We start from the raw sequence: 57,671 nt of genomic DNA on the forward strand, positions 1-57,671 counted from the left end.
TGGCAAGTGGCACAACACCCCCGCCGCCGAGATCGGCCCCGCCGGCCCGTTCGATCGCTGGCCCACCGGCCTTGGATTTCAGCATTTCTACGGCTTCATGCAGGGGCAGGACAGCCAATGGGAACCACTGCTCTACCGCGATACGACCCCTGTCGATCCCCCCGCACCGGCCAACCAGCCCTATCATTTCAGCGAGGATATTGCCGACCAGGCGATCCGCTGGCTGAAGACGCGCGAAGCGGTTGATCCGGGCAGGCCCTATTTCCTCTATTTCGCACCCGGCGGCGCGCACGCCCCGCATCATGTGGCACCCGAATGGAGCGACAAATATCGCGGGCGGTTCGATCAGGGATGGGATCGCCTGCGCGAGGAGGTTTTCACGCGCCAGAAGAAGATGGGCATCATCCCCGCCGATGCGGAACTGACGCCCCGGCCAGACGAATTGCCGGCATGGGACAGCCTCTCCCCCGACCAGAAACGCCTTTACGCCCGGCAGATGGAAATCTTTGCCGGTTTTCTCGAGCATACCGATCACGAGGTCGGCCGTATGCTCGACGCCGTGCGCGCCGCGCCGGGTGGCGAAAACACGATGGTTCTCTATGTCGTCGGCGACAATGGCGGCAGTGGCGAGGGGGCGCCCGATGGCTCGGACATTGGTCTCGCCAACATCATCTACCGGCTCCCCTCCACCGTCGACGAGCAGTTGTCGCATCTCGATCGACTGGGCACGCGCGACTATGATAACCATTTCAGCGCGGCCTGGGCTTGGGCAACCACCACGCCCTTCCATTGGATGAAGCGCGTCGCCTCATCCTTTGGCGGCACGCGCAATCCGCTCATCGTTTCCTGGCCAGCGCGTATCGGCGCGCGCGGAGAGGTGCGCAGCCAGTTCACCGCCGCGAACGACCTGGTTCCGACCATCTATGAAGCGGTGGGCATCACGCCTCCCCGCATGGTCAACGGCGTCGAGCAGACCGGGTTTGACGGTGTCAGCTTCGCCTACAGCTTCAACGCGCCGGCCGCGCCGTCGCGTCACCGCATCCAATATTTCGAGGAAACCGGCAATCGCGCAATCTACCAGGATGGCTGGATGGCTGCCGCGCGGCGGTCGCTGCCCTGGACGCTCAGTTGCAACCCCGATTTCGCCGGGGATCGCTGGGCGCTCTACAATGTCGACAAGGATTTCAGCCAAGCGCGCGATCTATCTGCGGAATACCCTGAAAAGCTGAAGACACTGCAGGCGTTGTTCGAACGCGAGGCCAAGGCGAACCACGTCTATCCGATGCAGGATGGCTGCATCATCAAGACCGCGGGCAGTCAGACGATCACCGGCGGCAAGGCAGCGGAGGGAGCGCCGTCTGAGCCTCGGAAGATCGTTTATCCAGCGGGCATGGATCGCCTGCCCGTCGCCAAGGCCCCGGACTTTTCGGGCTCGCACGAAATCAGCGTGCCCGTGGACTTGAACGACGGTCGCGCCGAAGGCGTCATCCTCACCAACGGCAGCCGCTATGGCGGCTTTACGCTCTATGTCCGGAGCGGAAAGCTCGTCTACGAGGCCAATTTCTTCGGCAAGGAACGGATATCGCTCAAAGCTCCTCTGCCGTCAGCGGCCACGACGATCGGCTATCGCTTCACCCGCGAACAGCCCGGCCGGTTTGGCGGTGGAACCGGGCAATTGCTTGTCAATGGCAAGGTGGTCGCCACCCGCCGGTTCGAACATATTGGTCCCCCGGCGCAGTTCGGCAGCTTCGGCGTCGGCCGCTCGCACGGCGGCGCGGTCAGCAACGCCTATGACGGCGCCTATGCCTTCACCGGCATGTTGGGGCCAGTGACAATCACCTTGCGTTGAAGCAGGAGGGGGCGGATCGCCGCCCCCTCCTGAACCCAGGACCGCAGCAACCACCCAACTGTTACTTACGCGTTTGGATCACAAACTCGCTTGGGCTTCCGACGAAGAGCAGAAGGGCTGCCTGGTCGGAGACATTGCGCGCGCAGTGGGGTAGCCGTGAATCGAAATGCATGCTGTCACCAGGCTTGAGGACAGCCTTGGTCTGCCCAACCGTAACGTGAAGCTCGCCTTCCAGCAGGTAATAGACAGCCTCACCATTACGTCGCCCCACAGGGAAGACATGGCCAGGCGGGATACGGATGTGCATCACATCCAGCCGGCGATTTTCAAGCTGTGAGGAAAGATCATGGTAGACCACAGGGGAATCAACCGCGATCACCTTTGGGTTGGCAGCGCGATGCACAATCTGCGTGTCTTCGGGAATGGTCATGAAGTAGCTCAGGTCGACATCGAGCGCTTTGGCGAGCGCGAGAAGCGAAATGAGCGAGGGCGTTGTGAGATCGCGCTCGGCCTGGGAGATGAACGGCGCGGATAACCCCGACGTCTCGGAAAGTTCGCGTAGCGTGAGGCCGAGTTCCTTGCGGCGCGCCCTGATGCGTTCCCCCAACGGCAATTGCGGTCGCTTTTCGGACTTGGTTCCCAGCAATTGACTATGGCTCCACGACGTTATGCTGCCCGATGAGCAGAAGCGATACGCACTGCCTCATTGATCAGCAAGCCTTACGCTCGCATAGACATATTCGAGAGCCATCCGCCGAGCGGTTTCGGCGAGATTGGACGCTGCGCTATGTCCACCATCGATGTTCTCGTAGTAAAAATAAGGTTGCCCCAACGCTGCGAGCCTGGCTGCGGCCTTGCGGGCATGCGCTGGATGGACCCGGTCATCCTTGGTTGAACTCAGGATCAGCGGCGACGGATAACGCTTGTCGGCAACGAGGTTGTGATAGGGGGAATAAGCCTCCAGCCACTTGCGCTGTGTGGGGTTTTCAGGGTCACCATATTCTCCGACATAGGATGCCCCTGCCCCAAGCTTCGTGAAACGAAGCATATCGAACAATGGAACCTGCACGATTGCAGCATTGAACAAATCCGGGCGCTGCGTCATGGCGGCGCCGACCAACAATCCCCCCTGACTTCCGCCGACGACCCCAAGGTGGCTGGGGGACGACATTTTTCGATCGATCAGGTCCTGTGCGACAGCGATAAAGTCATCCCATGTCCGTTGCTTGTTCGCGCCCTGGCCCGCTTCATGCCAGCTCGGCCCGAATTCACCTCCACCGCGCAGATTAGCGACAACATAGGCATTGCCCTGTTCGAGCCACAGCCGCCCCATCGCACCTGCATAGGCGGGCAATTGCGAAATCTGGAATCCGCCATAACCATATAGAAGCGTGGGCGTTGAGCCGTCCATTCTGGCGTTTTTCGGTCGGACAAGAAAATATGGGATGCGAACGCCATCGCGCGAGACGGCGAAAAACTGTTCGACGACATGCTGTGATGCGTCAAAACGCTCCGGCGAACTCTTGAGAACCTCAATTTTTCCGTTGGCGGCGTCGTAATACCAAAGCGAGGTGGGTGTGAGGTAGTTCGTGACAGTGAACATGACCTCGTCGCTGTCGCTTGAGGCAGAAGCGAAACCGATAGCCGCATTTGCCGGCAGCTCGATCGGCGTCGAATGCCATGCCTTCCCGTCATGGTGATAGGACAATGCCTTCCCCTGAACATTGTCGAGTATCGTTAGAAACAGCCGGTTCTTCGTTATGCGATAGCTGTTGATCGCCTGACGGGAGCTCGGTTCGAACACCAGCGATGGCTGAGCGCCAAGGGGATCACGCTTCCACTCTTCGAGGTCGTAGGACAGGAGGGAACCGGACTTGAAGTGCGCCCCACTCGCGGCGGTCCAATCTTCGCCCAACGAGAGAAGCAGGCGACCACTCACAATCCCGCCAAGGGCGGCCTTTTTGGGCAAAGGCAGTTGCACGGGCCCCTTTGGCCCGAACAACACATATTCATACTCGAAATAGCTGAGGCCCCGGGCCACCCCAACGGCGTGGACCCTGCCTGCCGCATCGCGGAGAACCATGGGGGAGACGCCGACATCGTCCACCGTGCCACGATACACTTCACGCGCGCTGGAAAGCGGTTGCCCGCGCTTCAATTCCTTGACGACAAACGGATAACCGGCCTTGGTTACACTTGCGTCATCCCATGGGCGCGCGACAAGCAGCGTGTCCGCATCAACCCAGACAATATTCTGCTTGCCTTCCGGCAGATCAAATCCGCCCTCAACGAAGGCTTTGTCTTTGACATCGAATTCGCGGAGCGCGGTTGCATCCTTGCCGCCGTCTGACAGGCTTAGCAGGCAGAGGCGCTCATCCGGCGGAAGGCAGTCCCCACCGGCATATACCCAGTTCCGCTTCTCCGCTGCGGCAAGCGCATCGAAATCAAGGATCGTCTCCCAAGCGGGCGTCGCAGTGCGGTAACTTGCAAGGGTCGTGCTGCGCCAGATCCCGCGGACATGCGTCTCATCCTGCCAGAAATTGTCGAGGCCATTGGCAGTGAAGTTCACATAAGGGATACGATCCTGCGCCTGGAGGATCGCCAAGGCCTGATCCCGAAATTGATTATAGCGAGGATCCGATTGCAGCACGCGAAGGGTTTTCTCGTTTTCTGCGCGCACCCATGCCAGGGCGCGCGTGCCTTCGATGTCTTCAAGCCAAAGATAGGGGTCATCGGAACCGGTGGCGGACGGCGCTGGATCCTGCGCGACCGCTGGGGCGACGAGCAATGCCATCGGAAGAAGTGCGGCGAGAAATTGTTTTTTCATCCGGCATACCCTGGGGCCTCCTCCAACTCGCCAAGTGCAGCCAAGCACCTTGTCCAAGGGAGTTTGTGAGGTGAGTTGAACGCGATAGTTAGTTTGGCGGCAGGCAAGGAGCGGCGCTTACGCCGCCCCTTGGTCCTTTTCAGCGGCGCAGCCTTACGCCGACATAAACAGTCCGGCCAATCACATCGTAAAGACCGGAAGTCGCACCATATTCGAAATTGGCGCCCCCCGATTCAGCGCCGGGGAGACGCGGCGGTGCGCGATCAAAGGCATTGTTTACGCCCGCGAACAGCGTGAACTTCTGGTTCACGTCGACCGACCCGTAAAAGTCATGATAGAAAACGTCTCCGGTGTGCACCACGTCATAAAGGTCTGACGTGATGGATTCGCTGGGACGCATCGACGACAGGTATCGCATATTCCAGTTCAGCGTGAACGGGCCGTTGGCATAATTCGTGCGCACAACCCCCTTCCATTTGGGTGCCCCGAATACACCTGCTGTTTCATTGATGGTGTTGGCGTCGGTCGGATCATAGGTGAACTTGCGGGAAATCAGGCGGGTGAAGGCGGCATTAAACGAAAGCCGTCCGGCGTTGCGCCCAAGATCAAACCAGATATCTGCTTCGATATCGACACCCTTGGTTCGATATTCTGAAAGATTCAGCTGCTTCGTTACCACGGACACAAGGTCGTTGTTTGCATCACGCGTCACGAAATCACAGAAGATGTTATCCAGCGTGGGTGCATCCACACACTTGTTCAGGATCTGCTGAGCACCAAAGGAATCGATTGCACCACGAAGCTTAATGTCAAAATAATCAACGCTCACCGTCAGATTGGGCAAGAAGCGCGGCTTTACAACCGCCCCTGCGGTTAGGGTCTTGGCCGTCTCTACGCCAAGATCCGTATTGCCAGTGGAGATCACGTCACGAAACTGCCAATAGGTATTGACGTTTTGCGGCGAAATAATTGCACAGTTTGCCGCTGTATATTGCGTACGGGTGGATCGGTTTACGACATCCCAATAGTTGCAGGGATCCGCCAACCATTCACCTCCGACGCGGGTCGATGTGAAGAGCTCACTGATATTCGGCGCACGCACGGCCTTGCCATAGGTCGTGCGAAAACGGATGTCTCTGACCGGAGCCCATTCGCCGGCAAGTTTGTACGCGGTCGTGCCGCCGGCCGTGCTGTAGTCGGAATAGCGGACAGCGCCTTCGATGGCGAGCGAGTGGAAGAAAGGCTTTTCCTTGAGCAGCGGAACACGAAGTTCGCCAAATATTTCCGTTACGTCATATTTGCCCACCAGCGCCGTTTCGGTGACACCGATGGTCGGATCGAACAGCGGGCTAGTCGGGTCGAATTCGGGCGTAGCCCCGATATTGTTGCTCTCGCTGCGATACTCGCCACCAAGCACGACCTGAACCTCGCCTGCGGGGAGCGCAAAGAGTGACCCCGTCAAATAACCCGACAGCACATGTTGCCGCAGCGTTTGCCGTGATGGGTTCGTATCATACTGAAGATAATCGATAACCTGCGGTGTCAGTTGCTGGAACGGGTTTAGAGGAACGCAGCCATTGGTCGGATCGGTGAGCGTGCTGCGACAGATCGCGTTGCCCATTCCATCGCTCGTCGTGTCGAGCGCGAGATAATAGCGATCCGTCGCCGTACCGTTTCGCGATTCAACCTCTTGGCGGGTCTGGCCGAAGGAATAGGACGCCGTCCATTTCCATTCATACCCGAAGAGGTTTGGGATAGTGCCTTCCAAGCCGGCGGTCGCCTGCACCGTGGAGCGGCGATACAGCGCCTCTCCCCTTCCGAGTTCCGAATAACGCCGAGTGAAGGGTATATCGTACAGAATTGGCCCGCCATTCGCGGCGATCATCTCGGATGTAATAAAGGGGCTGTCGGCGGGTACATAGTCGTAGCCATAAGCGGCATGTGCCTGGTATCCGGCGCGCGAATGGGTCCGCGAATATCCGGCATCGGCGAAGAAGCTGATGCGGTCGCTGAATTCATAATTGAACGTCCCGAAGGTCGACCAGCGCTCAGACGGCACCTGCAACAGCCAGTCGTCGTAGCGCCCCAGAAACTCGCCGCCATCAGTCAGATAGCTGCTCAGGTCTGAAATCGTTCCAGGGCTGTTCAGATTGAGGATACCACCCGGGCCCAATTGCGGACGCCGAAGGGCGCCTTGCGGCGTGAACGTGTAAAGATTGCCGCGTCCGCCAAGCTCCACGATCGCTTCAGCATGATCGTAGATCGAGCGATTGCCGTCCGTGAGTTTGAATGTGCCGTCGGCCTGACGGGCATAAAGCGGCGTACCATTCGCCGTCCACGGACGATCCTGCCCCCGAACCTGATCCGGGCTGTTGCTATACGCCCCGAACAGCGTGAAATTGCCGCGCCCGCCCGCAAAATTTTGCCCGTAAATCAGATCGAGATCATAGCTACCAAGGTCGCCGCGGGTCGATACGCCATAACGGGCATTGGCCTCGAGACCTTCAAAATCCTTCTTGAGGATGAAGTTGGCGACGCCGGCGACCGCATCCGCACCATAAAGTGCAGATGCACCACCGGTAATGACGTCAACGCGTTCGACGAGGTTGGTCGGAAGCGTGCTGATGTCGACAGCCGATGATCCAGGCATCGAGGCGACACGGCGACGCCCATTGACCAGAACCAGCGTCCGCTCGGTGCCGAGACCGCGCAGGTCGAGCGCGTTCACGCCGGCATTGCCTGATTGGTTTGAAGTCTGGTTCGTCTGTGTGACAAAGAGGCTGGGCAGCTGATTGACCAGATCGGCAATCTCGGTCACCCCCGATTGCCGAATAGTCTCCGCGTTGAGCACCGTAGTGGGTGTGGGGTTATCCGCCCCGGTTCGAATGATGCGACTGCCGGTGACGACGATATCCTCGCTGCTCCCCCCGTGCGTCGCGTCTTCGCCCTGTGACGTTTGTGCAATCGCGTGCGGCATCGTCGCCGCCATGGTCGCGCCCACAATCGCAGTCCCCGCCAACAGCCTTTTCAAAATGTCCACGTCCGGTCCCCTCGAGTCAAAAGTCACCTTCGTTGGTGTCGGATCGGAATTATCTCGGCAACGATTTTTTATGTGTATCAAATTTTTTGATAAGCATGTGTCGTTATTGCAACGATCGACATGTCTGCGTAATTTTGATGCCCAAAGGGGGCTACAATGCTCCATTGGTTACGATAGCGGGGGTGGGGCACGCGATAAGCGCGCGCAGATCTGATGCGCCGCTCTCTACGCGGCAACCGTACAATCCGGGCTCTTCACGCAGCGCGTTTCGGTGGCCTCGCGTATAAATTCGGCGATTTCGCTTGGCCGATGGCGCGTTGCCGCACGCGGCGTAACCTTCCAAAGTACGATTCATCAAATTTTTTGATGAATATGATATTCCATTGATGCATGATTTCGGCATTGATCATGATCGGCCTCAGCGCTGTTGTGCACTTTCTGCTCCATCGCAGAGCACTGAGGCCAATGCCTGGTCGGAGCAGACGCTCCTCGCCGGGTACTATTTTCGACCTTCACGGATGGCTTCCCCGCCATCGGCTTTTATTTCCGGAGTGCTATTCGCGTGGATTTCAGCCTCATCGCCCTCCCTTTCATCGCCATCGCAACGCTCGGAGGCGTGCCGACAGCACAGGCTGCGGCCAGCGAGAAAATGCCAGCCGCATCGATAGCATCGACAGCGAACCAGCAACTCAAGGCTTTATATGAGGCCGACTGGGCCTGGCGCATGGCCGAGACTGGGATGATCGAAGGGGAAGAGGGAGAACTTTTGCCCGGAAATCGGCTCCCACGCGTCGATGTCGCGTCCCAACTCCGGCGGCTGGACCATGACCGCAAAACATTGATCGCCCTCGATGCCATCCCCGCAGCGCAGTTGTCGGATGAAGAACGGATCAATGCAGAGGTGCTGCGAACCAACCTGCAGACGGCCATTGACGACGGCGCGTTTCGCGAATGGGAAATGCCATTTAACAGCGACAGTTCGTTCTGGACCTATCTCGATTCCCCCAGGGGTTTTCGCACCGCGGATGATTATCGGCGCTACATTGCACGGATGCGCGACGTACCGCGCTTCTTTGCCGAAAATATCGTCAATATGCGCGCCGGCCTCGCCCGTGGGTTCAGCGTGCCGCAGGCGACGCTGGTCGGCCGTGAAAAGTCCTTGCTGCCCTTCACCAGTCAGGATCTTGCGGCAAATCCTTTCTACATCGCCTTTGGCGACATGCCCGCGACCATCCCTGCCGCCGAACAGCAGGCGCTGCGCAACGAAGGGGAAAAGGCAATCCGCGAGGCGGTCGCCCCGGCCTACGCCGAACTTCTGATCTTCCTGCGCGATGAATATCTGCCGCGGGCACGCAAAACTCTTGCCGCCACGGCAATGCCCAATGGCAAGGCGTATTATGCGGCGCAGATCCGTGAATATGCCACGCTCGATCTCACGCCCGAGCAGATCCACGAAAAGGGGCTGGCCGAAGTTGCCCGCATCGAAGCCGAAATGCGCAAGACAATGGTTGATAGCGGCTTCAAGGGGGATTTCGCAGCCTATCTGCATTTCCTGCGTACCGATCCGCAATTCTATGCCAAGACTCCGGAAGAATTGCTGATGACATCGGCCTGGGTCGCCAAGCGGGTTGACGCGAAGATCGGCCAGGTCATTGGTTTTCTGCCGCGCCGCCGCTTCACCATTCTACCGGTGCCTGACGCGATCGCGCCCTTCTACACCGCAGGTCGCGGCGGGCTCGAAAGCTGCCTGATGAACACCTATGATCTGCCGAGCCGACCGCTCTACAATATCCCCGCGCTCACGCTGCATGAATGCTCGCCGGGGCACAGCCTGCAGGCAGCTCTTGCCGAAGAGCAGAAGGAAAAGGCCGCGTTCCGGCGCAATACCTATTTTTCGGGCTATGGCGAAGGCTGGGGCCTCTACACCGAGTGGCTGGGCGAAGGCATGGGTATCTACCGCACGCCCTATGAACGTTTCGGTCGGTTGAGCTATGAGATGTGGCGCGCGGCGCGGCTGGTAATCGATACCGGTATTCATCGCTATGGCTGGTCGCGCGACAAGGCGATCGCGTATCTGGCCAATCACACCGCGCTCTCGGAACACGAAGTCGCTACCGAGGTCGATCGCTATATCAGCTGGCCGGGCCAGGCTGTTGCCTACAAGCTGGGCGAAATGACGATCAGGCGCTTGCGCGGTGAAGCCGAGGCCGCGCTTGGTCGCGATTTCGACCAGCGCCGCTTCCACGACACAATCCTTGCACTCGGCTCAGTGCCACTCTCTACGCTCGAGCGTCGGTTGAACGAGTTCGTCGACGAAGAAAAGCATCGTCTCACCAAATGACGTTTGACGGCATTGGTGCTCGATCCGGCGACAGTTCACCCATTATCCGACAGCGGTCGGGTTTGCGGTAAATATGAGCCTGATCCGCGAGCGCCATGCCCAGCGTGTTGGTGACGCCCTCGGCCCGCATCGTGCTGCACAGCCGCATCAAAAGAAAACGGGCCCCATTTCATGGGGCCCAAAAGTTTAGAGAGGCGATTAGGTTGTCGTTTTACGATTACGGCGTCGCGTCGATATCGAATTCGCCGGCATTCTGCGCGGTCAGGGTACCCGTGAACTTGCACGCGCCGACCGTCTGATTGACGAACTGCACCGCGTTCTTAGCCGGATCGTTGTGCTTGTACGCACCGCTGATCGAGCCCTGGCACTTGATCAGACCGCCAATCGCGGTTGCATCAATGTTCGAAATCGTAACGGTGGTGCCATCGGTTGAAATGGTCGGCGTGCCGTGAAGCGTTGCCATCCCGCAGGCCGCCGAACCGCTCATGGTGAAACCCGTCAGCGTGATCGAGTGACCATGCGAAGCATCGGTGGAAAGCGGATGCGCAAAGCTGGTGTGGCCATCGGGATTGGCTTCGGTAACGTCATAGGTTGCCGTCACGGTGCAAGGCGTCGTGATGGTCCCGATCGTCGTGTTCATCACGCCCGAAAGCACCATGCCAGTGCCGGCCTTGCGAATGGTGACGGCATTCGCCGCAGTACTCATCCCGGCCAGAACCATTGCAGCCGAACAAAGAATAGCCAATTTCTTCATATCCGTCTCCTTCATTGTTTTTGAACGAAGTTTACGCGAAATACTGGCACCGAGGGGGGAGCCCCCCCCCTCGATTCTTGTCAGAACTTCATGGTCACGTTGAAGCCGTAGATCCGGGGATCGAGATAGAATGTGTTGGCGGGCATGCCGATATCGTCCGCGCTCAGGAAAACGTCGGTGATCGGCTGATCGTTGAGCACATTCTTCACATAGAACTGGAAAGCCAGATCGGATTTCGGCCGCGCGAGCGTGACCGCAAGGTTGAGGTTGCCCCATGCCTTCAGCTTGTCAAACTCGGTATTGAACACGCGGGTATAGCTCTTCGACTGGCGATAATAGTCACCACGGAAGGTCAGTTCCCAGTCCTCATTGTCGAGGAAGAACTTATACTCTGCCCCTACGTTGAATGTGATCTTGGGCGCATTGGGAAGCTCATTACCTTTCAAATCCGCATCAAAGCCTCGCCCCCCATTCGGCGCATCAGTGAGCGGGTTATAGTTGATGCCGGTGTACGCCCAGAACGGTGTGGAAATGCCGGTCGGAATATCGGGGTTATACGTACCGACCATGGTCGATCCCGGGCAGAACGCCGCGAGCGACAAAAAGTCTGCAAAGCCGGAATTCAGCAATGTTTCCACATGCTTCTTGGGGGCAATACAGTTGGTCGGCACCTGCAACCAGGGACGCACCACCACCCAGTCTTCGTTGCCCTGGGTACGGTCCATCACGTCGATCGCGCGCGCACCCTTTTTCAGGCGCGTGTCGAGATAGCCGAGATTGGCGTTGAGGCGAAAATGGCGGCTTGGCTGCCACAGCCCTTCCAGTTCCAGCCCCCATGTCCGCGCGTCGAAATTCTCGGTATAGGTGATCCGGTCGGTCACCTGAGAAATCTGGTAATTCTCATAATCATAATAGAATGCCGTGGCGTTGAGGTTGACCTTGCCGTTCGCCAGAACATTTTTGGTGCCCACTTCAAACGCCGTCAGATATTCGGGCTTGTAGCGATCCGGAAGGGGCTGATACTGGACGATAAGCGGGTTGAAATCGACGCGCGGCGGATTGGCCCCACCGCCCTTGTAGCCCCGCGATATAGAGCCATAAACCAGCGTGTCATCGGTGAACGATGTCTGCGGTTTCCAGTCGACGACAGCGCGGCCCGAAAAGCGCCCCCAACTTTGATTGATATCCGGAAGCGCCGGATAGCCAGAATTCACAGTGCCGCCTGTGGCGATGTCACTGCTCAGCAGCAACTGGCTCGGAATCTGGGACTGATATTTTTTATCCTTGGTGTAGCGCGCGCCGAGCGTGACCTTCACGTCGTCGCTCGGATTCCAATATGCTTCCCCGAACAGGGCCCATGACTTGGTGCGCACATGGTTTCTGCTCAAGAAATAATTGTGCCCCTGATCATCGACCTGGTTGAGAGGATTTTTATCCTTGTACATCCTTATCTGGCAGTTGGGATCGGTCGAATTCAACGGGCAGTCCAGAAAGGCCAGTTCGGGCGGTGATCCGTAAATTTTGTCGGGATCCAGGAAGTACATATAGTCAGCAACAATGTTGAAAATGTTGCTGAACGCGTAATAATCATCCTGCGTCTTGAAATCGAGATAGTTCGCGCCGACGTTGAAATTGAATTTCCCGTCGAAGTCGGACTGGAGACGCAGCTCCTGAGACCATTGGCGGCTCTTCGTCTTGTTCAGATCGACGGTCATCAGCCTGTCTGACGGACCAAGCTGCGCATCGGTGTAAACGCCGCCCGGCGTTGGACCGTCATTGATGTAAGGTTCGAGCAGATAGCTGTACAGGCCACGGCTGTCACCGAACAGGGGATTGGAAACGAACCGATTGTAATCCTGCGAGGAATACCAACGATCTCGCCCATAGGCCGTTTGCGATATCAGTGACAAACCTTCGTTGATCTGGAAGTCCATGTTGAACTGGACCACATCATTCTTGGCCCGAAAGACCGGATCAATCGCGGTTGCGATTTTTCTGGGATCTCGCGACTGGACGATGCCGCCATAAGGATCGCCCGGGCGCACCAGACTGACCCCTTCAAAGGTGTTCGGATCAAGCCCCAAGAGCAGCGATTGCGCATGCGCTATGGCGGTCTGGCTCAGCGCGTTGGGCACCCCGAACGCAGCGTCATCATAAAGCGATCCCGGCAAACATCCCTGGCTGAGGCGTGGGCGCAGATGCTCGGGCACGACCGTCGACCCCACGGACGCCAGCCCCGGATCGGTCGTGCACAGCGCCTTGCCGGTGCGCGAGCGATCATCGTCTTCCTCGAAATGCTCCCAGATCACATTGGCCTTGAACCGGCTGCTGGGTTCCCACGCCGCCGAGAAGCGCGTCGACCACAGATCACGGCCGTTCACGCGCTTATTGGTGAACGTATTATAATCATAGCCGTCGCGCTTGGTGAGCGCACCCGCGCCGCGGATCGCCAACGTGTCGCCAAGCGGAATGTTGATCATCCCGGACAGGCGCCGCGAGCTGAAATTGCCGACCTCGCCGCGCAGCATCCCCTCGAAAGCTTCGCTATTGGCGATTTCCGGGATGATGTTGATCACACCGGCGGTGGAATTGCGCCCGTATAGCGTGCCCTGCGGGCCGCGCAGCACCTCGACCCGCGCGAGGTCGAAAAACTCCTGCTCGAACATCCGGTTACGGATCATCGGCGTGTTATTGAACGCGATCGCAACGCCCGGATCGCTCGAGGAATTGAGTGCCTTGGTGCCAATCCCACGGATCGACACGTTGTACATGCTCGAGAAGCTCTTCGAGAAGTTGAGGTTCGGCACCGAGCGCAACAGCTCCGAACCGCCCTCGATCTTCATGTCGTTCAGTTCCTGCGCGCTGAACGCCGAAATCGCGATCGGCACGTCCTGGATGCGTTCCTCGCGCTTTTGCGCGGTGACGATGATCTCGGATGTCGCCACGGCAGCCGCGCCGTCGCCATTTGCAACATTTTCGTCGACCTCCGCCATCGCGGACACTGGCAGCGCCAACCCAAGGACCGCGCTGGTGAACAGCGCCTTGCGCAAAGACTTGCAACGATCACGAAACATCTTAATCCCCTCCGCTCCTCTGCCAGTCGCCTCGGCGGACTGGCTATCGCCGCAATTTTTTGCGGTCTTACCTACAGGGACGCACCAGACCGAAAATCCCTCATATTTTTTTGGAAATTTTTTTCGAATCTATTTCGGTAACTGCCCCGATCAGCCTTTTCATATGATTATGGCTTTGTTCTAAATTGAAAAACTGGATTTGCTCCAATTTGGAAATAAGCGCCCCCTGCATGCATGTCAGTGAGGCGCCTGCCACCGGAGAACTGCGCAGCATCGAGCCGCTCTGACGTGGGGAAAGGACCGGAAAAACGACCAGAAAACGCTATCGCGCGGCGTTCAAATCAGGTGCCGTCGTCCAGCATGACATCCATCACATGATGGCCGGATCTTGAAGACACAGACAATCACGGCAAGGGCTGCGAGCTTGTTGGGCGCGGACGAAACAGCCGGCGCGGGCGCAACCAAATTTCACCACAAAACTCTGCGCCGCCATGGCATTGTTGCGTCAGAAAATTCTAAAATTTGAAATAGATCTAAAATCTTTTCTGAATACTGAAACGGATCAACCGACCTACAGGGTCTATTTCATCCCGGCCATATCCATATGGAACGCTTCCATCGTTCAATTGAACTCGACGAAATTCATTAAAAATATTCTGAACATCAAAGGATATTCTCAAATTTTTAAAGACTGAATCTTCATTTCCACTCCCAATCAACCTGTGCGGTTCAAAAAATGTTGAAAAATTGAACTTCAAAGAAGATTTGAAGTGAAACACCTCATCAGCACCGTCCAAGCGAGCGGGCCCAACCCAATTTCCGCTCAGCGTAGCACCCAATCCTTTTTTTCCAGCCGTCAGTTGCAACGAAGCATGGTGGCGGGGCTGCCCCGCACCGTTCAGTTGATCAAGCACGGCTATGCCATTTCGGATCAATAATTCATTCTTGAGTTGCCACACATGATTCAATGACATGTTCAATCGCAATGGATTTTGCGGCACCGCTGCCGCTGGCTGGCGCTCAGAAAGGAGGCGCACGACAAGGGATGTCGTCAACGCCTCCAAAGAATTCCGCGCGATATTGATGGGACGGGCGTCAACCATGATCAGGCGACCGGCATCGTCTCGTGTGAAGCGCTCTGGAAACACGGCCTCTACCGAGGGTGCCGATGTTGGCAGCGCCCCACTCCCTCGCCTTCCTATCACGCGCTGATATGAGACGTTGAGCGTGGGTCCCTCCTTGCTCAGCGGATAGAATGTACCATTCAGCGTAAAGGCGTGACGAGTTCCTCGGCGCAGCGCAGGATTGCCCCCGGTAATCCAAACCGGCTCAGCCACCTCCTGCCTGATGAAATCATATACCCGATTGATTGTTTCGACACGCGGCCCTTCCAACAGAACAACCGCCGGCACATCCTCGGTGTAAGATATTGAGCCGCGCAACTGCACAGACGGCCAAGGGGTCCAATTCACCCTGCCATCGAACGCCCTCTGCACCTCCCTCTCACCCCCAATGTCCAAGCTGCCTAGAACATCAATCGAGAGATCTCCCAACACTGCCCTCTCATCGGCGATTCTACTGGAAATAGGGATAGTGAAAGATTGCTGAACCTTGAATCGCATATTGCGCGCATGGCTATTTTCAAATGAACTATGATTACTTTTAATTAATTTATTTGATGAGAAATTTCTATTTGCGGAAGCCGTAAAATTAGAAAAAACAGATCCACTTTTCATTTCAAAAATTGAATTAGATACATTAATCTGAGCATCCCAATTTTCGTATATAGAATAAATTTCATCAGTAAGGAATATTTCCGTTGGAAGACGGCCATAAGGATTTTTCAGAACATCCCCGGATGCAACGATCTTCTGAAATTCCGTAATATCGATTCCACGATCCAGCGAGGAACGAGACGATCCACGCATGTAATTTGCGAGAAGGTTCAATTGCCAGGAACCGATCGCTCCACTTAAGGAAGTCGAAACACCCCAGGATCTGGACTGAAGACGGCTGCGCAACGGACGGTCTCCGTCATAACTGCGCACAAGCACCACATCCTGGTGAAAAGGTGACCAGAGGCTTGTCGCAGGAAGAACCGCAGAGGCACGCGGCAATCCCAGCAACCTTTCAGTGTGGTTTGTTCCGCCATTGACACTGATCGAGCCACTGAACGCCCCTATGGGGCGCATGAGATTGGCGCTGAGTGACAGCGTCTCATTACCGGGCAAAAGCGTCTCATAGGCATGTGGGTCACCCAGTTGAACGACACCAGCAGTTTGCACGAAATCGCTCAACTCAGGGGGATCAGATTCAGCACCGCGCGGCACCCCCGCGATCGTCACAGCCTTGCCCGCCAACGCACTTAATTGCGGATCGATTTCACCCAGTCCAAGGCCTTCAATATGGCCGGCCAAGTCAACCGCCGCGACCGGTCGTGGAATATGTCTCTGATTTTTCAACAAGGCGCTTTCCCGTGAAAGCTGGGCATTGACGCCCCAGTTCGTCTGCCCCGAAATTGCTGTATATCCAGCGGATAGTCGCTGACCATCCCGCCCCCCCGCCGTTGCGAACGACGCCCCGGCATCGATGCTTAAACTGCTGAATTTACGCTTCAACACTAGGTTGACCACCCGCCGCCCCGGCGGATAGCCATAACGCGCCGCCGCATCAGGAGGCAGAATGGCAAGACGCGACAGCGCCTCGGGCGGGAAGCCGGAAACACCCACCGCCCCGCCGCGCTTTCCATTAACAAGCAGCTCAAGCTCTTCGCCTGATCCGTCGATGGATGGCTTCAATGATTGAAGGAGCTCCGCAATGCTGCTCGCGCCGTGAATGGCGATATCTTCTTCATCAAGTTCTGTTTCAGGCGCCACATTCGCGTCGCCATAGCGAGCCGTAACAACAATTTCGGTATCATCGGTCACAGTCGCAGCATCGGGCGCTGCAGCATCGCGCTCAGCCGCCCGATCATTACGCTGCGCAAACGCCTCTTCAACGCGCGCAAAATCCAAAATAATCAGAAGCAGGACCACGCGCACGCAGTGCGTCCAAAAGGTGCTTCGCATCATAGCGCCGCGCAACATCTTGCACAGAAAGATCTAAATGGAATTTTTCTGGTTACCAGATGAACAGCGAAAGGCACTTTGGGGAGGAGGCGGCATATTGCGCCGCAATACTCTCGGGCATCGCTGACACTCAGCACACCACCCTCCCCAAATTCTCATTTCAAAAACATACTCATAATTTCAACAACAGAAAAATTATTTGATCCAATTTGAATGCGTTATTCTTATTCCACATAATATTGGCTGAACCAGCGGCGCCACAGCAAGATCGGGCCGTCGCCGTCGCAGAGCAGCGGTTGCGGACGATATTTCTTGTTGTTCCAGACGATGAGATCGACCGATTCAAAGCCCGCCGAATCCTCGTCTTCAGTTTCGCCGATCGAATGCTCGTACAGCTTGTGCGCAATCTTGCGCTCAACCGAGCCTTCCTCGTAATTGCGATAGGTGAACTGCATCATGGTGCGCGTATTTTCGCGGTCGATGGGCAGCGAGCTCGAGAACATCGTCATGGTGACGCCGTTCTGGCTGTGCCGCACGACAGCGATACCGGGACCATGGTTTTCGCCGACGATATATCCGTTGCCGATGTCGAAGTGAAAGACATTGCCTTCGACGCGCGCGGTGCCCGGCGGGATGATCGGCGCACCGTGCAGATAATGAAGATGCGCAAAGTCGACCGCATTTTCGCCGATTTCCTGTATCGCGGTTCCGATGTCCCAGGCGCCGCGCGGCAGCGTGACATAATCGTCGCTTTCAAATTCGGGCACTTCGGGCAGCTCAAACATCGGCTCGGCGCCCTCAGGGTGATACCAGGCGTAGATCGCGCCATAACGCTCAATGATCGGCAGCGAGCGGAGAATGGGCTTCTTGCGCGCGATCGGCGGCATCACCTTTGCGTACGGGATCTTGGTGCACCAGCCTTGGGTGTCATATTCCCAGTGGTGGAACGGGCAACGAATGCTGTCGCCGACCACCACCCCGCCCTCGCCGAGATGCGCGCCCAGATGCGGGCAGAAGGGATCCGAGATGCCAACCTTGCCGCTTTCCCCCCGGAACATCACCCATTGCTGGTCGAACGCCTGAATCTGCCGGATTTCACCCGGCGCGATGCTCGCGGACTCATCGATCATGAACCATCCATAGGGGATGGGAAACGGACAGCGCTCCAGCTCTTTCGAAGTCTGGATATGTTCGATCGGCGATAATTCGTTCATTTTCCCTCTCCTCGATATGGCGGATGCCGCTCGGCCACGACGCGCACGGAGAAGCTCAGTGCCGGTCCGGGTGTGGGCGCGGTCTTGGTTTTGAGAACATAATCGGGCGATGGCAGCGCCAGTTCGAACCGATGGAAAAGCTGTGCCATCGCAATCGCCATCTGGATTTCGGCCAGCCCCTGGCCAAGGCAGCTATGCGGCCCCCGCCCGAACGGCGAATACGCCCCTTTCTGCAGATGCTCGCCGCGCGGCCGCTGATAGCGATCGATATCGTACCGCTCCGGCTCGGGGTAGAATTCCTCCATGAAGTGCGGGACGCTGGTGCCCACATAGATCATCTCATTTTCCGGAATGATGTGCCCGGCAAATTCGAAGTCGCGCGTGGCTGTGCGCATTTGCGCAACCGCGATCGGCCAGAGCCGCATCGCTTCCATGATCGCGCCATTCACCGCCGTCATGTTGCGGACAGCTGCCTCATCGATGACCTTCCCTGAGAAGAGTTCATCAGCTTCGGCCTGAACGCGCTTGAGCACGTCAGGATGTTTGAGGATTCCGTAAATGCAGGCCGCGAGCGTGTTGGCGACGGTATCAAGCCCGGCCACATAGGGACCGGTTACCGACAGGATGAGATTCTGATCGGGCATCAGATCCGAGCCATCACGATTGGCCTGGATGATATCGGTGATAAGGTTCTTGGGCGCGGTGCCATCATCAAGGCGCGTCCGGAAATCCGCGATCATGGCTTCGCCAAGTTCGCGAATGCGCTGATGCGCCCGGCTGTAGCGCGGGTCTTTCAGCATGATCCGCGGGCGCTGCTTGGTCACCAGCACGTTGAGGATGGTAAGGATCGCGAAACGGATATCTTTGACATATTCGAGCGGCGCCTGCCCGGTCAGGAGCATGCCGAGCTGCTCGACCACCAGATATTGCATCGCCTCGAGCACGGGGATTTTTGCGCCCGGCGTCCACCGGCGGCCAAGGGCGCGGTCAGTCGCCTCGACGAGATCCTCATAATGCCCTTCGACCGCCTCGCGCGAGAAACCGCTGCGCAACAGCGTGCGCAACCGCATATGCCGCTCGCCATCAAGGCCGGTCAGGGTTTCGGTCGCGCCATATTCCTCGATGAGGCCGTGCCAGAATTCCTTCGAACGCAGGCAATCGCGTCCTTCGCGCGTCGTCATGAAGGTGGCCGCCTCCGGCCCCGCAATCACGATGCTTTCGCGTCCAAAGACATGAATACGGTAAACCGGACCATGCGCACGGTAGGAGCGCAGAAAGAATGCGGCCGGATCCTTGGCCATATCGAGCGTGTTGCCGAGCAAAGGGAGCCCGGGCACCAGCGGGATGCTCGTTTCGGCCAGTCTCGGTTTTTCCAGAACAGCGGCCATATCGACTATCTCCTTTTGACGATCCGGCCGGCACGCCCCGCACAGCCTCTTGCCGCAAGAACCGGGGACACAGCTAGCCTTTGTCCGGACGGTCATGCCGTCCGGACGGGTTTCAAAATTGCACTTTGGTAGTCATCGTCGCGCCTGAGGGCGCGACAGTTTCGTTCAGGGCGTCAGCATCTGATCCACAAACATTGCTGCCTCCTTGGGAAAGGGTGGATAGAACATCGGCGCGCTGTCCTTGGCATCCAGCGCATCCTCAACCACGCCGCGCGGATTGGAGAATTCCACGAAACCGGCACGGCCGCCGAGGCGACCGATACCGCTATGATTGGCGCCACCAAAGGGTAGCGTCGCGATATTGGCCTGAACCACCGCGTTGTTCACGGCGCTCGTGCCTGCGCGCGTATGATCGATATACCAGTCGGCCGAAGCCCGGTCGGCGGTGAAGATGTAGATGCCGAGCGGTTTCGGGCGCCGCGCGATTTCCGCAACGGCGTTCTCGCGCGTGTCGAAGCCCTGGACAACGAGCACAGGCCCGAACACCTCTTCGTCATAGATCGCCATGTCCGACGTCACATCGGTCAGGATCGTCGGCGAGACAAAGCGGGCGTCCACATCCACCTCGCCGCCCATCACCAACGTCGCGCCCTTTTCGAGCGCATCCTCGATAAGGCTCTGGATACGCCGGGTATGATGCACGCTGATGATCCGTGACAGATCCTGCGACACGGTGAAACCTTCGCCGGCGGGATCGTAGAATTCCCGCACCTTTTGCTGAAGCGCGTCGAGGAACGCGTCCTTGACGCTGTTGCTGACCAGCACATAGTCGGGCGCCAGGCAGACCTGTCCCGCAATGAGGTGGCGGCCAAAGGCGAGCTTGGCCGCCGCATCGGCGATATCGGCGTCCGCTTCGACGATCGCGGGGTTCTTGCCGCCCATTTCCAGCGTTACGCCGGCAAAGTTGCGCGCAGCCGCCTCCATGACAAGCCGCCCGATGCGATTATTGCCGACATAACAGATATGATCGAAGGGCAGCGCAAGCAGGCCCTGTGCGACCTCCGGACCACCAGTGACCACGGCAACATCCTCGGTCAGCCCTGCCCGTTCGATCACCTTCACCACCATTTCGGCCGAATGAGGCGCGATTTCGGATGGCTTCAGCACAACAGCATTGCCGGCGGCGATCATGCTGACGACCGGCGACAGGCTGATGAGCACGGGCGCATTCCAGGTCGCCAGATGCAGGACGACCCCCTTCGGCTCATAATGGACATAGGCCTGGCGCCCCATCATGCTGGGCAGCGCCTCGACATGCTCGCGCTCCATCCATCCCGCCAGGCGGTCACAGACAAAGCCGATTTCTTCCTTGAGCGGAAGGAGCATCATCCGGCCGTCCATCGCCACTTCGCGCATGCTGGCTTCGCCAATTTCCGCGCGCAGATCATAGACCGCCTGATAGAGCCGCCGAAGCTTTTCGATCCGTTCGGCCGCAGTGGACCGGGCAATCTGCGGCGCCCGCGCGCGCAACTGGCCGTATATTGTCGCTAGATCAGTCATGGGCCTGAACCTCACATCATGTCGGGAATGGCGGGCTGGCGGCGTTCGAGCATATCCTCATAGCGCTTGCGCACAGCAGCCTTGGTCTGATCGGTCAGCGGCAGGATGTAGAACTCGTCACGGAGAAGCGACTGGAACACCTCCTCGGCGAAATCGGCCGGATTGGTGATGTCGACTTCCCGGCCGAGGAACATCTTCATGACAGCCTGGAACGAGGCGATGTCGTTGATGCCCGTGCCCTCGCGCACGAGCGGATCGTCATAATCGGACTGAAGATTGCGGTGCGACCCGAAGAGCCCGGTATCGACCACATGCGGTCCCGGGAAAAGAAGCGCCGCCTTGATCGGCGATTGCGCCATCTGAAGCTGATAAGCGAGAACTTCCCAAAGCGCGATCAGTGCCGCCTTCGAGGACGAATAAGCCGGCGAGCTTGGCGGAAACACAATGCCAGCACCAGACGAGGTTGCCGCGATCAGCGCTTCGCCACCTTGCGCGATCAGGCGCGGCATAAACGTCAGCACCCCATTGAGCGGACCGAAATAATTGACGTCCATCGCCCAGCGAAATGCCTTTTCCGGGCTTTCCCAGATGGTCGGCCCGCCGCCGCCGCCAACGCCGGCATTGTTGAAGACCATATGGACGGCGCCCCACTCCGCGAATGCCCGGTCGGCCAGCGCCTCAACTTCTTCGCGACGCACGACGTCGGTCTTTTGACCGATCGCCTTGGCACCCGTTGCACGCAGGCCCTCGACAGCAGCGTCAAGCGCTTCCTGCTCGATATCCGCGAGCACCACATTGGCACCTTCGCGCGCCAGACGGTGTGCAAGGGCAAGTCCAACCCCACTCGCGCCCCCCGTGATTACGGCGACCTTATTCCGGAACTCCTTCATCTTCTTCGCCCTCTCCAGCTAAGGCGACCGCCTTTCGCGCCGCCTGTTTTTTACGGGTTTTCTTCACTTCCACGGGGCTGGTCGGACGCGGTGCCGTCCCATTGTCCCAGGGCATCACCTCCCCACGTCGGCGCCCAATGGATTCCACGATCGGCAACAACATTTCCCCAACCAGATCGACCGGCTTGGCATAGGCCTTCTGGCCTTTGCGCATCAGCGGCAGCTGATCGGGTTCGAAATGCGCAAATGCCTGACGCAGCATCCGTGCACTCGATCCACTACGCGCCTCGGCCGCACGATCACGGCAAATCGCAATCGCCGCCCCCAAGGTGATGGCCCCAATGGTACGCCAAACGCCCACCGCCTCGTCGATCGCAAACCCCCGCGCGACAAGAACCTCGACAAAACGCTCGGTCACGGCGAGCTCGCGCTCAATACCGCCACCCCCGTCCATGACCTGAAGAATTAGGTGCGGCTCCGATGCCAGCGCATCCTTCAGGCTGGTCGCGTATTCGATCACATATTCCGACCAGTGCTGTTCGCAATCGCCAGGCAGATCCACCGTTTCCAGCTGCCGCTCAATTGCGAGCCTGAGCAACTCGTCCCGATTTTTCACATATTGGTACAGCGTCGCAATTCCGACACCCAGATGTTCGGCCACCCGCTTCATGCTGAAGCGGTCGAGCCCCAGCGTGACAGCCGCATCAATGACGGCATCCCGCTCGAGACTTCTGGGACGCCCCACCCCGTTCGGCGTTTTCGACAACCAATTCACATTTCGTTCCCGCACCATGACACACCATTTACGAATTTATTTCGGAAATGTGCGTAAGGCGTTTCCCTGCTGCTGTCGAGCCGATATGGGCCCGCGCCGGACAGATAGCCTGATGCGGAGCCAATTTCGGTTCTGATTTCAGCAGCCCAGTTCACATGCCTCCCCAGCTAGCTCACCAAAACATCGTGCCGTTAAAATGCCCTGCTGCGTATTCCAGAGGCACGCCGGCGCCCAACCGACATGCGCTCCATTCCTCGCTCATCCCTTACGCTTACAATTCCTGATTAGCTGCGGCGCGTGCCAGTGAGCGGCGACGTGCCGAACATGCCCGCCTTGACGCCGCCACTAAGGGTATCACCCGAGACGGTCGCGGTTGCTTCGAGCGTCATCTTCATCGGCTGGGTCAGTTGCATCTTCCAGCTGACCGTATCGCCCACGATCTTGCCCTCGAGCAGTTCCATGGTGCCCATCTGGCCTTCGCTGGTGCCGGTGAAGCTGTCACCGTTCGACTGGAAATGGATGATCGAGGTCTGCTCGCCAACCGGCGTCTTGGTCATGCATTCCCAGCTTCCGTCAATTGCTGCCACTGCCGCTCTCCTTTTTGATACTCTTTTTCGAATCTATTTCGAAAATTGATATCGAATGTTTGTCGGCTTATTCCACCGCTGTCAATAGCGCGCACGCAAAGAAGCGCGACGGGAATGCCCCGCTGCGTGAAAATTACTGATAGTTGAAAAGCTTATTATGCGGCGTCAGCGCTTCTCGGGAGCGGTGTAGGCGATACCGGATGTCAGCATTTCGGTCAGTTGCGCTGCGATATTTTCGAAAGCTATCCCTGCGCCGGATGCCAGCGCATTCCAGGCCAGATGCTCCATCCCACCGAAGAGAAAGTCTCGCAGCAAGCGAACATCGAGATCGGGCCGAACATCGCCCGCAGCGATGCCATCGCGGACAACGGCGCTCAACAACTCAGTATAGCGCCGCATAAGCCCATGTATCGGCGAGCCACGATAGTCGCTCGCATCGCGCTGTTCCCGGATGAATAGGGCGCACATTTCCGGATCCTGCGCATAAACCTGCAAATTGGTCCGAATAATGGCCTCAAGCTTGGCGCGGAAACCCTCCGCTTCGTCGACCGCGCTTTCCGCCTGCGCGATCAGCCCTTCCAGAAAATCTTCCAGCACCGCAGCGAGCATCGCACGCTTATCGGAAAAATAGCGATAGATGAGCCCGTCAGAGACTTGCGCGGTTTTTGCGATCTCGCTGATCGACGCGGCCGCATAACCCTTGGCCTGGAAAATCACCCGCGCGGCCTCAAGGAGATTTTGATGGCGATCACGTCGGCGGGTTTCGGTCAGTCGCGGCAAGGGGAACAACTCCTCATTTCAGGCTTCACAGCCCGGGGCGAGATCCATATAGTGAATCCCGCCCAGTTTGCATAATCCTATCCTCCTCGCTCATTTCTGCGCCCCGCCCACCTGCAAGCACATGCTTGAAGCCATGCTCATGCGAGCGACAGGGAATGAGTCAGATGACACGAATTAATGTGATTGATCGCAACGGCAGCCCCCACACACTGGAAAGCAATGGGCACGCCACCCTTATGGAAGTGCTCCGTGATGAGGGACTCGGAACCGAAGGCACCTGCGGCGGAATCTGCGCGTGCGGCACGTGTCATGTCTATATTCGGAACACAACCACGCTGCCCGCTGCGGACGAGGATGAACAAGACATGCTCGCAGCGCTTTCCGATGTGGTTGCGGTGACCGATGCCTCCCGCCTGGCGTGCCAGATCCGGTTCGATACGCTCGGCGACAGTCTCGACGTCGAAGTCGCCCCCCAGCTTTGAAACCATACTGACGCCCGCCGCGATGACGCTTCATATCGTCCCATCGACTGCGCTCGCGGAAATGGTCGCGTGCGATCCATGCGGCGAGCGTTTTGGCCCCATGGGGCCCTGTTCTTACCTCGCGGTCGAGGTTCAGGGGCAGATCTCCGCGCATATCGAAGAATGGATGAAGGCCCTGCCCTGCCCGGTCATCGCAATCGGCGGGCCGCCCCGGCAGGCATGGGCAGATCTCGTCCTGACAGTTCGGGACGCGCTTTCTTCGATCGCCCGAAATATCGAACAGGCCCCCTTTGCAGCAATGATCCTTGTCCAGCAATTGCGGCTTGCCGAGCATCTGCCCTTGCCGGATGCGCTGATCTGCGAAAGCCTTGCATATGCCACCGCGCAGCGCAGCCCCGATTTCGAGGCATGGAAACAAAGCGCGCCATCGCTTGCTCCACAGCCGCCCATTGCTGCCCCGCTCAATGTTTCGCGGGATCGCGACAGGCTAAATCTTACGCTCAATATGCCGGACAGGCGCAACGCCATCGATATCGCCATGCGCGATGCTCTGTGCGAAGCGCTCGACCTCGCGATCCTCGACACCTCCATCGAGCGGATAACCCTCAATGCCGCCGGGCGCTGTTTCTCGACCGGTGGCGCGGTCGAGGAATTCGGATCGGTCACCGATCCCGCCACGGCACATGCGATCCGCATGGCGCGGCTCCCGGCGAGGCGCCTCGCAAAGCTCAGAGACCGGCTATGCGTCCACGCGCAGGGGGCAACCATCGGAGCTGGCCTTGAAATGGGCGCCTTTGCGGCCCGCTTCACCTGCAGCGCCGACGCCTGGTTCCAGCTTCCCGAACTGCGCTACGGGCTCATCCCCGGTGCGGGTGGAACGGTCAGCATTTCACGGCGAATCGGCCGCCACCGCACCGCGCTTCTGGCGCTATCGATGCGCCGGATATCCGCAAGCGACGCGCTCGCCTGGGGGCTTGTCGATGCAATCATCCCCGAAATGGAGCCATAAGCGAAGAGATCGACAATTTACATATTGAACATGATTCATTTTAATCTATAATATGACTGTTCGATCTTCCCCCACCTGCCACGGCACGGTGGAAAAGCATTCGACCACGGACTGAGGCGGTCGCCGCCACGGCCGACATAGCCCGACCCAGGTTCGCGATCCGAGAGCGCCCGACCTCGTTTCGCAAATGAACATGCGGTCCGGTGGCCATGTCGCGACCGCCTTTCTTTTGCCCCTGCTGCCCCTTCCTCTGCCCATGCCCCTTGCCACCATGACCAATGGAGCAGGAAATCATGGCGACAGCCGCTAGAGTCAGCGAATATCCTCAGGTCGAACCACCTGAAGAAAATCCATGCCTGATCGTACGCTTTGCAGGCGACAGCGGTGATGGGATGCAACTGACCGGGGGACAGTTCACCCTGTCCACCGCGCTTGCCGGCAATGACCTTGCCACCTTCCCGGATTTTCCAGCCGAGATACGCGCGCCGCAGGGATCGACCTTCGGGGTTTCGGCATTCCAGATCAATTTCGGGTCGACGCGCGTCGATACGGCCGGGGACCAGCCCGACATCCTCGTGGCGATGAACCCGGCGGCGCTGCGCACCAATATCGCGGAACTGAAACCCGGCGGCCTCATCATCGCGGATATGGGCGAATTCACGACGCGCAACCTGACGCGGGCCGGCTATACGGCCTCCCCACTCGACGACGGCAGCCTTGCCGCGTGGCAGGTGCAGACGATCGACATCAGTCAGTTGACACGCGAAGCGGTCAAGCCCTGGGGCTTGAGCAACAAGGATGCCTTGCGCTGCAAGAATATGTGGACGCTTGGTCTTTGCCTGTGGATGTTCGATCGCCCCCGTGACCCCGTCATCGATCGCTTGAAACGCAAATTCGGCGCGGATTCCAAACTTGGCGGAGCCAATATCGCCGCGATCAATGCGGGTCACGCCTTTGGCGAGACGGCCGAACTGAGTGCAGGGTTGCGGCAGCACCACCTGCCCCCCGCGCCGAGCGCGCCGGGGATCTACCGAACCATCACCGGCGCCGAGGCGATATCGCTTGGCCTTGTTGCCGGGGCGCAGATGATCGATCGCCCCTTGTTCTTTGGCGGCTATCCGATCACGCCGGCTTCGGCGATCCTCCACAATCTCGCCCGGCTGCAGGATTTCGACGTCACCACATTCCAGGCCGAAGACGAGATTGCAGCGATTTGCGCGGCGCTTGGGGCATCCTTTGCCGGCAATCTGGGTGTCACCTCCTCATCGGGCCCCGGAATCGCGCTCAAGACCGAGGCACTGGGCCTTGCGGTGATGACCGAGCTTCCGCTCGTCATCATCAATTCGCAGCGTGGCGGGCCGTCGACGGGGCTGCCAACCAAGACCGAACAGTCCGATCTCTATCAGGCCGTCTATGGCCGCAATGGCGATACACCGCTCCCGGTCCTTGCCGTGCGCTCGCCCGGCGACGCCTTTGCGGTCGCGATCGAGGCCTGTCGTATCGCCGTGCAGTTCATGACGCCGGTGATGCTCCTGACCGATGGCTATATCGCCAATGCGTCCGAGCCCTGGCGGATTCCGGATACAGACGCCCTGCAACCGCACCCCACCCCGATTGCTGAAGCGCCCGGGCCAGACGAAAGCATGGTCCTGCCCTATGCGCGTAATGCGCTCAACGTACGACCCTGGATCACGCCGGGCATGCCGGGCCTTGCGCACCGGATCGGCGGGATCGAGAAGCAAAATGGAACGGGCAATCTCGACTATAGCCCGGCAAACCATCAGGCGATGACCGACATTCGCCGCGCCAAGGTCAACGCGGTCGCATGCACAATACCCGATCAGGAGATCGATCAGGGAGCAGCGGGCGGACGGCTGGCATTGGTCGGATGGGGATCAAGCTATGGCCCCATCTCGCAGGCCGTGCGCCGACAGCGCGCGCTGGGGCGTGACGTCAACCATATCCATATCCGCCACCTCTGGCCAATGCCCCAAAATCTGGGCGCACTGCTCAAGAGCTATGACCGGATCATCGTTCCCGAAATGAACACCGGCCAGTTGAAGACGCTGCTCCGGGATCAGTTCCTTGTCGACGCGGCACCGCTCAACAAGGTCTGCGGGCAACCCTTCACGATCCGGGAGATCGAGGCGGCTATCGTCGAAGCCCATGGCTGAGCCGCGCGTCGCGACCTGTTCCCCTTATCGGATGACAGCAAGACCATGACCGAGAAAAAAACTTATGATGCAGCGGATTATGCCAGCGATCAGGAAGTGCGCTGGTGCCCCGGCTGCGGCGACTATGCCATCCTCAAGGCCGTTCAGCGCAGTCTGGCGCAGTTGCAGGCCGATCCCGACCAGACGGTGTTCGTAAGCGGTATCGGCTGCTCGAGCCGGCTACCTTATTATATGTCGACCTATGGTTTCCACACGATTCACGGCCGCGCGCCGGCGGTCGCCACCGGGATCAAGCTCGCCAACCCCGCGCTCGATCTCTGGATCGTGACGGGCGATGGCGACGGGTTGTCGATCGGCGGAAACCACCTGTTTCATATCCTCAGACGCAACGTCGATTGCCAACTGCTCCTGCTCAACAACGAGATTTACGGGCTCACCAAGGGCCAATATTCGCCGACCTCGCGCGTCGGCGCGCGGACGCCCTCGACGCCCTTTGGCTCGCTGGACCGGCCCGCCAACCCATGCAGCTTCGTCCTCGGCGCAGGCGGCCGCTTCATTGCGCGATCGTTCGACACTCATAAGGGCCTGTCCGATCTGCTGGTGCGCGCGCGCCAGAGCACGGGGACATCCTTTGTCGAGATTTATCAGAACTGCATCGTCTATAACGCCGATGCCTTTGCGCCCTTCACCGACAAAGCCACTGCTGCCGAACGCCAGATTTGGCTCGAACATGGGCACCCCATGCTCTTTGCAGACGGCAGCAAGGGGTTGAAGGCTTCCTCAAACGGCCGCGGCCTCGAAATCGTCTCGCTTGCCGACGGAAACTGGCAGGATGCGGGTGTCCTCATCCATGATGAAACCGACCGCATCCTGGCCCAGATGCTCGTCGACATGCCCTTTCCCGATTTCCCGATCGCGCTCGGGATTCTCTACCACGATCCGGCGCCCAGCTTCGACAGCATCGCGGCGCGCAGCGCGCCTCCGCGCCGCGCCGGCACGGCCGAACTCGCGAAGCTGCTAGCCAACGCCCAAACCTGGTCGGTCAACGCCTGATCGCCCAAATCTATCTGCGGAAACAACATCATGACCTATGTCGTTACGGACGCCTGCATCAAATGCAAATATATGGACTGCGTCGAGGTTTGCCCCGTCGACTGCTTCTATGAAGGCGAGAATATGGTGGTAATCGACCCGAGCCAGTGCATCGATTGCGGCGTGTGCGAACCCGAATGCCCCGCCTCCGCCATTCTACCTGACAGTGAACCGGGCCTAGACCAGTGGCTCGCGCTCAACGCCGCCTGGGCCGACAAATGGCCCAATGTAACGGTCAAGCGAGCGCCCGCTGATGATGCGGACAAGTTTCAGGGAGAAACGGGCAAGTTCGAGAAATATTTCTCTCCCGAGCCCGGCAAAGGCGATTGATGCATGTGATACCCAAGTCGGCCCAAAGACGGAGCTTTGCCGCTCGCGCTTTAAGGTGGCCCAGCGGCTTTCTAATTGCTCGCTGGGCCGCCGCCGGGACTTGGCTCAGGCCCCAACTCCCGAAGTTCGCTTGCGACGCGGCCGCTGGGCTGCGCGGACGAGATCAGTTCTTCTTGGCAGAGGGCCCGCGGCTGTGATGCCAGTAGAGCCATGCCAGCCCGAGCGGCGCAATAATGATCGACATGGTCCAGCACATCAGCATCGTGATAATCTTCATGCCCAGCAACAGGAGCGCAGGCACGAAGAAGACGTTCTGCCCGAACAGAAAGCCGACGATGCCTTCCCACACGAAACGCGCATAGGGATAAAGGAGGGTATTCAGACCGAGCCAGGCAATCAGACCGGCCGAAGGCGGGCGTGTGGCCGTTTGAAACCAAAAGACAGCGGCGGCAATCGCGCAACCGAAAACAATTTGCCGGAGATAATATTTCCGATCCAAGCCGCCAAAGGTCTTGCTAATAAATTCTGCCATGCCGCCACCCGCTTTCGTAAGGCGCCCTTAACGAAAATTGCGTATCTCTGCACTGAACAGGATCGGTAAACGTGGGTTAACCCAATACCGCGCATGGCCAAGGCGCGCGGGATAACCCACGCACCCGCAGCGCTTCGCCCCCAAGGCGGAAAGACACTACCCAGCCATTTTAGGAAATCTCGACTATTTAAGTCGTGGCGGTGGGAGAGAGCCTACGGACGAACTCTCTCGTAGCAGCCTATCGTATGGAACTGACGAAGCATCGAATTGCTGCGTAGACCCCATTTGCACACCGGCTCACGATGTGAGGCTTCCGCCTCAGAATGCGGCGGATTGCTTTTCCCGCTGGCTATTTTGAAGATTCCTGAATATTTTACCGCATGGTAACGCGCGGGGTCCAACGAATGCCCGAAGAAATCTTGACCGTCCGTGAGGTTGCCGAGTTCCTAAAGGTAACCGAACGAACGATTTATCGGCTTGCGACGGAGGGGCAGATACCTTCGTTCAAGGTCGGAGGGTCGTGGCGTTTCCAGCGCTCTGACCTCATTCAGTGGATGAATGAGCAGGCAAAGGGGCAAGCTGAACGCGGTGACCAACCGAAGGGGGAGAATGACTGATCATGTTGGGCCTAACGCTTAGAGAAGAATTCCGGAGCAAGCGCCTCAAGGGCACCGCGATCGAGCTCTCGAACGATTCCAATACCGGCGCGACCCAAATCGCTGCGCAGGAATTTCTCAATATCACATACCCCACTCACGATTTGCTCAAGGGTATTGAGGCGGTTGGACCCGGCCAGGGACGCCCAGTGGTTGTTATTGGTGAGCGCGGGCTTGGTAAGTCACACTTGATGGCGGCGCTATTTCACGCGGTGAATGATGCCGCGTCGACTGGCGCTTGGCTAAACTCTTGGGCAACCACACTGGGCGATCCAAAGATTGCCAACATCGCGTTGCGAGACGGGATGCAGGTGATTGGTGAAAGCCTGCACCGCCAACGATACAAGTTTTTGTGGGATCTGCTATTTGATCGCCATCCTCACGGGACTTACATCAAGGGCAAGTGGGAAGGCATGGGTGCGGCGAAGACCGATATCCCTTCCGACAAGCTGATTATGGAGATGCTCGAAGCCGCACCGACGATGCTGCTTCTAGACGAATTTCAGACTTGGTACGACGGCCTCACGAATACCAAGCAATACCCATGGAAAAATTGGGCATTCAATTTCATCCAGATTCTGTCTGAGATTGCCAAAGATCGGCCTGACCTTCTGGTTCTCGTGATCTCCGTCCGCAACGGCGGCAGCGACGCATACCAGCAGGTGCATCGCGTCAACCCGGTTGCGATCGACTTTAAGGCCGGCGGTAATGCCGAGCGGATCCAACAAGACCGCCGCCGAATGCTGCTGCATCGCCTTTTTGACAACCGCTTGCAGATTGCAAATGGGACGATTGAAGCGCTGGTTGCTCAGCATGTCGCAGAATATTTCCGGCTGCAGGACATCCCGCCGTCCGAACAAGACCGCAAGCGCACTGAATTCACCGAGTCATGGCCCTATGCGCCGCACCTCCTGCGACTGCTTGAAGAGCAAGTTCTGATTGCTACCGACGCGCAGGAAACGCGTGACATGATCCGCATTCTGGCGAATTTGTATAAGAGCCGCGGGGAAGCCTCGCCAGTTCTCACGGCCGCGGATTTTCGCCTCGACGACGATGCTTCAGGCATCGGCGCTCTATTGGATTCGGTATCCAATGAGCATCATCGCACGCTACGGGCCAAGGCCCAGCAGAACATCATTTCAGTAACTGAGGCGGTGTCGAACCACGCCACTCTCGCTCCGCATCTTCAAGAGATTGTGGGCGCGTTGTGGCTCCGATCCATCGCGGTCGGCAATTTGGCCGGCGCGGAGCCTGCAACACTGCAGGTCGATATCACGCGCGACAATGCCGTCGATGACAATGCGTTTCAGGTGGAGCTATCGACCATCGTCGAGAACAGCTTTAACATCCACCAAGATGGGCCTCGGCTTGTCTTTCGCGAGGAAGAGAACCCTCGTGCAAAATTGATGGCCTGCGCTCGGAATGACAAACTGTTCACCGACGGGTCCGATCAAGCCCAGCTATCCAAACAAGTGCGCTATGTGATCGGCGGCACGGATGAGGTTGCAAAGCTTTTCCGCGTTATCGCGTTGCCGAAATCTTGGCAGACCGATCCATGGTCCGCTCTCGATGAAACAGAACAACCAGATCGCTGGGATGACCGCCTGCCGATACTGGTGCTGCCTGAAGAACCAGAGAATATCGCTCCCGCCCTCGGCCGTTGGCTCAAGGATCATCTGCAGAAGCGGCGCAACACGATTCGGTTTCTCCTCCCGCGTTCTGGTTCACTCAACGCCTACCAAGATCGCGACCTCTTGATCCTGGCTCGTGCCGAAATGAAGGCGCAGGAATGGAGCGGTCAGAGCCCGGAATACAAAAAGCTCCATACCGAATACCAAAGCGCGCTCCGGGACATGCTCAAGAAGCGCTTTGATCGCTTCGCTGTTCTGCATCGCTGGAATTTTGCGGACCCGAGCCAATGCGTGTTCAGCGTTGAGAGCTTGAAGAAGCAAGGCGCCCAGATTCCCGAGGGCATTGAAGAAGCCTTGGTCAACGATCTGTTCGTGCCCGAAGATTTCGAAGATCTGGTCCTGGAGGCCGCGGCGGATAATTCGGCCGTTGGCAAGCTGCTTCGTGAATTGCAGGAACCCCGGCCTGCGGGTCAGGATTGCATACCTTGGCTCGGTGAGACGGCCATGAAGGAGCGCATCCTTCGTCTGTGCGCAAAGGGCAAGATCGCCATCAATCTGCGCGGCATGGAATATTTGCAAACACAGCCAGGGGAAGATGAGGACACAGCGTGGAAGCGCCTTCGTCCCAAGCTTTCTTACACCGGTCGACAGCTCGATGAGGTGTTCCTCATGGCGCCATCGGCAGTGCCAACAACGGGTGGCAGTACACCCGTTACACCCACCCCAACAGGTGGCGGTGATGCTGGTGGTCTTTTCGGGGGCGCGACAACACCGCAGCCCAATCCATTCGGTGACAGCACCGGTGCCGGCGGCGAGGCACAGCCAACTCCCGGAGGTATCTTCGGCGGCACCCCGGTAGCCCCCGGGGGTAAACCTCGAATTCCTCTCAACAACCCCGCAACCTCACCGCTCAATCTGATCGGCAAGCTTGAAGGCTGGGGTATCGGCCCGGCCACAAAGGTTGCCGAAGTCGCGATAAAAGTGTCGGCGGCCAACGGCGCTCAGCTCAAGGAGCTTCTGAAGAAGCTGCCGGATGGAATGACTTTTGAGATCAGCCTCGAGAAGGAGGACGATTGATGGCGCTAGATGCAGCGGTTCTCGAGAGCTTGGCCAAAGGCTCCGACAAAGATGCGTGGCGCGTCATCATCGATAGGACGGTCGAGATCGCCTCAAAGCCATTGGCGGCTGGGAACGCACCAAGCGAGGTGATCAAGCGCGACCGGGAGATCGGGGTGCTCGATCACTTTCTGTCATCCAGCGCTTGGGATCTTTGGCAAAGCTTCGGTTCCACCGTTGAACGCAATTCGGATCGTCTCGCCCGCTGGTGGTTGGAACCGTACAGCGCCAAAGCTGTGCTCATCTTGGACGGCCTTTCGCTGCGTGAGCTGCCCTGGTTGCTACAAGGCGCCAAAGAGCGAGGTTTCACGCTGCACGAGGTTTCCGCAAATGCCTCCGAGCTGCCCGGCGAAACCAATGAATTCGCGAAGGCCCTTGGCTTCGGCAGCCGGAGCCAGCTGCAAAACAACGGCGGCGGCATGGCGCATAAGCTCCAACCGGCCGTCACCGAGTGCGTTGATATGCCCTGGAAAGACTGTGAAGGCCTGATCAACGGTTCGAAGAACTGGGTTTTCTGGCACCATTGGCCCGACAGTAAGGTCCACGATGGTGCTGTCGCCGGCCAGGGGCTTGATACCTTGATCCGTGACGCCGCCGATCAACTCAACAGCGACGATTTCTGGGCATTCGTTGAACGTCTGGCCACAGGTCGTCGGTTGGTCATCACGTCTGACCATGGTTATGCCGCGACCGGCTACTTCCCGGATGCGGACGGCGAAGTCGGTCAATTTTTGAAGTCGACGTTTGCCAGCAGGCGGAGTTCAAAGGGAAGCGGCGAAACCGGTCCCTTTGTTCCTCCAGTCGCTCTTCAGATCCACAGCCCACACGGCGAACATCGCCTGGCAGTGGGCCGCTGGAAGTGGAAGAGCCAGGGCGGCTACCCGACATTGACGCATGGCGGCCTCTCACTGCTTGAGGTTCTTTCGCCGTTCGTCGAGATTACAAAGTAAGGACTGCGCCCCATGGCATCGAAAAAAGAATTGTTGGCGCAGGACGTCGCGAAGGCCGTCGGCGCAGGTAAGGCTGTCGCGCTCGAAACCGTTGATTTTAACGACCCCAATCGTCCGAAAACCTGCCTAGAAGTCGACTTCCCGATTCTGCCGGTCAATCAGGTAGCGATCATTGAAGGAAACGCGGGTAAGCCGATCTACCAGATGTCCAAATGGTGGGCCCGGCGCCGTTCCAGCGTGTTTCGCTCGATGCTGATTGCGGCCGCCACAAGGGCTCCTGAGGACAAGTCACACGCTGCAAAGCTGGTGTGGGACAACTATTATGCCAATCACCAGAAGAAAGGCGCGTTCAAAAACCTGAAGGTAGCAGACATCTTCATGGGGGGCGGCACCACGCTAGTCGAAGGCTCGCGCCTTGGCATGCAAATGGTGGGCAACGACCTCAACCCTGTAGCTTGGTTTGTGGTGAAGCAAGAACTTTCCGGCGTCGACCTGGAAAAGGTTAAGCGACTGCTTTCCGACATCGAGGCCGAGGTTAAGCCACAGATAATGCCGTATTATTACTGCGACGGGCCAAATGGCGAGAAGGGGAAATGGACCCATCTTCCATCCAGGCGGGTGATGCCAGCTGATTTTGATCCGCTATCGCTGACGATAGAGCAGAGGCCAGAATATAGCTATGAAGGTCCCGAGGTGATTTACACCTTCTGGGCCAAACACGGACCATGCCAGGTGACTGGATGTGGTCATCGTACTCCCATAATGACCAGCCCAGTCATGGCCATTAAGTCCATCAGCGTAAAGCACTGGGAGCATACCTGCCGCAAATGCGGCGCCGAATTCCACGTAGAGGAAGAGGCCGCCCGAATGGCGCCGGACATGCCGCTGTATGTTGCGCCATCCGAAATCTCTCATTCCACTCTTGATCGAAAAAAGGGCGTTATCTGCCCCGATTGCGGTCACACGGAGTTGGTGAACCTCGGAAAGGGAACAAATAAGAAAGTCGAATTAAGTCTTCTTGTACATCCACAATGGCTGGCTGGATGTTCCAAGCAAGATAGCAATGGCCTGCTATTCGGTGGCACAGCTCAGGACGATGCTACTTCTTCCGCAAGATGGGACCAAGAGCGAGCATCAACCATCAGACTTCTTGAGGTGCGCGGAAAGTTGCCTGATGAGGTTACATGTCCAGAGACTCATGTGACCTTCAAAACCGATGCGGGAACGGTACCTAAGAAGTCAAATTATGCCTGCAGCGCGTGCGGCACGGTTCAGGATGTTCTTGGAACTGTAAAGGCCAGTGGCAAGAGCGGCGCTATGGCGGCATACGCAGTGCAGGCCTATTCACCTAAGCGCTATCAATCGGGCGCACCATATGGCGGTCGTTATTTTACTGCCTTCGATTCCAACTATGCAAAGCAGTACGACGCCGCATTCTCTGAATGGGAGATGCGCAAGGATACCGATCTAGCCGAATATTGGCCAAGATCTGAGCTTCCCTACGGATTTATGACTCATCATCTTCAAGGTGGGGTCCCTAATCATGGCTTCACACACTGGTGGACGATGTACAATCCGAGGCAGATGCTAGTGCACACGCAGCTGCTGAAGGCTATTGTTAACGTTGGAGATTATGATTGGGCAACACGAGAATACGTTCTTGGCGCCTTTCAGAATTTTCTGCGCAATCAAAACTCACTGTCGTTTTGGCATATGAAGCATGACAAGCTTGCTCCAGCCATGTCGAATAGCAATTTTCATCCAAAGAATAATGTAATCGAAGTCGGCGTATTTCCGCCTATGGGATATGGACCGTGGTCATCCACAGTTGAAGTTCTATTCAAAGGTGGAGAATGGGCAGCGTCCCCATGGGAAGCTGTAAGTTTAGAACAGCTCAAGCGCCAATCACCCGAGATTGCAAAACAAATAACAGGCAAAAGCGAAAAGGTGTTCCCCGGCGACGCCCTTTTGGGTGCAGAAACCTTCTGCGGATCATCGACCGACTTGGATAAATTAGATGACAGTAGCATCGACTTGGTTATCACAGACCCCCCATTTGGAGGACTTCTGCATTATTCTGAGTTATCTGATTTCTTTTACGTCTGGCTTCGCCTCGTACTAAAAGACAGATACCCGGATTACTTCAGTGCTGAATATACGCCAAAGTCTCTCGAGGCTGTGGCAAATCGTGCACGAGAGCCGGAGGACCCGGATGGTTTTTACAAGCGGTTGCTCACCCAATGTTGGCATGAAGCACATCGCATCCTGAAGCCAGGTGGGATTTTGGCGTTCACCTTTCATCACAGCGAGGACGAACCGTGGGTTGCCGTACTCGAGTCCCTTTTCGACGCAGGCTACTATCTTGAAGCGACCTACCCGATCCGTTCTGACGAAACCAAGGGCGACGGTGAGTTCGGCTCCAAGACCATTGAGTACGACATTATCCACGTCTGCCGCAAACGCACCGAGGAACCGACCCCTGTGAGCTGGGGGCGCATGCGGCGCGAAGTCATGGCCGACGTGCGTCAATTGCAGGCAATGCTGGAAAATCACGCCAAGGAAGGTCTGCCAGCCGCAGACATCCAGGTGATCCGGCGCGGCAAGGCGCTCGAGTATTTCTCCCGTCACTATGGCAAGGTTTATGTCGACGAAGGAAGGCCGATCACCGTTAAGGACGCACTCGTCGGCATCAACCAGCTCATCGATGAGGACGCGGACAAGGGCAAGGAACCACCGCCGGTCAACGCGGAGCCGATCACGCGCCAGTTCCTACGCACGTTCGGCACCGCCACCGAGATGAAACGAGATCAGCTCCAGAAGTTCCTCAAAGGCTCAATCACGACGCCTGACGAATTCGAACAACGTGGCTGGTGCTCGGAAAAGAGTAAGGTTTTCACCCGCGTCGACCCGCTCGACTTTGCCCGTGATTGGTCCGGCAAACACAAGCGCCGGCTGACATCAGACCTAGATCAAGCGTTGGTGCTGATTGGGTCCTGCTTCGATGGCAGCGGCATCAACGCGTCCGACACATTGAAAAACGAAAACTTCAAACCCCACGTGGCGCTGAAACCGCTTTTGGAATGGCTGCAACGGAATGGTCCGGACCAAGCCAGCCGCAATGCAGCATCGCGAGCGGTGACGATCTACAATTCCTGGGCTGCGTCCCAGGCGACCAAGCCCCAGCAGGGCTCGTTGTTCGAGGAGTATGATCTATGAAGCATACACTCGATACCGTCTGGCAACGGCGCGGCACCAGCTGGATCTGGGATGAAGAAGCCCGCAATCAGGTTTGTGTGGCTAACGAGGTTTGGAGCCTGCGTCAGTTCCTACAGTCGGCAAGTAGCTGGCCGGAAGACCTACCCAGCAACCAGAACAACACCCTGGTCGTTGCAGGATTGGAAGGTAGCCTTGATCTGTTGGCACCTGGTGATGCCGAGGCATGGTTGGGTGAAACAGTCAAAGACGCTATTCTCTCATTCCAGGCACACTATGAGAGTGAGGCCGCGCTGATCTTTTGGCTGCCTTCAGGCCATGGGCGCATCAAGTTTCACCCAGCAACAGATTCCGTCGAATGGCGCTGCGCTGCACCCCATACCGATAGCCTATTGGCCTTCGGTCGTATTCTGTGGGGTGAAGCCAACGAGTACCCGCAGGAAATCCTGCTGCGTGAAGGCGCCAAGCCCGCAGGCCTCTTCCATCTGCGAATTACCTGAGGCCGACGCGTGGTTTCATCACCCCAGTTGCAGCCCGGCGAACGGATTACGCATCCAGAATTTGGCCAAGGCGTCGTCCTTGACCCGGCTCGTGACGGCTACCTCCGCGCGTTCTTCAGCGTCGGCGAACGCCGCGTGCCGGTCGCTGCGGTACGGCTCGAGCTCTCCCGCACCGAGCGTATTCTTCGGTCGGTTGAAGGCACCGAGGATCGGGCGCGCAAAGCTTGGCTCTCCTACGAGGCGCACGTCCTACCGCTGATGGAAAGCGCATCGGCGCTGACGTCGGCCCGCATCGACCTTTTGCCGCACCAGGTGGTCCTTACACACCGGATTGCGACGGCTTCACCCCGCAGGTTTCTGATCGCTGACGAGGTCGGTCTGGGCAAAACGATCGAGACGGCGCTGGTCCTCAGAGAACTTGCCAGTCGGGGAGAACTCAACCGCGCGCTAATGGTGGTGCCGGCCGGATTGGTGAACAATTGGCATCGTGAGCTCAACGAGATCTTCAATCTCGACTTTGAGGTTTTCGGGTCTGAGGGCGACATCACCGACCGCAAGACCAACGCATTCGCCAAGCACGACCTGCTGATTGCCAGCATCGACACATTGAAGCGACCGAACCGAATCAAGCGCCTTCTGGAAGCCCCGCGTTGGGATCTAGTGGTCTTCGACGAAGCCCACCACCTGACGGCCTATCGAACAGGCGGCAAGGTTCGAAAGACAGAGAATTACAAACTGGCAGAGGCATTGAGGGGTCACACTCGGGACCTCCTTCTCCTGTCCGCGACGCCGCATCAGGGCAACCACTTCCAGTTCTGGATGCTCATCCAGCTGCTCAATCCGACTCTGTTTGGCGGTCCAGAGGAGATGGTCGAGCATAGGCACCGGCTGAATACAGTGATGTACCGCCGGACCAAGGCGGACGCCTGCAAGCCCGACGGTGAACCGCTGTTCGCCAGGCGCTGGGTCCACACCGAGTCTTTCCTGATGCAGGAAGAGGAGCGCCGCTTTTACGAGAAGTTGCGGGAATATCTGGAGGACGGATTCGATCTGGCCAAGCGCAAGGGAAGCCAAGGGCGAGCCCTGGGCTTCTTGATGGCGATTTTCCAGAAAATCGCTGCTTCGAGCTTCGCCGCCGTTCGTCGGACTCTGAAGCGACGTTTGCTGATGCTGACGCTCAAGGAAGCCCTTCTCCGGGACCGCGAGCTTGATATCGAAGGTCGCGAGCGCCTTTACGATGAGGCCCGCGAACTGATCCATCTTGAGTGGAACCTCGGCCGCGACCCAATTGGGCGCAGCGAGGTCGATCGGGTGATGGCCGACCTCAAGTACCGGCTGGCAAGAAAACTCGACGACGACGCCTTAGAAATGGCTTCTGATCCTTATGGCAGCGAGTTCGCCGCGTCGCACGTCGAGGATATAGCCTCGTCCGTCGTGGATCTTCACCTGCCGGAAGAGCGGCTGCGCATCGGCGACCTCCTCGAATCGTTCCCGCAACCACGCGAGACGAAGGTCCAGAAACTGCTGGATGGATTAGGAACGTTGTGGCGCCAGAATCCTGGCGAGAAGGTCGTCATCTTTGCGACCTACCTAGGTACCGTCGACTTGATCGCCCGTGAGATCGAGCAGGCCTATCCGGGCCAAGGTGTCGTTGTGCTTCGCGGTGGCGATCACGGCGCCAAGACAGCGGCTGAGCGCCGCTTCCGTATGAAAGACGGACCGCGTGTTCTGGTCTGCACCGCCGCCGGGCGTGAAGGGATAAATCTCCAATTTGCCCGTATCCTGTTCAATTTCGATCTGCCCTGGAACCCGATGGATATGGAGCAGCGGATCGGGCGCATCCATCGCTACGGCCAAGCACATACTGCGCAGGTCTATAATCTGGTTCTTTCTGACACGATCGAGGGGCGGATATTCCTGCTCCTGGACGACAAGCTCACCGAGATCGCCAGAACATTGGGCAAGGTCGATGATCAGGGCAATGTCGCCGAGGATCTAAGAGCTCAGATTTTGGGGCAGCTGTCCGAACGATTGAACTACGACCGTGTCTATCAGGAGGCCCTGTCCGACCCTAGCTTGCAGCGAACAACCGTCGAGCTCGAGGCAGCACTATCAAATGCCCGAGAGGCTCGGGAGGTAGTATTTGATCTGTTCCAGGACCTCGATGGATTCAGCCTCGACGAATATCAGCCATTTTCCGACGTATCGTCCGGCATGGGGCGGATCGTGCAGTTCATGTCGTCCTCCCTTCCAGACAAACACCAGCGGCTCACGAAGGTGGATGAACAGACATACGATCTCACGGCCGCTGATGGGTTACGCAAGGCGCGTTTCACACTCGATCGTGATGTCGCCACGAGCCAGGAAGGCATCGAATTGCTCGGTTTGGACCACCCGTTGGTTCAGGAAGAGCTGGGCCGCTGGAGGGGTCTGGCGCCAGAGCAACTGGGCCTTTCCGTATCCAGCAACGACATCGGCCCGACACTCTTATCGTTCTGGATTGTAGATTCGGCTGTCGCGAATGGGGAGAGGCGGACCACGATCCAGACCATTGCAGTGCAACCAGACGGCACACGGATGCCCGCTGTCGAAAGGCAGTCGGGCCAGTATTTAAACGCACCGGTCGCTAACCCCTTCCTGACGGCCGAGGAAAGGCTGGAGCTCTTCGGGAATGTGGTCGAGCCGACCCTCCAGCGCGAGCTCAAGCACAAGGGATTGGCCACAGGCGATGGCAGCTATTCGGCAGAGCTGATCGGCTATGTGGAAATTTTCGGCGGGTAGTTCCGGCGCAGCTGAATACCGACTTTGGCCACTTTACTTAATCCGCGCCTTGGCCGTCTTCCTGAACACCACGCTGCCGATACCGGTCAGCGCGAGTACGACGGTCAGGACGTCGGCCTGGGTCAGCCCTTCGGGCAGGATACCAAGCGCCGCAGCTACGCCCCAAAGGCTGCCGATGACACCGGTCCAGATGGCCTTGGATGCCCACCAGGGTTTCAGTTCTTCCATGTCGTTTCTCCATAAAAAAGCCCGCTGGCATAGCGGGCGGCCGGGTTGATGATTGGGGGTGGCGATTCAAGCCTCGTTAGTGGACAGCACGCCGTTGGCCGCGAGCTGGACCGGCTTCGCGCTTGCAGGCGCCTTGCGGTAGGTAGGCCGGCGAATGGCGATGCAGCGGTCCCGGGCGATCCGGGTAATGGTTACGCCGTCAGACTGGTTGCCGCCCATCACGTGGAAGGCGCCGTAGTCTTCGCCGACGTAGAGCCCGACGTGGCCGGATCCCTGCGCACGGCGGAACACGAGGATGTCACCCAATTGAGCCCGGTCGGCTGGTATCCCGAACTTCGCCCAGTTGCGCGCCCAGAGCGGGCCTTCCACCACTGGCCTGCCCGCACGTTTGGCAACTACAGCCATGAACAACCCGCACCACGGGATGGCATCGTCGTTGTAGACTTTGGCGAGGCCCGTTTCCTTTGCCCAGCCGAGGATTGCGGGATTGTCAGCGGGTCCGGGCGCCTCGAAGGTGCCGTAGAGCTTGCGGGCCTCCTCCAGCATCCTGGGCAGCGGACGCAGGTCATCAATCCAGCTATAGGCCGGTGGCAGCGGTTTCATGGATGTCTCCCGGGAAGTTAGCGGCCGGACAGGCCTTGGATGGTGGCGTAGAGGACGGCGAGCGCGGTCGCGAAGGTCGACAGCCACTTCACGAACCGGACCATGCCGGTCGCCGTGTTCCAGGCCTCGAGCAGGTCCTTCAGCTCCTTGCGGACGGCTTTGAGGTCCTCCTGCATGGCCTCGAGATCAGCGCGGATCAGGGCAATCTCCACGGCGGAATCGCGATCAGGATTGTCCACCATCAGCGCGGCCTCCCGATGATGGTGATGTCGCCCGAGGTGGCATCGAGGGTATGTCCGGCCGGCAGATCGAAGTCTGTCTGCCGTTGGCGGGTGCCAGTCGCATAATGGGCAAACAGTGCCTCGCGATCGAGCACGGCTGGCCCGGTCAACACCTCGAAGTGGTACTGCACGCCCGGCGTCCGCTGGAACTTCTGAACCACGCAGCACAGCGTGAAATCGTCGTGGAAGCGCCGGGTGAACTCACCCGCCGGAAGGTAGCCGCCACCGTTCTCGACATTGTGGAATCCGGGCGTCCAACGCTGGGTTATGGGCCCCTTGGGCCCTTCGAACACGTAATCGGCCCACCCATTTATGCAGACAGATACATGCTCGCACAGGGTCCATTCGACACCGGCATCGTACATCTCGGCGATGGTGGGGTTCAGCTTCGGGGCCACGAACTCCAGCATCGGCCAGAGCCGCCAGGAGTTGGCAGCCCGGCGGAAGGTGAACCCGTTCTTGAATACCCCGTAGTTGATGTCGAGGTCGTCGTTGATCGGGATCACCTCGTCGGTGACCGTGGGCCGGCGATCTGCCTGCATCTCTTTTCCCCTTAGCTGACCGTCACAGAGACGACTTCGCGCACGACGTGGGTGCCCGACTGGCCGCCCGAGGTGCCGATCGCGGCGCCACCCTGCGTGGCGGAAATGTTGAACGTGTCGGTCGCGGCGTTGATGACGAAGTAGGTGGTGTTGGCGAGGATCCCGGTCGGCAGCGCGCCGCTAGTCGTGAACTGGACCCGTTTGCCGTTGGCGAGCCCGTGCCCTGTCGCGGTCACCGTCGCCGGGCTGGCGATGGTGATTGTCGCGGCGCGTGGCAGCATGCTGGCAAATAGGTTGCCGCTCAGCGCGCCGAACGCCTGGTAGGACGTGATCGGGTTCTTGTAGCCGTAGCGGGTGCCGGAACCGGAACCGGTAAAGCTGATCGCCGCGCCGCCCGGGGTGGCTGCGATCTTGAATGCGCTGGAGCTCACCACCGACTGCACGAAGTAGATGGTGAATGCCGTGATCCCGGTGGGCATGCCGCCGGTGCAATAGAACTGGACCGGATCGCCAACGGCCAGACCGTGCGAAGTCCAGTTGATGTTGTTGGTCGGCGAAGGGCTGAAGGTGATCCCGGTGACGTTGGTGAGCCAGGAGACCGAGCCCGTGCCCAGCGTGAACTGAGTCCCGTTGATCCGCAGGCGCTGCGGGGCCGGCGTCGCATTGTAGCCGTCGATGCCGATGAGCGTGGTCGAGGTGCCGGCGTAGAAGTCGTAGCTGTGAACCAGCGCGCGGATGGCGCGGCCCTGCCAGGTGGTGGGCGCGAAGTTCCCACCGGACAGGTTGGAGAAGTAGCCACCATCGGCGCCGTACTGCTCGACCGCGCTGTATTTGTCGGCCCACTGGTAATAGTTGACCGGCAGCGCGACCTGCTGCCCGCCGCTGCCAGCGCCCAGCAGGGTCATGAGCACGCCGGCCATCAGTTGAGACCCGCCCCAGTGATGACCCAGGTCGTCGCCGCGACCTTGACCAGGGTCGCCAGACCGTAGCCATCGAGCGTGCGGCTGCCGGTATTAGCCGTGCCGGCCTGGCGCAGCGTGTCGGTGGTGATCGAGATCGTCTGGGCCGCGGCGCTGTCATTGTAGATGACGATGGTCGCTCCGATCGGAAACGCGACCGAGGCATTGGCCGGGATGACGATCCCGCCGGTGGTGATGCTGATGTGCTTGCCATTGTCGGTCAGCGCCAGGGTGTAGGCAGCGGTCCTGCTGTTCTGGGGCACGCCCCGGAAGCCGACGCTGCCGGTCGCAATCGCGCCGCTATCGCTGACGGTCGAGGCCGCATTGAAGGTGCCGCCATTGATTGCCGGGCTGGTCAGCGTCTTGTTGGTGAGGGTCTGCGTATCGGTCGTACCGACCACTACGCCAGAAGGCACGGCTTTGCCGGCCCAGGAGGTCAGCGTCACATTATACGCCTGGACGTCGGCACCGATGGCAAGGCCAAGGTTGGTGCGCGCCGTCGCCGCATCCGGGGCGCCGGTACCGCCATTAGCGATGCCGATGGAGCCGGTAAGCTTGGCGGCAGAGAGCGAGGTGATCCACGCAGGATCGGCATAGCTGCCGGTGGCCAGCAGTGCATTCGACCCTTGCGAAGGCGCGGCCAGCGCCACCGTCCAGGCTGCGATCGTGCCGCTGCCGCCCGTCATGCCGACATTGACTACCAGCGCACCAGTGCCGCTGGTGTACGCCGTGATCTGGCCGTGCATCCAGTTGGCTGGCGATGCCGTGCTGGTGATGGTCACCCACTGGCCGACGACAAAGGCCTTGCCGGTCTGGACCGTCAGCGACTTCGAGCCGGTACCGATGGCAAGGCTGGTCGTGCTGGTGGCATTGGTGCCGGGCGCGTTGATAGCGGTGGCAGCACTGGCAGCGGCGCTCGCGGCATAGCCATTGGTCTCGGTGGCCAGCGCATTGGCCTGGGTGACGAACGTCGGCAGCGCCCCCAGAAAGGCTTCGGCGCGCACGTTGAAGTTCGCCGCATCCGTCCGGGACGGCGGCGTCGGCAGATCTGTGATGGGCATGGGAGCTCCCTCGGGAGGGTTTAGGCCAGAAAAATCAGGTGAGCCCCTCGATGGTCAGGCTGCAGTAGCTGACCGTCGGGTAGGCAAGGTCGATCGAGAACTCCTTGTAGAAGCCGTAGACAGTCAGGCTTTCGAAGGTCTCGGAGCCGATCCACAGGACCGGCGTTGCGCGCAGAGCCGCAAGGTTGCGATGAATGTCGTCGACCGCATCGGTCGGCATGATGACCCGGGCGGTCATGCGCTTGGCAAAGGCGCGCTCGACCACTGAGATCACGCCGAACTGGTCGGCCTCCTTCCGGCTGTAATCGATGATGCCGATGTCGGCGCCGTGCTCGGTCTCGCCGATCGAGAACTGGCGGCCGACCAGCAGCGTGCCGCAGGAGACGGTGTCGGCGGGATTGTCCCGAGTGATGGTCACCGACACCACGCCATTGGCGTAGACCGGCACATCGAGGAACAGCAGGCTCGACTTGCGACCAATCGGCTCGAAGAACCAGGAGAACCAGTTGTCGATGGCATTGCCGCCGAGGTTGAAACTCTGGGTGCTGGTGTAATTGGTCACCCCATCCACTGTCAGCGTGACGGTGGCACTTTCCGCATCGGTGTCGATCAGCGCCACGGCATCAATGGCACCCGGCGCCAGCACGGCCTGGAGCGACGCGGTTCGGGTGGTTGCCGTGCCGACCCGCGCATCGAACATGGCCCAGCGGTTGGTCGGGCCGAGGTCGAGCCACTTGGTCGGGTCGCTCGCCGGGTTGACCCCGGTGGACGCAGCCAAGGCCTCGTAGCGCCTATGGGTAGAGGCGAGGATCACCCGGTTGCCGGTCACATAGGCCGTGCCGGCATTCCAGGCGGGATGATCGTTCTCGGCAACCGTGCTGCTCGACAGCATGGCGTCGCTGATCTCGATCGGGCGGATCAGCTTCATGCCGCAGTCCTCGTCGACAGAGCGTCCCCATCCGGGGTCACCCGTTCGAGGATCCGAGCGGTCTTGGTGGTACCCGAGGCGATGGCGGCCGAGGCAATGCGCTGCTCACCGCGCAGGTCCGCCACTTCCTGCCGCAGTGCCTGCAGCTCATCGAGCAGCGCCGACTGGCCGTCATTGGCCGGAATGGTCGCCGTGCCCATCTGGTTGGCGGCGAACTGGTTCCACCAGCCCGGCTCGGGACTCCCGGTCGCGGTAGGATCGGTGGTCGTGCCGCTGTTGCCCGCCTGGCCGATGATCGCCAGCGTCTGCTCGAGGCTGGCCGCCGTCAGGCCTTGCAGCCGAGCCAGATCTTCCGATGACCGGGCGGTTTCGGCAGCCTGCGACAGCAGCGCCTGGCTCAGACCCGGCAGCGCCTTGGCGGCTTCCTGGTCACCGCCGCGGGCCAGCATGGAGGCATTGTTGAACTTCGCCAGTGCCTCGGCGTAGCTGCCTGACCTCGTGCCCATCACGCCGCGGATCCGCTCGATCTCGGCAATCAGCGCATCTGTGATCGCCGCCCAGGCCGAACGCAGCTTCTCGGCGGCACTGGCTGCCGCTTCGGCCGCCTGCCGCTGGTCCTCGAGCGCCCAGATCTGCTGCTGCAGCGCCCGGTTGGAGGCGTCGAGCTGGGCAAGGTCGAGCGCGCGGAGAGCCGTCGTATCACCCTGCAGTTCGAGCAGGCGGCGCTCGAGCGAGGCGCGTTCGTCAGCAATGGCTGCCGCACTGGCTGCATCCTGCGCTGCGCCCACCAGGTCCGCGAACGCCGGGGCAAGCTGGATCAGCGCGACATAGGCCGCCCGCCCGGCCTCGGTGGTGAGGTCCTGGGCTTCGACCAGTGCCCGAAAGCCCGCGATGCTATCGGGCATGGCAAGACCCATGCTGGCGAGCTCAGCGGTCATCTGCGCCGTTCGCGCGGCGGCCTGTTCGGTGCCGGTGTAATAGAGCGCAAAATACTCAGCCGTCGCCGCGGGCATGTCGCTGACCGTGCCGAACAGCTCGACGAGGTTCATGGACGCGGCGATCGTCAGGTTGGTGGATCGGCCCAGCATGGTCATGGCGCTGGTGACCGCCTCGACGCTGGAGGCAACGCGGATCAGCGTCTCGAAATAGCCTTCACCAACCTTCTGGAACTGGTCGAGGCCGGCAATGGCATAGCGGGCGAGATTGTCGGCCGCGGCGCCGAACACGGCCGCCAGCTTCTCCTGGATCTGCGCGCCGGTCAGGCCCTTGAGGTCGATCTTGCCGATGTTGATGACGAAGCTGTCGAGCCGGGCCTGCACCTCGTCCAGCGAAAGGCCAAGCGGTCCCGCAGCGGCCGAGATGGCGTCGTAGAAGCCGGTGAAGATCAGGCTGAACTGGCGCTCCAGTTCGGCGCTCGCCTCGGAATATTGCGTGCTGTAGCGGGTGCTGGTCGTGATCCCGAGGAACTTCTTCTTTTTCTGGATGTCGGTGTAATACTGACCCTCGAACCCGCCAGACATGATGCCGCCGAGCGACTGGCCGCCACCATAAATGCCCTGACCGACGACACTGGTCTTGGTGCCGAACAGCGATCCGATCAGCTTGCCGATCGCGCCCACGACACCGCCCAGGATGCCGCCGATCACCGGGATCTTGTCGAGGACCGAGCCCACCTTCTGCATGGCCCCGCCCAGGATGGCGGTGACGCCGGTGGGCTTGAACCCGGTCTGCACGCCGGCAGCGAGATCCTCGGCGCCGTTGGTGCGGATGATGAGATTGGTGAGCCCGCCGATATTGGCCTCGATACTGCGCAGCGACGCCAGCATGGCCGCCGAATAGCGCATGGTCAGCGTGTCGACCTCGCGCAGATGGTCGATGGCCTTGGCGATGCTCTCGGACTTGGCTTCTGCATCACCGAACACCGTGCCAGTGCCTTCATTGGCCGCCTCAAGCTGGGGTCCACCGCCGCCAAAGGCTCCGCCGATCGCGACACCAAGAGAGGCAATCACCCCGGCGGTGACCGCGCCAGCCGCGATGTTGAGCGGGAACGGCAGCGAACGGATCGCGTTCACGACGGCTTCCACCGCCTTGATGCCGGTGGTGATGATCGAGTTGCCCTGTTCGACACCGGCCCGCGCCGTATCGGAGGCAGCCATGGCGGTATCGGAGGCGACCTTGGCCGTCGTCTGTGCGCCGATCAGACCGATCTTCACCGCGGCGTTCTTGATCGCGACCGCCAGCTCATAGGCCCGGAAGGCCTTCTCGGCCGCTTCCAGCGCCTGGAACCCCTTGGACCCCGCCTTGAAGAAGCCCTTCGCGGCGCTGGCGAGATTGCCATAGTGGTTGATCTCGGCCGCCGCCTGCGCAGTACGCGCAGCAGCATACTGGAACGAGGCCCGGCCATATTCGCGCTCGGCCTCGGCAATCCGCCGGGTGGCGGCCTCCTGGTCAGCAGCATAGCGGGCAAACTCGGCTGCAACCGCGCCGATCGCGCCGCCGACACTGCCGAAGGCTTCGGCCATGCCCTGCGCCGCGGTCTGGGTCTGGTCCGCCATTTCCTGGAGCGTATCGAGATACTGCTCCTGCTCCTTCAGGCCGAAGTCATGCTCGATCAGCTGGCTGCGCGCGGCGCGATAGCGTTCCCAAGCCTCGACCCCGCGTTCGAGCACGATCTGCTCGCGCTCGGACTCGAGATTGGCGAGCGCCTGTGCCCGGGCCGACTGGCCGAGCAGCGAGACCTGCAGTTCGAGCGGGGCCACCGTCTGGCGCAGGAATTCCGAACTCGCGAAGGCGCGGGTCGCCTGTTCCCAGGCCTCGCCAGCTTCGAGAATGGCAATGCGCGCCGCGTCGGTCGGGGCTTTCAACGCCGCCATGGCGACTTCCATTCGCTTGATCTCGATCGGGGTCTTGCCGATCTTCGCGGTTTCCAGCGCAAGGTTGGCGGCGAACTCCTCCGCGGCCTGCAGGGCGCGCTCGGCCTCGCTTTCCTCGCGGCTGCTGCGGCCGGAGCCAGCGCGGCCCGCCCGGTCCGAACGATCAGCGCGGATCCCGGCAGCGTCGGCGGCTAGGCGATCGCGGGCAGCCTGCAGGGTGTTCTCCCGCCACTGTGCCGAGAACGCATCCATCATGGTCATGGCGTCGCCAAAGGCCGAGGTAAACTCATCGCGCACCGTTGCCCCCATGCGGGCAGTCGAGCCGGCAAAGCTGTTTTCCATGCGCGGCAGGGCAACCGTCTCGATCTGGCTGATGGTGGCAAGGCCGACCCGATCGAGCACCGGGTTGACCCAACTGGCCAGCCAGTTGAGCGCGGCGATGGCCTTGTTGGCGAGATACTCGATCCCGCTGATGGCAAGATTGGCGGCACCAACGGCGGCCTCACCGATCACGCCGGGGAGCGCCTGCCAGACGGTGCGGATCGCACTGAACCCGCCGACCCAGCCGGCATAGATCACCGCGATGCTGATCTTGCCGACCTCGAGCACCTTCTGGAACGCCCAGACGGCCCAGTCCTTGAGGCTGGAGAATACCGGGCCGAGGTTGAGCCCGTCGCTGATCGTGCGCCACAGCCCGCGCATGACATCGCCGGCAGTCACGCCGACCGGGCCCAGCTTCTCCATCTCCTTCGCGGTCAGACCAAGGCTCTGGGCATAGCGGTCCAGTTCCCCCGACTGCTTGACGCTCGACTGGAACATCTTGAACGCGCCGAACGCGATCCCGGCCGCAGCCGCTGCTGCCAGCAGATAAGGGTTGGTGAGCGCGGCAGCCGCTGCACTGGCGGCAAGCCCCAACACCGCCCGGGCCATGCCGCCGATGCCGACGCCGGCCTGCATCGCGATCTGCCCGATCTGCGAACCCTGCTGCATGAACACGGTCATCGGCTTCTGGCCCGAGGCGAGGCTCACCACCACGTCGTTCAGCTGGTAGACGAGGTTCTGCATCTGGTGACCGGCAAGTTTTGCCGAACCGCCCATGCGGGTCATGCCGCGCGTACCGACTGCCTCGATGGCCCGGTCGGCACGCCCGGCGGTCGCGGCGATGTCTCCCATGGCGCCGCCCACAGCGCGCTTCATGTCGGCCATTTCCTTCTGGAGACGGGCGACATTGGTGATCATCTCGATTTCGAGCGTGCCGGCTTTCATCGGTTCACTCCTTCGAGTTGATCAGCGCCCGGAAGGCTTGGGAGACTTTGCGGGATACAGTGGGGCGATTGGTGCCGTCGGTGATGTCGGTCCAGGGCGCCGGACAATCAGGTTCCCTGGCATTCTGGCTTTCGGCGACGAACTCGACAGAGAGGCGACGCAGCAGCCGGCAGAGCCAGGGTGCAAGGTCAACGCCCATACACGACTGCCAGTGGGCGATGGTGCCCCACGATAGCGGCACTGCGCCCATGGCGCCGGGCTCGGATGCGCCGACCTCCATCAGGGTGTCGATGATCCATGGCGTACGGATCGGCGGCATTTCGGGGACGATGCCGTCCGCCGTCATGCGCTGGAGGCGGGTCTGCGGGTCGGGATCTTCCGTTGTCTTGCCTGCGGACTGGCGCTGCTTCGGCGCGGTGCCGAGCCAGGCCAGCTGCCGGACGTAGAGGCTCAGCTCGCGGCCGAGCTCGTCGTAAAATTTGCCCAGTCATTGATATGCGCTGCAACCTGGGCGGCGATGAAGCCGATCGAGGGGTCCTCGTAGGCCTTGCGGAACAGGGCGGCCCCTTCCAGCCCTTCGGCCGGCGGATAGGTGAAATGGTTGAAGCTGACAGTGCAGGCCGCGAGGAACTCGGCCTGTTCGGCGAGCTTTTCCTCGGCCGTCTGGTCCATCTTCCCGCGCTTCTTGATCTTGTCGACCAGCAGGTTCTGCTGGCGCGACTGGGCGCGCTGATAGACCTTGGTGCCCGGGCCATAGACGGTGATCGAGAGGCGCTGGCCCTTGTCGTCGTACAGCGGGGCGTCATCGCCGCCGACCAGTTCGACGGTCGAGGTTTCGGTCGCGGCAAGCTTGGTAATGTCAAACATGAATGGTCTCCGTCAGGTGCGTGGCAGGGATCAGGGAGCCAGAACTTCAACCACGCCGACACCGGCGGAATTGGTAGTCAGTTCCAGCGTCACGGTGGCGGTGGTGATCTGGTCGACCGAGCCGACGTTCACCTTGAAGCTCATGACTTGGGCCTGGAAATAGTACTTGTCGCCGTTCTGGGTGGTGACGAGGAAGCTGTGATCGCTGTCCGAGATTGAGGCCGATTTCAGCAGAATCTGGCCAGCATCGTCGGTATCGAGACCGAGCTGGATGGTCATCGTGCCCTGGTTGAAGCTGCCCTTCTTCTTGACGACGCCGCGGCTGCCGACCGGATTGAAGGTGACGAGGTTGTACTCCCGGCCGAACTCGCCGAGGTCCGATACCTCGCCGACCAGCGTCATGGTCAGCGCATTGTAGCCGGTGGGGTCGAAGGTCGCAGGGGTGGAAGCCGACACCTTCAACGTGGTGCCGGCGGAAGTCCGAACGGTCATGGCAGTGGTTCCTTATTGAAGGTGAGGCCTCAGCGCGCCTCGTTGAATGAGACGCGGAAATCCTGCGTCTGCATGTGGATGCCGGTCTCCTCGTCGAGGAAGTCTGGTCCGGCGGAGTCGGTGTGAACGGTGACGTCGGTGAGCCCGTCGATTGCGGGCATCTGGTCGGCTGCTGCCGCCCGGACCGCGCGGATAATGGCCTTGGCGGCCGAATAGCTGGCGGCGAGCACCGTGACCTGCACCCGCTCGCTCACCCTGCGGTTCGGACCCGGGGCGGCGATATTGCGGTCGGTGCTGCTGACCGACATGAGCGAGATCGCCGGGATCGGGGTGCCCTGCGGCAGCATTCCAGCGACAATCCGCACCGCAGGGACGAGGGCCGTCACGCCGGTGTCAGCCACCAGGAGCGAACGGACCACAATGACCCCGTTCATTCGTCATCGACCTCGAGGCTGGGCGCCTTGAGGTTCCCGATCTGGACTCGGTGCGCGATGTAAGCGCCCATGGCGTTGACGGCTTCCTCGGCCTTCTGGTCCAGCGCCGGACGCAGGAACGGCTTGGCCGCATGGCCCGGATGCATGATGACTGGACCGACGAAGTTCACGCCGATCTTCAGGCTGCCGCGCTTCACCATCTTGTTGATCGTGCCGATGCTGACCTTGCGCGCGCCGCGGCGGGTATTGCGCACCGGCTTGTCGGCCTCAGCGACCGAGATCAGGTGCGGCGCAACGCCGTATTCAATGAACAGACCGAGATAGGAGCCGGACCCGCGCAGCTTGACGTAGGAACTGAGCCGGCTGCCGGCGGTGCGCGTGCCAATGCCGATCGCCTTCTTGAGCTGACCAGTGCGGACCGGGACATTGGCCTTGGCCTGCTGCTGGATGACCTTGGCCCCGGCACGCAGTCCGCCGCGGATGACGTTGCGCTCGAGGTTCTTGGGCAGTTCGTCGAGCAGGCGCAGCAGTTCAGGGCCGCCCTTGAGCCGGATCGTCATGGCGTGACTCCTTCGCTGCTGTGCTGCTCGACAATGAGTTCGATGCCTTCGCGGCGGCCGAGTTCGGCCGGTCCCGACACGATCTGCAGGACGCGGGTCCCGATGATCACCCGCATTTCCGGGGCGACCCCGGCGAGATGGCGCATCCGGATCCGCGCAGGCCGGTTGGCGATGACAATGCTGTCGGCCAGGCGTTCGGCCAGGCTCGGCAGGACGTCCTGCACCTCGGCCCAGACCGTGGCGAATTCCACCCAGGTGACGGTTTCCGTGCCGTAGAGGGGATCAGGGGTGACGACCTTGCGCTCGATCCGGATCCGGGTGTCGAGCCGGGAGGCTAGACCCATCGGGCGGCCAACTGGTTCACGAGGGTATCAAAGGCGAGACAGGTCCCGCCTTCGCGGTTCTCGAACAGGGAGGCGGTCTTTACGAGAATAGCGGCGCGAGCGATCGCCAGGTCCGGGTGCCCCTCGGCAAAACCGGCAGACAGGGTGATGGTGATCTGGCCGTCAGGTGCCAGCGTGGGCCATGATGTGCCGGCAACTGGCCGAATGCGCACGAATCCATGACGTGGCCGGGCAACATAAGCAGCCTCGGGCAAAGTGACCGTCAAACCGCCGGTTGCAGTGTAAGTGATGGCGGCAATGGTCACCGGCCGGACCGGCACGGTGATTTCATCGGCCCACGCCTCCAGTACCATGGCGAGGTTCTGCTCGCAGAGCCGCAGATCGGCGAGCCGTTCGAGTTCGGCCTGGGCAGCATCGAGGTGGACGGCCAGCAGCATGTCCTCGTCGTGAGCGTCGAGACGCAGCTGCTGGCGCGCTTCTTCCAGCGTCACCGCACGCGTGGTCGGGGCGGTGACGACCGTGATCACTTCGCGCGGGTCCGGGCGGGCTTGGCTGCTTCAGGCTGGGCCTCGACCGGCTCGGCAAGGCCGCGCTGGCGTAGGATTTCGCCATCGGCGTCGGCGATCTCGAAAGTCTGGCCGGCACGGATATTGTCCGGGCCGACCGCGCTGACATGCAGCGTGTCGAGGGCTTTCATCAGCATGGGGGAGTTCTCCGTGAAAGTGCCAGGGCCGACCGGTCAGCCGGCCCCGGATCAGGATCAGACGGCGGTTGCCGCAGTCACCGCGTCGGAGAAGTCGCCCTTGATGAAGGCCTCCGGGCGATAGACGGCAAGGCCGAGGCGTTCTTCGGCCAGGATCGTGACCAGGTTCTTGCGGAAGTTCTGGTCATCCTCGGTCGAGATCTCGACCCGCGCGTCCCAGCGGTCGAAGATCTGCGCGCCCAGTCGGAAGGCTCCGGTCAGGAACTTGTCCTGCGCGATCGCCTGGGTGGTGACGATGGGGATGCCCCAGAGCGTCGGCGACAGCGTGCCCTGCGGGTTGCCGATCAGGTAGGCGCCGCTCGTCTCCTTGAGGAGCTCGATGCTGGCCCAGTCGGTCGGGTGCATGACTGCGCCCGTGGTCGGCAGCTCGGCGAGCGCCGCCTGCAGCATGGCGAGGCGCAGCACATCGATCTTGGTGACGGTGGCCGGGATGGTGATCGGCGCGGCAAAGGCGCTGGCCTGGGTATAGATGCCGTGCAGGTCCGTCCCCGTGCCGCCGCCATTCAGCAGCTGGTTCTCCTCGACCAGCGCCAGCCCGTAGCGCAGGCGGCCGTCGATATAGGACTGGAGCATCGGCACGTCGTCGAGGATCTGGCGGGTTGCCAGCACCCAGTGGGCGATGGTGGTGACGCTGGTCGTCGCGATGTCGAACTTGATGTCCGACTGCGGTTTCAGCGCACCGGTCGTTTCCGCGACGGTTGCCGCCGCGTTGGTGAAGCCCGTCTCCTTGACGTACTGCACTGAGGTGCTCGCCGTGCGGCCCGGGGTCAGCAGGTCGCGGACGGTCAGGCGGCGCTGGCCGGGCACGATGATGCCGGGCAGTCGGTCAGGCACGATGAGGTCGCCGGCCGAGCCCGCGGCATCGGTCGTCAGCGAGGAAATGATCGCTTTCACCTCGACACTGGCGCGACCGCGCGAGACCTTGGACTCGAGGAAGGACTTGATCTCTTCCGACGCCATGACCTGTTCGCCTACCGACTGGTGGCGGGCCTGGTCTTCCGGTCCCCGGCGGGCCAGCTTCTGTTCCAGCTCGTCGAGCCGGGCCTTGGCCTCGTTCATGCCGACCAGGGCTTCGTCCGCCAGCTGCTTGGTGGCAGCGGACAAGTCCTCGCCCTTGGCGGCCTTGCCCAGCGCCTCGTCAGCAATGGCTTTGACCTGGTCGACCTTGGCGTCGAACGCGGCTTTCACTTCGCCGGCAAGCTGCTCGGCGGTCTTGGGTTCAGTCATGGGATGCTCCGTGATGGAAAGGGTGTTCAGCCGCGAACCTGCGCGGCGAGTGCTGCGATGAAATCAGCGGGATCACTGCCGGGCTCACCCCGGAGCAGCGGGGCCAGGCCCTTGCCCGCGATCGCGGTGGCCTGGCTTTTCGAGAACCCTGCCTCGCGCAGGAAATCCTCAAACTGGGAAAGGCTCGGCAGCTGGCCGGCCGCGATCAGCGATTTGACACTGGTGATCAGCGCCTTCTCGTTCATTGGAATGGTGACGAGGCTGACCTCGTGGAGCGCCACCTCGACGAGGTGACGGGCCTTGCCGACCATGCGGTCGCGGATGGCGCGGTAGCCGATCGAAAGGCCGCCGATCGCGCCGTCCTTGACCAGGCCATGGGCCTCGCGCCCCGTGGCGGTCGACATCGAGAACCGACCCTTCACGAGCAGGCCGTCGGCCGTCTCCTGGAAGTCGGTCCAGACGCCGGCCGGGCGCTTCTGGTCATGGTACATCAGCATCGGCACCGACTTGCGGCCGGCAATCGACCGGGAAATCGCACCGGGCAGGATGACGTCGCCGCCATGGTCGAGATTGCCGTAGCCGGCAGCCAAGCCCTCGATATGGCCGTCATCATCGAGCGCCTTGGCGTCGAGGGTGAAGTCGAGTTCGTTCACTGGGGGACTCCGGAAGTCGGGGCATCGGGTGCCGGCAGGCCAGCCCCAAGACCAGCCAGCGTGATGGGGACGTTCTGCATCTGCATGCGGGGCACATCGCCGCCTTCGACCGGCGGCAAGTTCTCGAGGGATCGGACCTCGTTGATGGTCATGACGCCGTTGGTCAGCATCTGCTGGTAGAAGGAGGCCCGGGCCGCGCTATCGCCGCGCAGCAGGCCTTCCAGGTTGAACTCGATGGTGATGCCGGCCAGCCGGTCGGCAACCGACAGGAGCTGCTTTTCCAGCGCCTGCTCGATGCGTTTCAGGCGGCGGCGCAGCGTGAACTTCTGGAATCCCAGCGTCTGCTGCTCGAGACCGGTGCCCCAGCTGGTGGTTTTCTCGGTGTGCCCAACCATGAATGGCGGCACGCCGAAGAACCGGCAGACCTCCTCGACCGAGAAGGCCCGGCTCTGCAGCATCTGGGCATCTTCCGGGCTGATCGAGAGCTGGACCCAGTCCATCCCGCGATCGAGCAGCATCGGCCGTCCGGCGTTGATCGCGCCGGCAAATTTCTCCTGCAGCAGTTCCTCGGCAAGCCGGCGCTGGTCGATCGTCAGCGTATCGTCGGTCTTCAGTAGGCCCGAAGGCCGAACCCCGTTGCGGAAGGTATCGCCCGAGGCCCGCTCGATCGCCTGGGCCAGCCCGAACGACTGCCGCCCGGCGCTGAGCGTCGAAAGACCGCCGAGCGGATTGCCGCCAAAGCCACGAATATGCAGCACCCGGTCCTGGCCGACGACATGGCGAACGCCCTGGTCGACCCATTCATACTCCAGCGCACCGTCATCGCGGCGGCGCACGGCCATCAGCTCCGGGTTGATCGGCACCCCGAGCGCAATCACCCGGCCGTTGCCGGCCCGGATCACCTCGGCATAGGCATTGCCGTGCAGCTCGACGCTGGCGCAGATGAACTCCCAGAAATCGAGCGCGGTCTGGTCGGCATTCGGGCTGTCATGCAGGATCCGGTACAGCGGATGGTCGTCCGCTACGGTCCGTGCGCCGTTCCGGGTACGATAAACAACCAGCGGCAGCGAGGCGATCGTGCCGGCCAGCAGATTGACGCAGGCCCAGGCGGCAGCCAGCCCCAAGACAGAGGTAGTGCTGACGATTTCGCCGCTGGCGCTCGGCCGCGCGCCCATCTCCCGGTAGAGGAACGGGTCGGTGAGGCCGATCGAGCGGGCCAGGTAGCTGACCGCCTTTTGCAGCAGGTTCACGCGGCGAGGCTCTTCAGCCAGTCGTCGATCGTGCCGCCGGTGTCACTGGACATTGCCGCTCCTACCGCCATGCACAGCGCGACGGCTGCGTCGATCTTGTTCAGGGCCCTCTGCTTGGAGAGCCAGTAATTGTCCCAGCGGTCGGTCTCGATGACCGCCGACATGATCGCCGAGACCAGCACCGGGTTGCGCTTCAGCCGGATCCGGCCCTCGAGCATCATCTCTTCAAGCTGGCGGACCGATCCCGGCATCCACAGGCCCTGGGGCTCGCGGTCCTGCGATTTGGCGGCCAGTTTCATGGCATCGGTCGGCTTGCCGCGCTTGGTGCCGCCCTGCGGATGCTCGACGAACTCCATGTCGAGGCCGAGTTCTGCAATGTCCTCTTCCAGCCGCCGGAAAGCGTAGCGGTCGTAGGCGACCATCTGGACGTCGTAGTCCCGATCGTATTCGGCCAGCGCCTGGGCAACGTGCCGGAAATTGATGTTTTCACCCTGCGGCGCCTGCAGGAATCCTTGGCGTACCCAGACGTCGTAGGGCTGCTTGTCGCGCAGGGTGCGCGCCTGCAGCGTATCTCCCGGTGTCCAGGCCTCGATCCACGCATCGAAACAGGGCTTGCCGTCCTTCTCGCCAGTCCGCTGCACGGCCGCGAGCGCGGTAATGTCGCGGTTCTGGCTGAGATCGAGCCCGAGCCAGACCTTGGCGCCGGGCTTCGGTTCGAAATCGGCCAGCAGCGGCTCGAGCGTTGCCCGGGTCATCCAGGCGGTCTCGGCGTCGGTCCAGACGCAGAAATGCAGCCGCAGGATGCCGTTCAGCTGGCCGGGAATCGACCGGGCCTGCGCCACCACCTCGGCGAGATATTCCTCCGTAATGGTCACGCCCAGTAGCGGGTTCGCCTTGATCCAGCAGCCGGGGTCAGTGAGCGGGTCGTCGCCTTCGTCGAGCGCGCAGACGTAACTGAAGGTGGTGTCGTCGATGATTTCGCCGAGATAGGTCGGGTCGGTCAGCGCATCGATGTTGCCGGCCGCGACCTTCACGGCGTGCTCATGCTCTTCCCAAGCCACCGAATTGCGATCGGAGCCCGAGTTGGTGATCATGAACAGCAGCGGTTCGCGCCGGAACTTGAAGCCGCGTTCCAGCATCTCGATGATCGAGCGATCTGGCAGCTCATGGATCTCGTCGGCCAGCACGAAATAGGGTCGTGGTCCCGAGCCCGTCTTGCCGGTGTCCCGCGAAACCGGGCGGAAGAACGAGCCCGACGCGTGATGCGCGATGTTGAATTCGCGGCCCGGACCGCCGGAAAACTCCAGCCGCCGCGCCAATGCCGGCGACTGGCGGACCATCTTCACCGCGTCGGCGAAGAGAATGCCAGCCTGCTCGCGCTTGGCGGCCGCCGCATAAATCTGGGCGCCGGCTTCACCGGCCGCCGTCATTCCGAACAGACCGATGCCGCCCGCGACCGGTGATTTGCCGTTACCCTTGCCCTGTTCGATGTAGGCCCGGCGGAAGCGCCTGCGGCCATCAGCGCGTTTCCAGCCGAACAGGCTGCCGATGATGAAGGCCTGGCTCGGCTCCAGCCGGAACGGCTGACCCTCGAACTGGCCCTCCGAGAGTTTGAGTACCTCCTCGAAGAACCCGAAGGCGTGGTTTGCAGCCTCGAGATCGAACCGGATCCCGTCGGAGCGCTTGAGGTCGTCGAGGTGTCTGCGACAGGCATTGCGCACGTGCGG

47 protein-coding genes (1 of these 47 running past the window's edge) are annotated in these 57,671 nt (G+C 60.3%); 13 read left to right on the forward strand and 34 right to left on the reverse strand.

Going from position 1 to position 57,671, the window contains the following annotated elements; translation table 11 throughout:
* Positions 1 to 1,849, forward strand: the 3' portion of a protein-coding gene (locus QYC26_RS04895) for an arylsulfatase (protein WP_317514276.1). 461 nt of this gene lie to the left of the window's left edge; only the last 1,849 of its 2,310 coding nucleotides appear in the window; the start codon falls outside the window, past its left edge; it ends in the stop codon at positions 1,847 to 1,849.
* 61 nt (positions 1,850 to 1,910) lie between these two features.
* Here the strand turns inward: QYC26_RS04895 and QYC26_RS04900 are convergent, their stop codons facing one another.
* The 3 genes from QYC26_RS04900 to QYC26_RS04910 form a co-directional block, all read right to left on the reverse strand.
* Entirely contained in the window at positions 1,911 to 2,495 is a 585-nt protein-coding gene (locus tag QYC26_RS04900) for a helix-turn-helix domain-containing protein (protein ID WP_317514277.1), read from the reverse strand.
* Positions 2,496 to 2,552: 57 nt separating this feature from the next.
* Positions 2,553 to 4,676 carry a prolyl oligopeptidase family serine peptidase gene (locus QYC26_RS04905; RefSeq protein ID WP_317514278.1) on the reverse strand — a complete coding sequence of 708 codons (2,124 nt, stop codon included), beginning with the start codon at positions 4,674 to 4,676 and terminating at the stop codon, positions 2,553 to 2,555.
* 139 nt (positions 4,677 to 4,815) lie between these two features.
* Positions 4,816 to 7,716 carry a TonB-dependent receptor domain-containing protein gene (locus QYC26_RS04910; RefSeq protein WP_317514279.1) on the reverse strand — a complete coding sequence of 967 codons (2,901 nt, stop codon included), beginning with the start codon at positions 7,714 to 7,716 and terminating at the stop codon, positions 4,816 to 4,818.
* 649 nt (positions 7,717 to 8,365) lie between these two features.
* Here QYC26_RS04910 and QYC26_RS04915 point away from each other — a divergent pair.
* Entirely contained in the window at positions 8,366 to 10,057 is a 1,692-nt protein-coding gene (locus QYC26_RS04915; protein WP_411197645.1) for a DUF885 domain-containing protein, read from the forward strand.
* Between the two features lie 217 nt (positions 10,058 to 10,274).
* Here QYC26_RS04915 and QYC26_RS04920 read toward each other — a convergent pair whose 3' ends face one another.
* The 10 genes from QYC26_RS04920 to QYC26_RS04965 all read right to left on the reverse strand — a co-directional run bounded on the left by QYC26_RS04920 (position 10,275) and on the right by QYC26_RS04965 (position 24,156).
* Positions 10,275 to 10,811 (reverse strand): hypothetical protein, encoded by a 537-nt coding sequence (locus tag QYC26_RS04920; RefSeq protein WP_317514282.1) that lies wholly within the window; start codon positions 10,809 to 10,811, stop codon positions 10,275 to 10,277.
* Between the two features lie 80 nt (positions 10,812 to 10,891).
* Complete coding sequence (locus QYC26_RS04925; protein ID WP_317514283.1) at positions 10,892 to 13,885, reverse strand: TonB-dependent receptor; 2,994 nt, start codon at positions 13,883 to 13,885, stop codon at positions 10,892 to 10,894.
* Between the two features lie 533 nt (positions 13,886 to 14,418).
* A complete protein-coding gene (locus tag QYC26_RS04930) occupies positions 14,419 to 16,926 on the reverse strand; it encodes a hypothetical protein (protein ID WP_317514284.1) in 2,508 nt (835 codons plus the stop codon).
* Between the two features lie 251 nt (positions 16,927 to 17,177).
* Complete coding sequence (locus QYC26_RS04935; protein WP_317514285.1) at positions 17,178 to 18,083, reverse strand: Rieske 2Fe-2S domain-containing protein; 906 nt, start codon at positions 18,081 to 18,083, stop codon at positions 17,178 to 17,180.
* A gap of 80 nt (positions 18,084 to 18,163) precedes the next feature.
* The gene (locus tag QYC26_RS04940; RefSeq protein ID WP_317514286.1) at positions 18,164 to 19,555 is read right to left on the reverse strand and encodes a cytochrome P450; all 1,392 of its coding nucleotides are present in this window, start codon (positions 19,553 to 19,555) and stop codon (positions 18,164 to 18,166) included.
* A gap of 165 nt (positions 19,556 to 19,720) precedes the next feature.
* Positions 19,721 to 21,115: an aldehyde dehydrogenase family protein gene (locus QYC26_RS04945; RefSeq protein WP_317514287.1), complete on the reverse strand. Its 1,395-nt coding sequence runs from the start codon at positions 21,113 to 21,115 to the stop codon at positions 19,721 to 19,723.
* Between the two features lie 11 nt (positions 21,116 to 21,126).
* Positions 21,127 to 22,005, reverse strand: coding sequence for an SDR family NAD(P)-dependent oxidoreductase (locus QYC26_RS04950; protein WP_317514288.1), 879 nt, complete (start codon positions 22,003 to 22,005; stop codon positions 21,127 to 21,129).
* On the reverse strand, positions 21,986 to 22,780 hold the full coding sequence (locus tag QYC26_RS04955; protein ID WP_317514289.1) for a TetR/AcrR family transcriptional regulator: 795 nt from the start codon (positions 22,778 to 22,780) through the stop codon (positions 21,986 to 21,988). Before QYC26_RS04955 ends, QYC26_RS04950 begins: the two co-directional genes overlap by 20 nt.
* 284 nt (positions 22,781 to 23,064) lie before the next feature.
* Positions 23,065 to 23,367, reverse strand: a complete 303-nt coding sequence (locus QYC26_RS04960; RefSeq protein ID WP_317514290.1) for a hypothetical protein — start codon at positions 23,365 to 23,367, stop codon at positions 23,065 to 23,067.
* 165 nt (positions 23,368 to 23,532) lie between these two features.
* Positions 23,533 to 24,156 carry a TetR/AcrR family transcriptional regulator gene (locus QYC26_RS04965; protein ID WP_317514291.1) on the reverse strand — a complete coding sequence of 208 codons (624 nt, stop codon included), beginning with the start codon at positions 24,154 to 24,156 and terminating at the stop codon, positions 23,533 to 23,535.
* Positions 24,157 to 24,302: 146 nt separating this feature from the next.
* Between QYC26_RS04965 and QYC26_RS04970 the strand changes: the two genes are divergently transcribed.
* The 5 genes from QYC26_RS04970 (at position 24,303) to fdxA (ending at position 29,234) form a co-directional block, all read left to right on the forward strand.
* Complete coding sequence (locus QYC26_RS04970; RefSeq protein ID WP_317514292.1) at positions 24,303 to 24,629, forward strand: 2Fe-2S iron-sulfur cluster-binding protein; 327 nt, start codon at positions 24,303 to 24,305, stop codon at positions 24,627 to 24,629.
* Between the two features lie 22 nt (positions 24,630 to 24,651).
* Positions 24,652 to 25,638, forward strand: coding sequence for an enoyl-CoA hydratase/isomerase family protein (locus QYC26_RS04975; RefSeq protein ID WP_317514293.1), 987 nt, complete (start codon positions 24,652 to 24,654; stop codon positions 25,636 to 25,638).
* 293 nt (positions 25,639 to 25,931) lie between these two features.
* Positions 25,932 to 27,812 carry a 2-oxoacid:acceptor oxidoreductase subunit alpha gene (locus QYC26_RS04980; protein WP_317514294.1) on the forward strand — a complete coding sequence of 627 codons (1,881 nt, stop codon included), beginning with the start codon at positions 25,932 to 25,934 and terminating at the stop codon, positions 27,810 to 27,812.
* A 45-nt stretch (positions 27,813 to 27,857) separates the two neighbouring features.
* Positions 27,858 to 28,865, forward strand: coding sequence for a 2-oxoacid:ferredoxin oxidoreductase subunit beta (locus QYC26_RS04985; protein WP_317514295.1), 1,008 nt, complete (start codon positions 27,858 to 27,860; stop codon positions 28,863 to 28,865).
* A 30-nt stretch (positions 28,866 to 28,895) separates the two neighbouring features.
* On the forward strand, positions 28,896 to 29,234 hold the full coding sequence (gene fdxA, locus QYC26_RS04990) for a ferredoxin FdxA (RefSeq protein WP_317514296.1): 339 nt from the start codon (positions 28,896 to 28,898) through the stop codon (positions 29,232 to 29,234).
* Between the two features lie 163 nt (positions 29,235 to 29,397).
* Here fdxA and QYC26_RS04995 read toward each other — a convergent pair whose 3' ends face one another.
* A complete protein-coding gene (locus QYC26_RS04995) occupies positions 29,398 to 29,766 on the reverse strand; it encodes a hypothetical protein (RefSeq protein ID WP_317514297.1) in 369 nt (122 codons plus the stop codon).
* 404 nt (positions 29,767 to 30,170) lie between these two features.
* On the opposite strand from QYC26_RS04995, the gene QYC26_RS05000 reads away from it, so the two are divergent.
* From QYC26_RS05000 to QYC26_RS05025, 6 genes are read left to right on the forward strand one after another with little or no spacing between them, the layout of a single operon-like run.
* Positions 30,171 to 30,383 carry a helix-turn-helix domain-containing protein gene (locus QYC26_RS05000; protein ID WP_317514298.1) on the forward strand — a complete coding sequence of 71 codons (213 nt, stop codon included), beginning with the start codon at positions 30,171 to 30,173 and terminating at the stop codon, positions 30,381 to 30,383.
* A gap of 2 nt (positions 30,384 to 30,385) precedes the next feature.
* The gene (locus tag QYC26_RS05005) at positions 30,386 to 33,130 is read left to right on the forward strand and encodes a DUF499 domain-containing protein (RefSeq protein ID WP_317514299.1); all 2,745 of its coding nucleotides are present in this window, start codon (positions 30,386 to 30,388) and stop codon (positions 33,128 to 33,130) included.
* Positions 33,130 to 34,119, forward strand: a complete 990-nt coding sequence (locus tag QYC26_RS05010) for a hypothetical protein (protein WP_317514300.1) — start codon at positions 33,130 to 33,132, stop codon at positions 34,117 to 34,119. The genes QYC26_RS05005 and QYC26_RS05010 overlap by 1 nt, the downstream gene beginning before the upstream one ends.
* A gap of 12 nt (positions 34,120 to 34,131) precedes the next feature.
* Positions 34,132 to 37,335 (forward strand): hypothetical protein, encoded by a 3,204-nt coding sequence (locus QYC26_RS05015; protein WP_317514301.1) that lies wholly within the window; start codon positions 34,132 to 34,134, stop codon positions 37,333 to 37,335.
* Positions 37,332 to 37,832, forward strand: a complete 501-nt coding sequence (locus QYC26_RS05020) for a hypothetical protein (protein ID WP_317514302.1) — start codon at positions 37,332 to 37,334, stop codon at positions 37,830 to 37,832. The genes QYC26_RS05015 and QYC26_RS05020 overlap by 4 nt, the downstream gene beginning before the upstream one ends.
* A gap of 9 nt (positions 37,833 to 37,841) precedes the next feature.
* Entirely contained in the window at positions 37,842 to 40,613 is a 2,772-nt protein-coding gene (locus tag QYC26_RS05025; RefSeq protein WP_317514303.1) for a DEAD/DEAH box helicase, read from the forward strand.
* A 33-nt stretch (positions 40,614 to 40,646) separates the two neighbouring features.
* Here the strand turns inward: QYC26_RS05025 and QYC26_RS05030 are convergent, their stop codons facing one another.
* The 20 genes from QYC26_RS05030 to QYC26_RS05125 all read right to left on the reverse strand — a co-directional run bounded on the left by QYC26_RS05030 (position 40,647) and on the right by QYC26_RS05125 (position 57,665).
* Positions 40,647 to 40,841: a hypothetical protein gene (locus QYC26_RS05030; RefSeq protein WP_317514304.1), complete on the reverse strand. Its 195-nt coding sequence runs from the start codon at positions 40,839 to 40,841 to the stop codon at positions 40,647 to 40,649.
* A 66-nt stretch (positions 40,842 to 40,907) separates the two neighbouring features.
* Positions 40,908 to 41,444, reverse strand: a complete 537-nt coding sequence (locus QYC26_RS05035; protein ID WP_317514305.1) for a TIGR02594 family protein — start codon at positions 41,442 to 41,444, stop codon at positions 40,908 to 40,910.
* A gap of 17 nt (positions 41,445 to 41,461) precedes the next feature.
* Positions 41,462 to 41,686, reverse strand: a complete 225-nt coding sequence (locus QYC26_RS05040) for a hypothetical protein (protein WP_317514306.1) — start codon at positions 41,684 to 41,686, stop codon at positions 41,462 to 41,464.
* Positions 41,686 to 42,267, reverse strand: coding sequence for a hypothetical protein (locus QYC26_RS05045; RefSeq protein ID WP_317514307.1), 582 nt, complete (start codon positions 42,265 to 42,267; stop codon positions 41,686 to 41,688). The genes QYC26_RS05040 and QYC26_RS05045 overlap by 1 nt, the downstream gene beginning before the upstream one ends.
* A gap of 11 nt (positions 42,268 to 42,278) precedes the next feature.
* Positions 42,279 to 43,187, reverse strand: a complete 909-nt coding sequence (locus tag QYC26_RS05050) for a hypothetical protein (protein ID WP_317514308.1) — start codon at positions 43,185 to 43,187, stop codon at positions 42,279 to 42,281.
* Positions 43,187 to 44,287: a hypothetical protein gene (locus QYC26_RS05055; protein WP_317514309.1), complete on the reverse strand. Its 1,101-nt coding sequence runs from the start codon at positions 44,285 to 44,287 to the stop codon at positions 43,187 to 43,189. The genes QYC26_RS05050 and QYC26_RS05055 overlap by 1 nt, the downstream gene beginning before the upstream one ends.
* A 34-nt stretch (positions 44,288 to 44,321) precedes the next feature.
* Complete coding sequence (locus QYC26_RS05060; protein WP_317514310.1) at positions 44,322 to 45,215, reverse strand: hypothetical protein; 894 nt, start codon at positions 45,213 to 45,215, stop codon at positions 44,322 to 44,324.
* Positions 45,212 to 49,354 carry a phage tail length tape measure family protein gene (locus QYC26_RS05065; RefSeq protein ID WP_317514311.1) on the reverse strand — a complete coding sequence of 1,381 codons (4,143 nt, stop codon included), beginning with the start codon at positions 49,352 to 49,354 and terminating at the stop codon, positions 45,212 to 45,214. Before QYC26_RS05065 ends, QYC26_RS05060 begins: the two co-directional genes overlap by 4 nt.
* Positions 49,355 to 49,358: 4 nt before the next feature.
* A complete protein-coding gene (locus tag QYC26_RS05070; protein ID WP_317514312.1) occupies positions 49,359 to 49,700 on the reverse strand; it encodes a hypothetical protein in 342 nt (113 codons plus the stop codon).
* Between the two features lie 104 nt (positions 49,701 to 49,804).
* Positions 49,805 to 50,221, reverse strand: a complete 417-nt coding sequence (locus tag QYC26_RS05075) for a hypothetical protein (protein ID WP_317514313.1) — start codon at positions 50,219 to 50,221, stop codon at positions 49,805 to 49,807.
* Positions 50,222 to 50,251: 30 nt separating this feature from the next.
* Positions 50,252 to 50,713, reverse strand: coding sequence for a hypothetical protein (locus tag QYC26_RS05080; protein WP_317514314.1), 462 nt, complete (start codon positions 50,711 to 50,713; stop codon positions 50,252 to 50,254).
* Positions 50,714 to 50,742: 29 nt separating this feature from the next.
* On the reverse strand, positions 50,743 to 51,147 hold the full coding sequence (locus tag QYC26_RS05085; RefSeq protein WP_317514315.1) for a DUF3168 domain-containing protein: 405 nt from the start codon (positions 51,145 to 51,147) through the stop codon (positions 50,743 to 50,745).
* Positions 51,144 to 51,707 carry an HK97-gp10 family putative phage morphogenesis protein gene (locus QYC26_RS05090; RefSeq protein ID WP_317514316.1) on the reverse strand — a complete coding sequence of 188 codons (564 nt, stop codon included), beginning with the start codon at positions 51,705 to 51,707 and terminating at the stop codon, positions 51,144 to 51,146. Before QYC26_RS05090 ends, QYC26_RS05085 begins: the two co-directional genes overlap by 4 nt.
* Positions 51,704 to 52,051 carry a phage head closure protein gene (locus tag QYC26_RS05095; protein WP_317514317.1) on the reverse strand — a complete coding sequence of 116 codons (348 nt, stop codon included), beginning with the start codon at positions 52,049 to 52,051 and terminating at the stop codon, positions 51,704 to 51,706. Before QYC26_RS05095 ends, QYC26_RS05090 begins: the two co-directional genes overlap by 4 nt.
* Positions 52,042 to 52,578, reverse strand: coding sequence for a hypothetical protein (locus QYC26_RS05100; RefSeq protein ID WP_317514318.1), 537 nt, complete (start codon positions 52,576 to 52,578; stop codon positions 52,042 to 52,044). The genes QYC26_RS05095 and QYC26_RS05100 overlap by 10 nt, the downstream gene beginning before the upstream one ends.
* Complete coding sequence (locus QYC26_RS05105; RefSeq protein WP_317514319.1) at positions 52,575 to 52,754, reverse strand: hypothetical protein; 180 nt, start codon at positions 52,752 to 52,754, stop codon at positions 52,575 to 52,577. The genes QYC26_RS05100 and QYC26_RS05105 overlap by 4 nt, the downstream gene beginning before the upstream one ends.
* Positions 52,755 to 52,811: 57 nt before the next feature.
* Positions 52,812 to 54,041, reverse strand: coding sequence for a phage major capsid protein (locus QYC26_RS05110; protein WP_317514320.1), 1,230 nt, complete (start codon positions 54,039 to 54,041; stop codon positions 52,812 to 52,814).
* Positions 54,042 to 54,067: 26 nt separating this feature from the next.
* Entirely contained in the window at positions 54,068 to 54,694 is a 627-nt protein-coding gene (locus QYC26_RS05115) for an HK97 family phage prohead protease (RefSeq protein ID WP_317514321.1), read from the reverse strand.
* The gene (locus QYC26_RS05120; protein WP_317514322.1) at positions 54,691 to 55,944 is read right to left on the reverse strand and encodes a phage portal protein; all 1,254 of its coding nucleotides are present in this window, start codon (positions 55,942 to 55,944) and stop codon (positions 54,691 to 54,693) included. Before QYC26_RS05120 ends, QYC26_RS05115 begins: the two co-directional genes overlap by 4 nt.
* A complete protein-coding gene (locus QYC26_RS05125) occupies positions 55,941 to 57,665 on the reverse strand; it encodes a terminase large subunit (RefSeq protein WP_317514323.1) in 1,725 nt (574 codons plus the stop codon). The genes QYC26_RS05120 and QYC26_RS05125 overlap by 4 nt, the downstream gene beginning before the upstream one ends.
* Positions 57,666 to 57,671 lie beyond the last annotated feature (6 nt).

The sequence above is a fragment of the Sphingomonas sp. C3-2 genome (assembly GCF_033025475.1).
GTDB lineage: Bacteria > Pseudomonadota > Alphaproteobacteria > Sphingomonadales > Sphingomonadaceae > Sphingobium_A.

What these genes read in the sequence shown, in the direction of transcription:
- QYC26_RS04925 (WP_317514283.1), bottom strand. Translation starts at nt 13,885, where the DNA reads ATGTTTCGTGATCGTTGCAAGTCTTTGCGCAAGGCGCTGTTCACCAGC.
- QYC26_RS05055 (WP_317514309.1), bottom strand. Translation starts at nt 44,287, where the DNA reads ATGCCCATCACAGATCTGCCGACGCCGCCGTCCCGGACGGATGCGGCG.
- QYC26_RS04970 (WP_317514292.1), top strand. Translation starts at nt 24,303, where the DNA reads ATGAGTCAGATGACACGAATTAATGTGATTGATCGCAACGGCAGCCCC.
- QYC26_RS05045 (WP_317514307.1), bottom strand. Translation starts at nt 42,267, where the DNA reads ATGCAGGCAGATCGCCGGCCCACGGTCACCGACGAGGTGATCCCGATC.
- QYC26_RS04905 (WP_317514278.1), bottom strand. Translation starts at nt 4,676, where the DNA reads ATGAAAAAACAATTTCTCGCCGCACTTCTTCCGATGGCATTGCTCGTC.
- QYC26_RS05065 (WP_317514311.1), bottom strand. Translation starts at nt 49,354, where the DNA reads ATGAAAGCCGGCACGCTCGAAATCGAGATGATCACCAATGTCGCCCGT.
- QYC26_RS04980 (WP_317514294.1), top strand. Translation starts at nt 25,932, where the DNA reads ATGGCGACAGCCGCTAGAGTCAGCGAATATCCTCAGGTCGAACCACCT.
- QYC26_RS05105 (WP_317514319.1), bottom strand. Translation starts at nt 52,754, where the DNA reads ATGCTGATGAAAGCCCTCGACACGCTGCATGTCAGCGCGGTCGGCCCG.
- QYC26_RS05040 (WP_317514306.1), bottom strand. Translation starts at nt 41,686, where the DNA reads ATGGTGGACAATCCTGATCGCGATTCCGCCGTGGAGATTGCCCTGATC.
- QYC26_RS05020 (WP_317514302.1), top strand. Translation starts at nt 37,332, where the DNA reads ATGAAGCATACACTCGATACCGTCTGGCAACGGCGCGGCACCAGCTGG.
- QYC26_RS04945 (WP_317514287.1), bottom strand. Translation starts at nt 21,115, where the DNA reads ATGACTGATCTAGCGACAATATACGGCCAGTTGCGCGCGCGGGCGCCG.
- QYC26_RS05095 (WP_317514317.1), bottom strand. Translation starts at nt 52,051, where the DNA reads ATGGGTCTAGCCTCCCGGCTCGACACCCGGATCCGGATCGAGCGCAAG.
- QYC26_RS04975 (WP_317514293.1), top strand. Translation starts at nt 24,652, where the DNA reads ATGACGCTTCATATCGTCCCATCGACTGCGCTCGCGGAAATGGTCGCG.
- QYC26_RS04915 (WP_411197645.1), top strand. Translation starts at nt 8,366, where the DNA reads ATGCCAGCCGCATCGATAGCATCGACAGCGAACCAGCAACTCAAGGCT.
- QYC26_RS05085 (WP_317514315.1), bottom strand. Translation starts at nt 51,147, where the DNA reads ATGAACGGGGTCATTGTGGTCCGTTCGCTCCTGGTGGCTGACACCGGC.
- QYC26_RS05030 (WP_317514304.1), bottom strand. Translation starts at nt 40,841, where the DNA reads ATGGAAGAACTGAAACCCTGGTGGGCATCCAAGGCCATCTGGACCGGT.
- QYC26_RS05050 (WP_317514308.1), bottom strand. Translation starts at nt 43,187, where the DNA reads ATGGCCGGCGTGCTCATGACCCTGCTGGGCGCTGGCAGCGGCGGGCAG.
- QYC26_RS05070 (WP_317514312.1), bottom strand. Translation starts at nt 49,700, where the DNA reads ATGACGGCGGACGGCATCGTCCCCGAAATGCCGCCGATCCGTACGCCA.
- QYC26_RS05000 (WP_317514298.1), top strand. Translation starts at nt 30,171, where the DNA reads ATGCCCGAAGAAATCTTGACCGTCCGTGAGGTTGCCGAGTTCCTAAAG.
- QYC26_RS04920 (WP_317514282.1), bottom strand. Translation starts at nt 10,811, where the DNA reads ATGAAGAAATTGGCTATTCTTTGTTCGGCTGCAATGGTTCTGGCCGGG.
- QYC26_RS05035 (WP_317514305.1), bottom strand. Translation starts at nt 41,444, where the DNA reads ATGAAACCGCTGCCACCGGCCTATAGCTGGATTGATGACCTGCGTCCG.
- QYC26_RS05075 (WP_317514313.1), bottom strand. Translation starts at nt 50,221, where the DNA reads ATGTTTGACATTACCAAGCTTGCCGCGACCGAAACCTCGACCGTCGAA.
- QYC26_RS05005 (WP_317514299.1), top strand. Translation starts at nt 30,386, where the DNA reads ATGTTGGGCCTAACGCTTAGAGAAGAATTCCGGAGCAAGCGCCTCAAG.
- QYC26_RS05015 (WP_317514301.1), top strand. Translation starts at nt 34,132, where the DNA reads ATGGCATCGAAAAAAGAATTGTTGGCGCAGGACGTCGCGAAGGCCGTC.
- QYC26_RS05010 (WP_317514300.1), top strand. Translation starts at nt 33,130, where the DNA reads ATGGCGCTAGATGCAGCGGTTCTCGAGAGCTTGGCCAAAGGCTCCGAC.
- QYC26_RS04985 (WP_317514295.1), top strand. Translation starts at nt 27,858, where the DNA reads ATGACCGAGAAAAAAACTTATGATGCAGCGGATTATGCCAGCGATCAG.
- fdxA (WP_317514296.1), top strand. Translation starts at nt 28,896, where the DNA reads ATGACCTATGTCGTTACGGACGCCTGCATCAAATGCAAATATATGGAC.
- QYC26_RS05110 (WP_317514320.1), bottom strand. Translation starts at nt 54,041, where the DNA reads ATGACTGAACCCAAGACCGCCGAGCAGCTTGCCGGCGAAGTGAAAGCC.
- QYC26_RS04935 (WP_317514285.1), bottom strand. Translation starts at nt 18,083, where the DNA reads ATGATCGATGAGTCCGCGAGCATCGCGCCGGGTGAAATCCGGCAGATT.
- QYC26_RS04995 (WP_317514297.1), bottom strand. Translation starts at nt 29,766, where the DNA reads ATGGCAGAATTTATTAGCAAGACCTTTGGCGGCTTGGATCGGAAATAT.
- QYC26_RS05080 (WP_317514314.1), bottom strand. Translation starts at nt 50,713, where the DNA reads ATGACCGTTCGGACTTCCGCCGGCACCACGTTGAAGGTGTCGGCTTCC.
- QYC26_RS04950 (WP_317514288.1), bottom strand. Translation starts at nt 22,005, where the DNA reads ATGAAGGAGTTCCGGAATAAGGTCGCCGTAATCACGGGGGGCGCGAGT.
- QYC26_RS05060 (WP_317514310.1), bottom strand. Translation starts at nt 45,215, where the DNA reads ATGAAGCTGATCCGCCCGATCGAGATCAGCGACGCCATGCTGTCGAGC.
- QYC26_RS04940 (WP_317514286.1), bottom strand. Translation starts at nt 19,555, where the DNA reads ATGGCCGCTGTTCTGGAAAAACCGAGACTGGCCGAAACGAGCATCCCG.
- QYC26_RS05090 (WP_317514316.1), bottom strand. Translation starts at nt 51,707, where the DNA reads ATGACGATCCGGCTCAAGGGCGGCCCTGAACTGCTGCGCCTGCTCGAC.